Source organism: Pseudomonas sp. S32, from assembly GCF_016648095.1.
GTDB lineage: Bacteria > Pseudomonadota > Gammaproteobacteria > Pseudomonadales > Pseudomonadaceae > Aquipseudomonas > Aquipseudomonas parafulva.
This window is the reverse complement of the sequence record NZ_JACVVF010000024.1, coordinates 1-57,671: the sequence shown is the minus strand read 5'-3', so window position 1 is coordinate 57,671 and position 57,671 is coordinate 1. Positions and strand designations below refer to the sequence as shown.

Sequence of the window (57,671 nt, the reverse complement as noted above, 5' to 3'; positions counted from 1 at the left end):
GGGAGAATGCTTCTTGATAAGCAGGTCTGAATTAGAGCTTTAACTAAGTAATTTGCCTCGACTAGTAGCAATCTGGAGCTCATTAAAAGGTAGGGCAAGGAAACATTGAGACGTTTACGTTGCACCAATGCGTTACGTTTAGTACGAAGCGTGCACATTTTTCGGGCATTCATAGCCTCTTATTAAAAAGCATTGTGGAATATAAAGTACCAAAGCCATCCTTTTTAATGACTTTTCTGTAGGTGTAATTGATCAAATAGCGCCGTAAGTAACGACGCTAAGTATCAAAATTCAAATTTTATTCGCTAATGCAGGGAATTGTGTTCCCCTGAGTAACAGACTTAAGATGTATACAATTTTAGATGTATAGCTAACGAATCTTGACTAAAGCGTTTGGCGTAATTTTTGCTCTCAGCTGAACCTGACTCGTAGGTCAGGTGATGAGGAGCTCGTCGAGTGAAATCAACAAAAAAATGTTTGGGAATTTTGGCTGCGACCGTGTTGACACCCTCAGCTTACGCTGGAGATATGCTGCTTTGGCATCAAGAGAGCGTCAGCTATCAGTATGGGAAGGATTTCAAGGTAGATCCGAGGCGAATGCAAATCATAACATTCGAGCATACCAGTGGCTGGGCGTGGGGGGACTTCTTCTTCTTCATTGATAATTACTGGTATCCCGGCTCACAAACTGACTATGACGGTCATCACGGAATTTATTCTGAATACTCTCCCCGGTTCTCTCTATCCAAAATGACGGGCAACTCATTTAGTTGGGGTATTGTGAAGGATGTCTTAATTGCGACGACGATTGAATGGGATAATAATCGAAGCAAAGGTCGCGATGATCAAGTTAACTATCTTATAGGGCCAGGCTTCGACTTATCTATCCCTGGGTTTGATTATTTCATGCTGAACTTCTACTACCGGAAGCCGGAAGGCGGGGAGGGGATGGGTGGTTGGCAGGTCACACCCGTTTGGTCGTATACGATACCTGTAGGAAGAAGCGATATTTTAGTCGATGGTTATATCGACTGGGTGATAGGTGATAAGTACGGGCTAAAGCACAACTTTCACTTCAATCCTCAAGTCAAATACGATATCGGGAAGTTGCTGTGGGGGGCGCCGAAGAAGCTCTATGTCGGAGTGGAGTATGACTACTGGTCTAACAAGTATGGGATAGAGAACACGGCGCAGTATAAAACTGACCAGAGCGTCACCAGCGCAATGATCAAGTATCACTTTTAATGTGCTTATGCGGGGGCGTAGCCCCCGCATTAGATCTGAAGTGCAAACTTAAGATTTACGTCAGGCGAGCGCGCGGCGTCGAACTTATACCCTTTGATCACTAGGTTATAATGGGATGCCAGTAGTTCTTTAGCCGCAACAGCATCTTTACGCTCTAAACAGCCAACAAGCTCGGCATGCTCATTACGCAGTTTGCAGTAGTCAAAACCTACACGGTATAGAGCATTGATCAATGCTTCCCGCCGGCGCAGCTGCGCATGAATCTGATCGATTGTGTTATTACCCAGAAAGGAAATCAGCAACGAGTGAAATCCTCGGCCTAGCTTGTCTCCTTCATCAGCAAGCCCGCATTGGTGCGCGGTGTGCTCTTTATGCGTATGGACACGCAGCTCGTCGAGCTGCTGACTTGTAATGCATTGGATGAGCTGATCGATGACACCACTCTCTAGCACAAGCAGCATTTGATAAAGCTCAAAGGCATCATCGAAGGTTGGGCACCAAACGCTGGTCGAGCGCTTAGGCGAAATTTCGACAAGCTTGTCCTGGGATAGGCGGATCAACGCTTGGCGCACAACGGTGCGGCTTACGTTAAAAAGCTCAGCGATCTCACGCTCGTTCAGCTTTGTCCCTGGGGGCAGTCGGCGGTGATAAATGGCGTCTGAAATAGCGGCGACAATTGTCTGGGTCAGCATGATCTACCTTAGCCCTCTCGTTCGTTGGGCGTGCACGGGTTGCGAACATAGCACCAAAATGTAACACGACACCAACTGTGTCACCGTTTGAAACACGCGCCGTACACAAAAATTGAACGCATTGTATACAGATTCGTGAGTTATTCTGACCCTTAGGTCAGAAAAATGCATTATTAAACAATAGGATAACAGAGTAAGCACACCTCCGATGGATCGATCTGGCACGGGATCTGCTCTGTTTTTGGCTCAACCACGTACCTGCAAGCGGATACAAAAAAACTATCCGTCGTAAAAAACCGGCTAAACTGGTATACCAGATAGGCGATCTGGGAAGCCTGACAGGTTTTTTGGCACACAAAAATAACATTGGCAATCGCTAGCCCTGAGGACTCCACACGTGAACCAACAACTCAAGCCTCTCTTGGACGACAAAACCTACCTCCGTCACTTCTGGCATCCCGTATGCACCCTGAACGAGTTCGAGCGTGCTAACCCTAGCGGGCATGGCCCTATGGGCGTTACCTTGCTAGGAGAACGGTTGGTGATCGCCAGGCTGAACTCGAATATTGTTGCTGCGGCTGACCGATGTGCACATAGATCGGCCCAGCTATCTATAGGGCGAGTCTGTAGCCATGCTGGGACAGATTATTTGGAGTGCCCTTATCACGGCTGGCGTTATGATCAAGAGGGCGCTTGTAAGCTCATTCCTGCTTGCCCAGATAAGAGTATTTCTCCTCGTGCCAAAATATCTTCCTACGATTGTGAAGTAAGATACGGCATTGTCTGGGTTCGACTAGACAATAGCTTTGACTGTACTCAGATTCCCTATCTGAGTGACTACGAAAACCCTGATATGCAAGTGATAGTTGCAGATTCGTACATTTGGAATACTGTTGCTGAGCGACGTTGGGAGAACTTTACTGACTTTTCCCATTTTGCGTTTGTTCATCCAGGTACTCTGTACGATCCATTTTTCGCTAGTCATCCTACGGTATATGTAAACCGAGTTGGTGGGGAAATGCAGTTCAATCTCGCGCCACCGCGAGAAATGAAAGGTATACCCCCTGAAGCGCCTATGGGGGATTTCACCTACCGCTGCACCATGCCTTATTCCGTAAACCTCGAAATCAAATTGTGGAAAGATGACTCGCGTTTCATCTTGTGGACTACCGCCAGCCCGGTTGATGCCACAACCTGCCGCAATTTCATGATCATAGTTCGCGAGAAAGACAATCAGCCAGATCACATGCACCTGGCTTTCCAGAAGCGGGTGCTGGATGAGGATCAGCCGGTAATTGAGTCTCAATGGCCTCTGGAGATTCAAACGTCTGAGGTCTCTGTGGCTACTGATAAGGTTTCTATCCAGTTCCGCAAATGGCATAAGGAATTGTCTGTTGCTGCAGTTGAAGGGCGTGAAGCGTTTCGCAGCTCGGTTTTGACAACGGTTATTGAAGAAGAGCAGTAATACAAAGTATTACGTGTCGCGCCGATGGTGCGACACTTTCCTCGTGCATAGGCAGAAGCCAGAACGCGAGACATTATAATTATTAGCTTGGGTGATGCTCATGCAATCTCTTGCCCTGCGGAAAAAAACAAACGTTTATAAGGTCATGTTCATGGGGTGGCAACATGTGCTTGTGATGTATGCAGGTGCTGTCGCTGTACCGCTGATTTTGGGCGCGGCACTTAAGTTGCCTAAAGACCAAGTGGCCTTCTTGATTAATGCTGATCTATTCGCGTGCGGTATTGCAACGCTGATTCAGTGCATCGGGTTCGGGAATGTTGGCATCCGACTACCTGTAATGATGGGTGTTACCTTTACAGCTATCGGGCCCTTGGTTGCAATTGGTACCGATCCCCAGGCAGGTCTGCTGCAAATCTTTGGGGCGACCATAGCTGCCGGTCTATTTGGGTTCCTGGTAGCACCCTTTATTGGAAAATTAATCCGATTTTTTCCACCTGTTGTGACAGGAACGGAGATCTTAGCTGTAGGTTTGTCGCTGATGGTGGTAGCGGCCAGTTGGTCTGCGGGTGGATATGGGAATCCAGATTTCGGAAATCCTTTATATTTGTCGATAGCTGCTGCAGTCTTAGTAGCAATTTTAATCATTGTTAGATTCGCTAGAGGGTTCTTATCCAACATTTCGATTCTGCTTGGTATGATGTTCGGCTTTCTTTTGGCCTTAAGTGCTGGACAGATCGATTTTAGCGACGTAAGTCGGGCTCCATGGTTCGGGATCGTTGTGCCTTTTCACTTCGGTGTCCCGCAGTTTAGCCTGTGGCCTATTGTTGCAATGTGCATCGTTATGTTGGTCACATTTATCGAATCTACCGGCATGTTCCTGGCGCTAGGAGAGGTCGTCGATAAGCCGGTAGGGGAAAAGGAACTCGTTAGGGGCTTCAGAGCAGATGGTGTTGGTACAATGCTGGGGGGTGTATTTAATACATTTCCCTATACCTCATATGCTCAGAACATTGGCTTAATCAGTATAACTGGCGTGAAAAGCAGGTGGGTGTGTGCCCTGGCTGGATTCTTTTTAGTGCTTCTGGCGCTGTTTCCTAAGGTTGCGATGATAATTGCGTCCATTCCGCCGTACGTGCTCGGGGGTGCAGGTTTAGTAATGTTTGGCATGGTAGCTGCGAGCGGTATAAAGGTTCTTTCGCGGGTTAGCTTCGCTGATAATAAAAACCTATATGTTGTAGCAATCAGTGTGGCGATAGGAATGATTCCTGTGGTTTCGCCCCAGTTCTTTGCCAAGCTGCCTAAAGATATGGCTCCAATTCTTGAAAGCCCAGTGCTCCTGACAGCCATCTGCGCTGTTGTTTTGAATGTCTTCTTCAATGGTTTCGGTAGTGCGGAGGAGACAAAGAACTCACTGTTAACTGCTGCGAAAGAAGCTGAAGTCTGATTTCACACCAACCCTAAGAGAGAAGAATAATGAAAAAGATGTTCTTGCTTGGCTGTGCAGGTCGTGGGGTTCAACCTTCGTCCATTCATAAGCCTGTATCTGACAAAGAGCTTCCCATCATGGAGCAGTTCCGGCTCCAGAAGGAGTCGGGGCTCTGGGACTTCGTAGATCGGATTCCAGTGGGTACTTCTGAATTAGACGAGTATATTAAAGCAAGCCAGACTTACTCGCTGCCAGTCTATAGCGGGAGCTGGACGTATACCTTGGGTGCAGATGAACAACGAATCCGCGAGAATATTGATCAGACGATCGCAGTTGGAGCGAAATATCATAATTTGATGGTCTGGGCGAAACACGCCGATGGGCATTATATTACTGATGAAGAGGTTGCGATCTCTTATCTGAATGCGTATGAATACGCTGAAAAAAGAGGAGTAATTATTACTTTTGAGAATCATGTCGATATGTGGTCGGAAGACCCGCGGCGAGTTGCAAAAGTTGCGGATATGGTCGAACGTCATGGAATACCATTCAATATCTGTATGGATTATAGCCATTGCATTTTTAAGGTTGAGAATGAGGTGGAGATCGCCGTTGCCCAGTTACGCGGTGATCAGGAAGGCACCCGTAGACTTGATCCATTTAATGACGACAGCTACGCGGACGAATGGCTTGCTCGTAATACTGTGCATTGGGCCCAAGTGCGGCCAGCAGCGCCCAATGGGCCACGTAACTGGTGGGCAGGTGAAACTGGCCCATGGGATGGCCTAGGCTATGATCGACCAGGTCGCTCAATCCAATACCCGTTCAGCAATCCAAAATCAGGCGAATGGCACACAGATTTTTGGCACGCTCATAAACTTGCTCCAACCAAAGAGTTGATTCGGAAAGTCATAGATAGCTATATTGCCGAGGAAAACTCTAGTCTCCGTTTGATGACTATCGACAATATTAACCTTGCGGCTTACGGCACTGGCTGGAAGTACGATATGTATGCTGACAGCTGCTTGGTCGCTCAGTTTGTTCGAGAGCTCTATGCGGAGCGCATGGCTATCCACCTTGCCAAAAACGAACAGGGTAACGATTTCGTAAACCAATATCGGAATCAGGTTTGATCACCCCCTTGTATTTTGCCAAGGGCCAAGTCATCACTGTTTAGTCTACTTGCTCGGGAATTGTAGAGATCCTGGATCTCGTTTCCAGTCAATTCTCGAGCTATAACCTGGTATACCAGATGAGCAATGTGAAAAACCAAAGGTGCCAAAATGTCTTCCGATGAAGTAATCTTTAATGATTGGCATCCAGTCGCTGCTTTGGATGATGTGGCTCTGGAAAAGCGCTACCGTTGCCGATTGCTCGGGCGAACTGTCAGCTACGTAAAAAGCGTTGAGGGTGTGAACGCCTTATGGGAGCAAAGTGCAGAATCCGTGTCCCGCATCCACGCCAGGGAAATTTATGGAGTTCTCTGGTTGTCATTTGCCGAGCAGCCCACGGAAATGTTTGACATTCCGGAATTCAACGAGGCGGATCGCCGTATTGTCAGTGCGGGTTCTGTACGTGTCAATGTGTCCGGTCTGCGTGCCATCGAGAATTTTCTGGATATGGCGCACTTCCCATTTGTGCATACCGATATTCTGGGAGCTGAGCCGTTGACCGAGGTTGAACCTTACAAGGTTCACCACGATGAAGAGAGAGATGAGATATTCGCGACAGAATGTCGATTTCCTCAGCCCAAGGGTTCTGCTACAGCGGTAGAGCCTATTGATATGCAGTACATTTACAGAGTTACTCGGCCATATTCAGCAATTCTTTATAAAACTTGTCCCCCACAGCCGGATCGTTGGGATGCTTTGGGGCTCTTTATCCAGCCTGTCGATGAAGATTGGTGCATAGCTCACACCATCATGTGTTACGTCGATGAGGTTAACTCGGATCAGCAGCTTCGACATTTCCAACAAACGATCTTTGGCCAAGACCTGATGATCCTGATTAACCAGGTACCCAAGCGTCTCCCTTTGGCTGCTAGTCGGGAAAGTCCAGTTCGCGCTGACGTTTTAGCGACCGCTTATCGTCGATGGATGCGTGAGAAAGGCGTGCAGTACGGAACCCTGCGGGACTGAATAACAAGAATCAATAAAGAGGTAAGCGCCGTGAATAAAATTGACTTGAACCAGTGGTTCCCCATCGCTACTCCTGAAGATCTACCCATGCGTCACGTGTATCATGCGACGCTCATGGGACAAGAGATGGCGGTTTGGCGAGACGACAACGGAAATATCAACGTTTGGGAAAACCGTTGTCCTCACCGGGGCCTTCGACTGACTTTGGGAGCAAATACTGGCACCGAAGTCCGCTGCCAGTATCACGGTTGGACTTATGAAACTGGCACAGGTGGGTGTACATTTGTTCCAGCTCATCGAGATGCCACTGAGCCAAGCAAAGCTCGTGTGAATACATTTCCTGCGCGCGAGAAGCATGGGCTGGTTTGGACGTCATTAGGCCAGCCTGAGGGAGAGCCAATCTCCATCCTCGATGATGCGCAATTGGTCAATGCTGTAAAAACTAATCTTCACACTACCGTTATTGGCACCGACAGTGATTATCTGATCAGTGTCTTGCGAGCTAACTTGTCAGCATTCGTTGATGTTTTTGGTGTGACTGATGTCGATGATTTGCATCTCAAAACCATGCATCACGACCGAGCGATAATCGTCACGAAGGTTGGCGCGCTTGCAATCCACCTCTATCTGCAACGGGCAACCGTCACCAAGACTCTCGTTCATGCTCAAGCATTAACACCAGGTCGTTCAGGTTATGAGCTCCAGAAGAGTTTCGCATTCGCTATGAGCGCGATCCGTCGACTATCAGAGGCGGCGACTTCGGATTTGATTCACATCAATGATATTAGTGATCAGACTGTCGACAACGTTGAGTTAGTGACAGAAAATCTTACTAAAGCACCACCTGCCGAATATATTTGCGAAGTTGTAACCCGATCGCAGGAAACGAGTGACATCTGCTCGTATTGGCTCAAGCCTATTGGGCATCCGTTACCCACGTTCACTGCTGGTATGCACATCAGCATCACCACGCCTGAAGGATGTATCCGGCAGTACTCATTGGTGAATGCACCTTGGGAGCAAGAATCTTTCATCATTGGCATTAAAAAAGAACTACAGTCGCGTGGTGGTTCGAAGTCGATGCATGAACAGGTAAAGGTCGGTACCCAGTTGAAAGTAACGCTGCCTCGTAATGGCTTCCCTTTCGTAGAGACGGGTAAGCGTCCTATCCTTGTGGCGGGCGGCATTGGTATTACTCCAATCCTCTGTATGGCTCAAGCGCTCGATGAGCAAGGTACGCCATTTGAGATCCATTATTTCGCCCGAGGTGAAGAGTACGTACCTTTCCTGGAACGACTGAACGCATTGGGCGAGAATTTGAACCTGCACTTTGGTCTTGGGCCTGAGGAGACCAAAGAAAAACTTGCTGATATCATGTGGGAGCATGAGCCTCAAAGCATTGATATCTACACTTGTGGCCCGCAACCTATGATAGAAACTGTGTCGTCGGTGGCAATTGCCCATGGCGTAAGTGAAGAATCAATTAGATTCGAGTTCTTCAGTAAGAAGAATGACGCTCCTGTTTCAGACGAAGAGTACGAAGTTGAATTGAGTAAGTCTGGTCAAAGTTTCATTGTGCCTGCTGGCTCGACGCTGCTACAGGCGTGCTTGGAAAATAACGTGCAGATTGAGGCTTCTTGCGAGCAGGGTGTCTGCGGCACCTGCATAACTGCGGTTCTTTCTGGCGATCTCGAACACCACGATACCTATCTTTCCAAAAAAGAAAGGGAAAGTGGCAAGTGGATAATGCCGTGTGTTTCGCGCTGCAAATCCAAGAAAATTGTTCTCGACCTGTGAGGCCTCAATCGTGATCACACTCTATGACTATGAGCTTTCCGGAAACTGCTACAAGGTGAGACTTTTTTTGTCGATCCTCAAGCTGGAGTACAAGATTGAACCGGTGGAATTTTATCCTTCCCGTGAGCATAAGTCGGAGAAATTTCTCAAAATTAATCCACTTGGCCAACTTCCCGCGCTTACTGACGGTGATTTAGTCCTGCGTGATGCCCAAGCTATCTTGGTTTATTTAGCTACTCAATATGACAAGACTGGATACTGGTACCCGATCGCGCGCCCTGATCTCATGGCCGAAGTGCAAATGTGGATCGCCTTTGCTGACAGTCTAACCAGCACTATTTCAGCAGCTCGACTTCATGATCTTTTTTTCTTCGAGTTCGATGTTCAGTCCTGTCGCGATCGCGCTCATCAACTGCTCAAAATTTTAGATGAACATCTCTGGTTCCGCGATCTGAAGGGGCTACAGTACATCTGCAGTTCGTTGCATCCGACGATTGCCGATATCGCATGCTTCCCTTATATCGTATTGGCTGATGAGGGGGGGGTATCACTTGAGGACTACCCGGCGATCCGTCGCTGGGTAGATCGTGTCAAGCGTCTTCCAGGGTTCACTGTTATGTCAGGTGTCTTCCCCACCTCGTCAGCATCCGAAAGCTCAGAGAAGCCAGTCAGCGCTTAGCCTAAAGGGTGTTTGAGAATTCTACTCAGACACCCGACTTTACTCTGTAACTACTAATAGGACTACGATGATGAGCATTACCAAGATTTCGTCACAAAGAAGTTTTGATGGTTCGTATAACCGGTTCAAGCATCAATCCCAAGTGCTTGGTTGCGAAATGACCTTCGGTATTTACCTGCCCCCCAATATGGAATCGAGGCCAAGCGTTCCGGTGCTTTATTGGCTTTCCGGCCTGACGTGCACTGACGAGAATTTCATGCAAAAAGCTGGCGCACATCGACTGGCGGCTGAGTTGGGCATGGCTATTGTTGCACCGGATACCAGTCCTCGGGGAGAGCATGTACCCGATGATGTAGATAAGTCTTGGGATTTTGGGCATGGTGCCGGTTTTTACATCAATGCTACTGAAGAGCCTTGGGCAAAAAACTATCAGATGCATGACTATATTGTAGAGGAGCTACCTGCGCTTATCGAAGCCAATTTCCTTGTGTCAGATAAGCGGGGCATCAGCGGACATTCCATGGGCGGTCACGGCGCTCTGATTTGCGCGCTGCGAAATCCTGGTCGTTATCTTTCGGTTTCCGCATTTTCGCCCATAACCAATCCTGTTAAAACGCCCTGGGGGCATAAGGCTTTCAGTCAGATGTTGGGTGACAATATCCAGAAGTGGCGGGAGTGGGATACCTGCGAATTGATGTCAAATGCTCAAGAACGGTTGCCTTTGTTGATAGATCAGGGAGCTGAGGACGAGTTTTTGCATAGCCAGCTCAAACCCGGGTCGTTATCTTCTATAGCGTCGCGTTCTGGCCATGTGGCTAATATTCGTATCCATCATGGCTATGATCATAGTTATTATTTCGTCGCGTCGTTTATTGAGGATCATCTGCGCCATCACGCCAGCGCGTTGGTCGAAGGCTAAACATTAAAGTTCATAATTAATCTCTATATGGAACCTTGCAGCACGGAGGGGTCATGAATAGTGTTGAGTATCAAATATTTTCGGGGGAAGCCTTTAGGAATCTCAGGAGTTCCTCTTTATTGCAGGGTAAGAAATTGCTGGGTAGTGGAAGCTTCAGTCTCGTTTTTGAGGGTAGTGAAGCAGACACCGTATTCCATCTTTCCATAGACAATGCAGGACATGATTTTTCGGTTAAAGCGAAGCAGCACTCAGTAGATGGAGTGGCCAGAATACATAGGGATTTCGGTGCTGTTGCGCTGTATCAAGATGACGCTTTGTATCCTGACTACCTTTGGCTGGCTGAGTTGGAACTATTGCATCCGCTTTCGAGTTCCCCTGCAGCCTTTCGTGAAGTTCAAGATCTACTGCGTATTCTCACTGGCGTTACAGAAGGGGTGATTTACTCTACCTTTAGCGAGAAATGTAAGTTGCTAGCGAGACTCAACCATGTTCCGATTTATCCTCGGACGATGCGATGCACCCAGGCGTTGAGAAAGCTTTTATTTAAGTATGTAACGACAACTTCTTGTGATATTGATATTCGGATATCTAATTTTATGATCCGACCATACACTGGAGAGGTGGTTTTAAATGGCCCCGTAAATTGGCTGTGTGATATCTCACCGGAGCGCCAAGCTCGGTTAGCCCATTCGGAAATTATCCTTGACGGCACTCTTGCTCCGCAGGAATCAGCTCAGATCCTTCCATTTCAGCGTGTCGGGCAAGCCTAAGCCTGAACTTCAAATATAAGAGTGCGCTATGATGTGAGATTGATACGTAGCGCCATCGAGTGTGAGGATATTGCCTTGCGAATTGGTATCCCGAAAGAAACCCTGGCGGGCGAAACGCGCGTTTCTGCAACTGTTGATACGATAAAAAAATATTTGCTCCAGGGGCATCAGGTAATTGTTGAGTCAGGAGCTGGGCTATGTGCTGCAATTCCAGATTCAGCGTACAAGGAATGCGGGGCATCGATAGGCACTATGAGCGATGCATACGGCTGTGAAGTCATACTAAAAGTACATCCGCCAACGGATGAGGAGCAGAGTTTTATAAGTGAGGGAAGCTTACTTGTGGGTATGCTCAATCCTTTCGATGACCTCATGATAGGAAAAATGGCAGTACGCGGCATCACCGCCTTCGCCCTGGAAGCCGCGCCGCGCACCTCGCGGGCGCAGAGCCTTGACGTATTGTCGTCGCAGGCCAACATCGCCGGCTACAAGGCTGTGTTGCTGGCCGCCCATCACTACCCACGCTTCATTCCCATGCTGATGACCGCCGCCGGTACCGTTAAGGCCGCGCGCGTGTTGATCCTGGGTGCAGGCGTTGCCGGCCTGCAGGCGATTGCCACGGCCAAGCGCCTGGGCGCGGTGATCGAGGCGTCCGATGTACGCCCGGCGGTGAAGGAGCAGATCGAGTCGCTCGGCGCCAAGTTCATCGATGTGCCGTACGAGACCGATGAAGAGCGTGAATGCGCCCAAGGCGTAGGCGGCTATGCTCGGCCAATGCCGGCCAGCTGGATGCAGCGCCAGGCCCAAGCCATACATGAGCGGGCCAAACAGGCCGATATCGTCATTACCACCGCTCTGATCCCCGGGCGCAAGGCGCCGACCCTGCTCAGCGCAGAAACCGTGGCACAGATGAAGCCCGGCTCGGTGGTTATCGACCTCGCCGCAGCCCAGGGCGGCAACTGCCCGCTGACGGTCGCCGACCAGGTGGTGCAGGCAAACGGCGTGACCATCGTCGGCCCGACCAACCTGCCGGCCCAGCTGGGCGCCGATGCCTCGGCGCTGTATGCACGCAACCTGTTGGACTTCATGAAGCTGCTGTTCGACAAGGACGGCGCACTGGTCATCAACCTCGAAGACGACATCGTCGCGGCCTGCCTGATGTGCCGCGACGGACAGGTCGTCCGCAAGAACGGCTAAGGAGCACGACAATGGAAGACATGCTGATTTCGCACGGCATCTACAACCTGATCATCTTCGTGCTGGCCATCTATGTGGGTTACCACGTGGTGTGGAATGTCACCCCGGCACTGCACACGCCGCTGATGGCGGTCACCAACGCCATTTCGGCGATCGTCATCGTCGGCGCCATGCTGGCTGCGGCCCTGACCGTGACCACTGCGGGCAAGCTGATGGGCACCCTGGCGGTGGCCCTGGCAGCGGTCAACGTGTTCGGCGGCTTCCTAGTCACACGCCGCATGCTTGAGATGTTCAAAAAGAAAACCAAGAGCGAGGCGCAATAATTAGCATGAGCATGAATCTGGTAACGCTCCTCTACCTCGTCGCCTCGATGTGTTTCATCCAGGCACTCAAAGGCCTGTCGCACCCGACCACTTCGCGGCGCGGCAACCTGTTCGGCATGATCGGCATGGGGCTGGCGATCCTCACAACGATCGGCCTCATCTATAAGCTTGGTACCGAGCTAGCTACCGACGGCATCGGCTACGTGATCGTCGGCCTGCTGGTCGGCGGTACCGCCGGTTCGATGATGGCCAAGCACGTCGAGATGACCAAGATGCCGGAACTGGTCGCCTTCATGCACAGCATGATCGGCCTGGCCGCGGTGTTCATTGCCATCGCCGCCGTACTGGAGCCGCAGTCGATGGGCATCGTCACCGCTATCAGCGATCCGATCCCCACTGGTAATCGCCTTGAGCTGTTCCTTGGCGCGGCGATCGGTGCCATCACCTTCTCCGGTTCCGTGATCGCCTTCGGCAAACTGTCGGGCAAGTACAAGTTCCGCCTGTTCCAAGGCGCACCGGTACAGTTCGCCGGCCAGCACAAGCTGAACCTGATCTTGGGCCTGACCACCATTGCCCTGGGCCTGCTGTTCACCTTCACCGGCCACTACAGCGCTTTCGCCCTAATGCTGGCCTTGGCCTTCGTCATGGGCGTGCTGATCATCATCCCAATTGGCGGCGCTGACATGCCGGTGGTGGTGTCGATGCTTAACAGCTACTCGGGCTGGGCCGCAGCCGGTATCGGCTTCTCGCTGAACAACTCGATGCTGATCATCGCCGGCTCGCTGGTGGGTTCGTCGGGTGCGATCCTCTCGTACATCATGTGCAAGGCCATGAACCGGTCGTTCTTCAACGTCATCCTCGGCGGTTTCGGCGGCGATACCGGTGCCGGCGCGGCGCAAGGCTCGCAAGAGAAGCGCCCGGTGAAGTCCGGATCGGCAGATGACGCGACCTTCCTGCTGAGCAACGCAGACAGCGTGATCATAGTCCCGGGCTACGGCCTGGCAGTAGCTCGCGCCCAGCATGCGCTGAAGGAGTTGACCGAGAAGCTGACTCACAACGGTGTGACCGTTAAGTACGCGATCCACCCGGTGGCGGGGCGTATGCCCGGGCACATGAACGTGCTGCTGGCCGAGGCCGAAGTACCGTACGACCAGGTGTTCGAGATGGAAGACATCAACGCCGAATTCGGCCAGGCCGACGTGGTGCTGGTGCTGGGCGCCAACGACGTGGTCAACCCGGCGGCGAAGAACGATCCGAAATCGCCGATCGCCGGCATGCCGATCCTCGAGGCGTTCAAGGCCAAGACCATCATCGTCAACAAACGCTCGATGGCCAGCGGTTATGCCGGTCTGGACAACGAGTTGTTCCACCTGGACAAGACCATGATGGTGTTCGGTGATGCGAAGAAAGTTATCGAAGACATGGTGAAAGCGGTAGCTTGACTGAAATTGACTATCAAGGGCGCTGGCTAGCGCCCATGATTAGTTTTGTTGCGCAGTCATATTTTGCCAGTGATGCGGATTGGTTTTAGAGCGCTTAGTGCTCTAGCAGAGATAATAAATAGAACAGTGTCTAAGCTGGTAACACTTGACGTAGTGAGGTACTAGTATGTCATCCACTGGCTATCGAGAATTTACGCATTCCGAACCTATGCAGTCCGTCGGTTTTCTCTTGCTTGATAATTTTACTCTGATATCTCTTGCGTCTGCTGTTGAGCCTCTGCGTATGGCGAATCAACTATCTGGTAGGGAATTGTATCGTTGGAGTACCCTTAGTGCCGATGGTGGACAAGTATGGGCCAGTGATGGACTTCAAATTACTCCAGACACTGGCGTTAGCAATGCACCGATGATGGATACGGTGATAGTATGCGGGGGAGTTGGGATACAGCGTACTGTTACGAGAGATCATATCATGTGGCTCCGTTCGCAAACTCGCAGATCCCAGCGTATCGGTGCGGTATGCACGGGTAGCTGGGCTCTAGCGTGTGCAGGGTTGCTGGATGGTTTTGATTGCAGCGTGCATTGGGAATGCTTAGCTGGTATGCAAGAAGCTTTTCCTCATGTTAATTTGAGTACCAAACTTTTTACCCTGGATCGAAATAGAATAACCTGCTCTGGTGGTACTGCACCTCTAGATATGATGTTGCACTTAATAACCCGAGATCATGGTCGTGAGCTTTCCGCTGCGATTTCCGAGATGTTCGTCTATGAGCGGATTCGGAATGAACATGATCATCAACGTGTTCCATTGAAGCATATACTTGGTGCTAATCAGCCTAAGCTGCAAGAAATAGTTGCGTTGATGGAGTCTAATACAGAGGAGCTAATTGATTTAGATGAGTTAGCTGAATATGTATCAGTGTCTCGCCGTCAGCTGGAGCGGATTTTTCAGAAATACTTGGGTTGCTCTCCATCTCGTTACTATCTAAGACTACGATTGATTCGTGCTCGTCAATTGTTGAGGCAAACAAATATATCAATAGTTGAGGTTGCTTCGGTTGTCGGTTTTGTCTCTACACCACACTTTACAAAGTGTTATCGTGAGTGCTTCGGTTATCCTCCACGAAACGAGCGCGTCATCTCTGATAATAAGCGTGTGGGGAAGGTGATAGTGGGTGTGTCTTCCCGGAGAGACGTATATTTGAAGTTAGGTGAAGGTGGCGGTGAGTCAACGCTTGGTAGTGTAAAGTAATAAGCTGAGATATTCGTTGCGTTGATAGGTGTGCTTGCTTCAATATATGCAGGAAATTCAAGGAGCAAAATGAATAACGACTGCTAGAATTGATTTTGCAACTCAGCTTCTCATTGACGCAGGCATTGCTAACGGGATGCGTGTATTAGATACCGGCTGCGATTCGGGTGACGTCGCCTTTCTCCTGAGTGGCATAGTTGGGATGACTGGTGAAGTCGTAGGGATCGACCATGATAAGGATGCGCTTGGTAGGGCGCGCAATCGCTCAAATATTGACCACCTGCGGATTCCCACAATCTTCGAATATGAGCTTCTCGACATGCCCGAATCGCTTGGGTCGTTCGAAGCCGGGTGACATGGCATACTCGGCAAAATGTCGATAGAAACGCTGCTAAACACCAATGGCATCGGCAACTATCAGATTGCCCTTGGCAACGGTGCTCGCGTAGTAACGGTACGCCGTGAGAGGATAGCCGTCGAGAACGCACTCGTTCAATATTCGCAACCATTTGCTGTCCCAGCGCCAAAGCCTCTTGCTCATCACTTTGAAGCTATGTTCCAGTGGACACGAAGATCTATTTGTACGGAGATTACTCGGCGGTTCGAAGCGTACAGGCAAAGAGGGGAGGCGGGTTGCCACCTCCCTCGGTCATTAATGGTTTGCAGCGACTCCAGATGCGAGCGGTGCGTCCCATTCACCGCCTAAGGCCTTAAACAAGGTCACCTGATTTTCGAATTTTTGCAGGCGCAGTGCGATCAGGCTTTGTTGAGCGGTGTACAGCGTTCGCTGTGTGTCGAGCACATCTAGATAGCGCGATATTCCGGTGTCGTAGCGCTGCTGAACCAGGGTAAAGGCGTTTTCTGCTGCTTGAAGTCGAACGGTCTGGGTTTCCAGGCGATCATCAATATTGGCGCGGATAGCTAACGCGTCTTTAACCTCTCTGAACGCTACCTGAATCGTTTTTTGATACTGCGCAACAGCCAACTCTCTATTAGTTTCTGCGACCTTCAGGGAGGCGTCGAGTGCACCTCCGGTGAATATCGGCACGTTGATTTGGGGCATGAACGACCACGATCGGTTGGAGCCCGAGAATAAAGTGCCTAAGGAATCGCTAGCTCTCCCCACGCCAGCTGTAAGGCTGATGCTTGGGAAGTAGGCAGCTCTAGCTGCTCCGATATTCGCATTCGCACCTTTGAGGGAGTGCTCCGCTGCGATTATGTCAGGACGATGCTGCAATAGATCCGATGGTAAGCCCTCATTTATGACGCTGCCCGCCATTATTGATTCTATGTTAGTTGTTGGTAATAGGGATGCCGGCAGAGGATGGCCTAGCAACTGTTCCAGCATGTTCTCATCGGCAGAAATAGCAGTGTGCCAAGCGAGCTCGTCGTCGCGTGCGGTTTCGAGCTCTGCCAGGGCTTGGTGTGTTTCCAGCTGTGAGGAGGAGCCAGTCTGTTCGAGATCCGTTTGAAGTTGGTATCCATCCTGACGACTGCGTACGGTTTCTTGGGCTACCTGCAATTGCTCTAGATCTGCCGCAAGGCGGAGGTACGTATGAATGACCTCTGAGGTTAACGCGAGCTCCGCGCTTCGACGAGCGGCGACAGTTGACAAGTAATCCTGGATAGCCCGGTTTTCAAGACTGCGAATTTTTCCGAAGAAGTCCAGCTCCCATGACGTAATCCCGACCCCGAGTTGGTATACGCGGCTAGTTTCTGCCTCGCCGGTGCTCGAAACAGATGCTGGGGTTCGGCCTGTCGTGCCATTGAAGCCAGCTCCCATCGTAGGTACTAATTCAGAGCGTTGAATGCGGTATTGAGCTCTTGCTCGTTCTACATTTAAAGCGGCAATCACCAGATCTTGGTTGTTGTCGAGCGCAATTTTAACGACGCGGCGAAGCTTCTGATCAGTTATCAAGTCTCTCCACTGAGTTACGGTTGCCATGGATTTTTGGTTTGGCTTATTAAGAGCTCGTTCAATATTCCAGCTGTCACTGATCTTCGCGGATGGCTTTTCGTAATTCGGTGCAAGGGTTCCGTTACAACCGCCCACTATCAAGCTTGAGACCACCAAGCCCAATCGGCAAATCGTATTAACGTTGCTCATTTAGCGTGCTCCTCATCCCGACTAGCCACTCGTTTTTTGTTTTTACTGAAGGCCGTGGAGACGACGACATAAAACAATGGAATGAAGAAAATCGCGAGGAACGTAGCAGTTAACATGCCGCCGATCACACCGGTACCAATAGCATGCTTACTACCTGCGCTTGCTCCGTGCGAGATTGCAAGCGGGATGACGCCCATTGTGAACGCCAACGATGTCATGACTATCGGGCGCAAACGTAGGCGTGATGCTTCGATCGCTGCCTCGCGGATGCTACGACCGCCTTTCTCGTAGAGCTCCTTGGCAAATTCAACGATAAGAATTGCGTTCTTCGCGCAAAGGCCAACTGTAGTGAGGAGCCCGATTTGGAAAAAGGCATCATTTTCGAGTCCTCGAGCTAGCGTGGCAAGCACTGTCCCAATTACGCCTAGTGGTATGACAAGCATCACAGCAAACGGTACTGACCAGCTTTCATACAGTGCTGCCAGACACAAGAATACAGCGATAACCGAGAGTACATAGAGAGCGACAGACTGAGAGCCTGATAGGCGCTCTTCGTATGACAAACCTGTCCATTCGATACTGAAGCTCTTAGGGAGCGTCGCTGCTACTTCTTCGATAGCTTTCATCGCCTCACCTGAGCTGTAACCAGGGGCAGGTTGGCCCATCATTTCGATAGCGGGTGCCCCATTGTACCTTTCAAGCTTAGGTGATCCATAAGTCCAGTAGCCTTTCGCAAAAGAGGCAAACGAGACCATCTCCCCGGCCTTGTTTCGAACGTACCATTTGGCAAAGTCGTCAGGAGTGATTCGTGACGTCGGTACCCCCTGAACATATACGCGTTTAACGCGTTCACGGTCGATGAAATCGTTGACGTAGGACGAACCCCACGCGGCACTCATGGTGGTGTTTACATCCGCGAGCGTAACTCCGAAAGCCCTGGCTTTTTGGTCGTCAATGGTTATCTGATACTGAGGCTCATCTCCTTTACCATTTGGCCTTACTAGTGCGAGTTCAGGCCGCTTTGAGGCCGCCTCCAATAGCGTTGCCCTGGCCTTCATCAAATGTTCATGGCCTTGCCCGCTGAAGTCTTGCAGAAAGAAGTTGAAACCGGTTGCATTGCCCAGCTCCATGATCGCGGGAGGCATGAATGCTAATGCAACGGCTGATTTCATTTGACTAAAGCGAGCCATTGAGCGCGCCTGGAGTTCGGCTGCGGTGGTTTTTCGTTGATCCCAAGGCTTGAGCATGACAAACGCCATACCTGAGTTTTGCCCACGCCCAGCGAAATTCCAGCCATTTACGGCAAACACTGAATCAACAGTTTCGCCTTCTTCATTCAGAAGATAAGATGTTACCTCCTTCAGCGCGGCGTCTGTCTGATCTGCCGTACTGTTTGCTGGTAGCTCTACCTGAGCCAAGATGAAACCTTGGTCTTCATCCGGCAAAAACGAGGTAGGCAGTAGCGGGAACAGCAAGCCTAGGCCGGCAACGATTAGGATGAATGCGCTTAGTGACCGTTTTGGGCTTTTAAGGACACCAGAAATACCGCGCTCGTACTTGTTGGCACTCTCTTCGAACATCCGGTTGAACCAATCGAAGAACCCTTTTTTCTCGTGATGTCCATGAGCAGGTTTCAATAGAGTTGCGCAAAGTGTCGGCGTGAATATCAACGCAACGAATACGGATAGGGCCATTGCAGTGACGATAGTGAGGGAGAACTGTCGGTAAATCACCCCAGTTGATCCGCCAAAGAACGCCATCGGAATAAATACTGCTGACAATACTAATCCGATGCCCACCAATGCCCCTGAAATCTGCTCCATCGATTTGCGGGTAGCTTCTAATGGTGAAAGGCCTTCTTCCTCCATAATGCGCTCTACGTTCTCAACAACCACAATTGCGTCGTCGACTAGTAGGCCAATCGCTAATACCAGACCAAACATGGTCAAGATGTTAATCGTGAACCCAAATGCTGCCATGACACCAAATGTGCCAAGAAGTACGACAGGCACTGCCAGTGTAGGAATTATCGTGGCGCGAATATTTTGAAGGAAGAGATACATGATCAAAAATACGAGCACGATCGCTTCAATCAAGGTATGCACGACACCCTTGATAGATTCGCTGACAACGGGAGCTGTATCATAGGGGTAGACGACTTTAACGCCGGCAGGGAGCGTAGGTGCGATCCGATCTAGGGTTTTTTTGACAGCAGCTACGGCGTCGAGCGTGTTACCCCCAGCTGCTAGTCTAAGGGCAATGCCTGCAGTAGGTTTGCCATTCGACATGGCGCTAATGGAGAAGTCATCAGCACCCAGGGCCACTTCGCCGACGTCTGCTAATGTTACCTGCGAGCCATCTGCATTCACCTTCAAAAGAATTTGTTTGAATTCTTCGGGAGTGCGCAGCAAGGATTTTCCAATGACCGTGGCGTTCAGCTGTACTTTACCCGCTAGTGGGCGGCTACCCAGTTGGCCTGAGGAAATTTGAACGTTTTGCTCTTGAATAGCCGCAATCACGTCGCCAGGCATCAAGTTATAGTTGTTGAGCTTAATAGGGTCGAGCCAAACGCGCATTGCGTTCTGAGCGCCCAGCACCATGAAGTCCCCAACCCCGGGCGTACGAGTCAGAGGATCTTGGAGTTGAGATACTACCAGATCACCAAGCGCGTAATTATCAAGGCGACCATCCTCGGACACCAAGGCTGCTACCATCATGAAGTTAAGCTTATACTTAACTACGCGCAAACCGATTTGCTGTACTGATGTTGGTAGCATCGGTGTAGCTAGCGCGAGCTTATTCTGTACTTGTACTTGAGCGGTATCCGGATTCACATTTTGCTCAAATGTGATTACGATAGTCGCGCTGCCGTCCGTGTTGCTCTCCGAACGGATGTAGCGCAGCCCATCTAAGCCATTTAATTGCTGTTCAATGACTTGGGTAACAGTATCCTGAACGGTTTGTGCAGATGCTCCAGGGTAACTGGCAATAATCCCGATGGCAGGAGGGGCTACATCAGGATATTGATTGACGGGAAGCTTAAGAAGCGATAGCCCGCCGGCTAACATTACTACGATTGCAATGACCCAGGCGAAAACTGGGCGATCAATAAAAAACTTTGACATGTAGTCCGCCGTTATTCACCGTGTTGGGTGGTTGCCAGTTTACTATCAAGGGCAGTATTCGAAACTTTCACTTTGATGCCGGGCTGAACGTGCTGGATCCCGTCGACCACCACTCTGGCGCCAGGGACTAGCCCACTAGATACAAGCCATTGTCCGTCAATCGACCTTTCAGTCTTGATGCCGCTTAATTTCACAGTGTCGTCAGAGTTGAGTTCATATATTGAAGCCATGCCTTGGCTATCACGGGATACTGCTCGCTGCGGCACGAGTACTGCGTTTTCACGAGTACCCTCTTCAAGCTCGGCACGTACAAACATCCCAGGCAGCAGCGTTCCCTTTGGGTTTGGAAAAATAGCGCGTAATGTGACCGAGCCCGTACTTTCGTTGACGCTGACCTCTGAAAATTGGAGTTTTCCTGTATATTCGTACTTGCGACCATTTTCCAATACGAGATGGATATTGGCTCGGTCTTCATCATCTGTTTTGAGAAGGCCGTCAGCAATGTCTTGCTTCAGTTGTAGAAGCGAAATCGATGGTTGAACGATGTCCACATAGATGGGGTCGAGCTGCTGAACGGTCGCAAGCGCAGCTGACTGATTGGCAGTAACAAGCGCTCCTTTAGTGACGGTTGATCGACCGATACGCCCAGAGATCGGGGCAGTAATGTCTGTGTACCCCAAATCGATTCGCGCGCTCTCCAAAGCTGCTTGCGCTTGAAGGAACTGCGATCGCGCATCGTCATATTCCTGTTGGCTGATAGCTCGAGACTTCACCAATGTCTCATAGCGTCTCAACAGCGCTTTGGCAGATTCAAAGCTTGCCTGAGCTCGCAGCATCGCTGCGCGGTATGGAGCGGGATCAATTTTGTACAGCAGTTGACCTTGCTTTACTTCAGCGCCTTCTTGGAACGCTCGATTCATCAGAACGCCACCAACCTGAGGACGGATTTCCGCAACAACGTTGGCGCGTGTCCGACCAGGTAGAGTCGTCGAGAGCTGGACTGGTCTTGCTTGGATGGTTATCGCATTGACCTCCGGCTCTGGTTGTCTAGCCGCTACGCTTTCGCCCTCACGACAAGCGGAGAGCATTACGCACGCTGCGATGCCGGTAATGCCGATGACCAGCGGTTTGTCGAATCTCATTTTATGTATCACCAGTCTAGGTGGCTTGACCCACCTATAATTTGTCCCTACACCCCGCTGCCTTTGATGGCAGCTTCGAGCGCACTCATAGGAGGAGAGCGGTTTTCAAAAAATCTAGGTCGCCCGACCCACCTATTTTTAGTGTACACTGATCTGGTTGGTAGGAGGCAAGCTCAGAATCCGCTTGCAGGTCAATGACTGTTGGAGAGCTCAATGGTTGGTAAGAAATCCGGCGATTCCGCAGTGGCGTTGCGCCGTAAAGAGCAGGTGCTGGCCGCGGCGGCAGAGTGCGTGCGCCGAGAGGGTTTTCATCGGACGAGCATGTCCCAAATTTCAGCTGCGGCGGGCATGAGCTCTGGTCACATCCATCATTTTTTTGGAGGGAAGGAGGGCATTATCGAGGGGGTCGTTGCCCGAGAGCATAGTGAGCTCGGTGATTTCGTCGATGAGGTGCGTGTAGCAAGTGATGGGAATGACCCGATCACGGCCCTGGTCAACCTTGTGCCGAAGTGCGCTGAGCGCTACTTGGATAGTAGCAATGCAGCACTGGCGATTGAGATCCTCGCAGAATCTACTCGCAACCCCAAGGTTGCGTCGCTCCTCAAAGAGAACGATGTGAGCGTGAGTGCGTCTTTCAATGAACTATTTGGTGGTAGTTCCGCCGAGGTAAAATCTAGCTGCGAAATCGTTGCCGCACTTTTCGAGGGGCTATCAGCCCGAGCGCTTCGAAATCCTGAGTCGAAGAAGCGGATCGACATGTCCATGCTGCAGCGAGCGGTTGAGCAAATCATGAGGGTTAGCTGAATTTGCGGCATGCCGTGACTTGATTGCGGTTTAGGGAGGGGTGCGGCTCGGCTCACTCCGCCGTTCCTTGGTACCACACCCCTTCGGTTCAATCAGTGCTGGTGCGCTTCTCCAACGAACGTGAGGGTAGCAGACAGGCTCGTTTGTGAGACCTGATTTTCGCCCTCATTCGGTAGTTTGGCTTGTGCTGCTATCACATTAAGGCCGGCATTGCGAACAGTGACAGTCGCTCGGCCTCTTGCATCCGTTTTTACTGGTGTAGCATCTGGCATGCCTCGATAGTCATCAAACAGTGCTAAGTCTGCAATTGGCTTTCCATCAATGGTTACTTCCACGGGAAGGCTATGTCCTACGCCCACCTCGGTTGGGTCTCGCAAGGGGCGAATGACCATCCTCAGACGCAGGTTGGCAGGGATATCGGCATCCGGCTGCAAAATTGCCAAGCTGTATTTGAAGCTGTGCGAGGTGCTGATCGCACCTGGAACCTCTGCCCTAGAGGCGTCAACGGACTTACCGTCTTTTGTTTGACTCCAGACGCCGTTGTCCAACGTGACTGTTAAAACCGCGGGCTTACTGAGGGGGGACAAGCGCGCGTGATCGCTTTCGCGCTGTACAGTAACGGGGATAGTTTTGCCCTTCAGATCATACGCCCAGACTTCTTTGATTTTTTCCGCCGCGTACGGGTCATCTTCAGCACCATGGCCGTAAATCACTTCTAGCTGGCCGTAGCGTTTTTCAGTCCAGATGCCGTGGGCTTCGACTGCCTGGATGCTGAGCAAACTGATGGCGGTTGCGAGGGATAGGGGGAGTCTCATGGAGCTACCTTGTCGTGGTTGGGGAAGGCGTTCTACCTATGAGCGACATCACGCCCCTAAGAAATCAGCCGCTTAGCTTGAAGCATGGATTCGATGGTGCTGCACACTGCAATGCTGTATGGTTAAAGATACACTATAACATAACATTTGGATGTCATTATGTATCGTTCCAGACGCCCCGCTTGGGCTTGGGCTTTTACCGGTGCCGCGTTGAGCACAGGTTTAGGCGTTTCCGAACCGATTTCGGCTGAAGAATTGGAAGCTGCAAGCGGGATCACAGAGCTCGAGGCGATCCAGGTTACTGGTGAGGGAGGAAACAGAAAGCCCATCGAGCCACTATCGCGCGGGAAGGTGAGCAATGCTGTTGAGAGTCTGCCTGCGGGTGTGACTTCAATCACGCAGGAGGACATACAAACGCTTAACGTTGACCGAGATATTTCCAATATTTACCGGCGTGTACCCGGAGTAGTGGCCAACAACATCGATCAGGGCGATACCGGTAATGGATTTCGCATGCGAGGCTTTGCTACCAATGGTACGCACGGTGCCGACGTCGCCGTTTACGTTGATGGTATACCTCAGAACATTCCGTCCAGCCAAGGCGGAGCAGGTCATGGCCCCGTATTTCTGGAATGGTTGACTCCCCAAATGATCAGGAGCGCTAATGTCATTAAAGGGCCGGTGTCTGCTCTGTATGGTGATCAGAATCGGGCTGGAGCGGTGGAAATCGAGACACTGGATGGTGGCAGCGTGGCTTCCAGTATCGGTTTGGACGTTGCCAGTTTCGATGGGCGTCGTACTAACCTGGTGTTGGGCGGTGAATATGAGGGCTTAGAATCGCTGTTCATCGTCGACATTTACAAAACTAACGGATACCGCAAGGCCGCTGAAACCAATCGAGACAATTACTTCTGGAAGTTGAGTAAGGTTATCGACGACGTTAAATATTCTGCGCGCTTCAGTCATTACGAATCGGACTTCAAAAATGACGGTTATCTCAACTTGCCCGCGCTTCGAGCAGGTACGATTGGTCGCCGAGATACCGATAATCTGTACGGCTTCGGCAACGCTAATAGGAATACCTACGTATTCAATCGTGCTCCGGCTTATGACGAAGCGGGCCTGTACTACACAGCGTATTACGAGGATTTTAGACGGGTTCGAGCAATTTCTAATGGCACCAATACTCATAATTACGGAAAAGATGATCGCGATATATATGGGGGTCGACTAGCCTATAACTTCGTTGCGAATGAATCGGCATCATTGATGGTAGGAGCCGATGTCCGGCGCGACAAAGGAATTGCGTTTCGCCAGCAGTATAGAAACTTTGAGCCTACACCAAATTTCTATTACGACTTCGATATGGATCTCATCACATATGGGGTGTTTGCACAAGGTCAATACAAGCCGACCGATTCAGTTAAGTTGATGGCAGGGGTTCGGTATGATCGGTTCGACTATGATATCGAAAATCTGAAATTCCGTGATGCTGACACGGGTTATAATAGTTCTGTTACGACACCTAAGTTTGGCTTGGCTTGGACACCCATTCGAGAACTGGAAATCTTTACGAATGTAGCTCAAGGGTTCCGCTCACCTGCGGCTGAGTATATTAGCTCTGGCAGCAGCAGTGCCTTAGCGCCTAGTGAAACTGGAGGCCAAGTCAATAGCAGTGTTCGGCCAAGCAAGGTAAAGTCCTACGATATTGGATTCACAGTACGTCCTTCTGACCGTTTATCGAGCACCACAGAGTTCTACTACATCGAGAACGACAATGAAACTGTTCAGACCTCAGCAGGTGTTTACGAGCAGGTCGGCAGTACTACCCGCAGGGGGGCAGAAACTAGCTTCAATTACCAAGCAACATCGACAGTCAGTGCGTATGCCAGTTACGGGCGCATAATTGACGCGAAGATTAATAATCCTTCGCCGGGTACCGGTGCACTCCTTTCAGTCCCAGAGCACACCTACAAGGCAGGGGTTCAGTACCGCAATAGATTCATGGCGGGTCAAGTCACTCTTAACGCTGACGTTTATCACCTGGATGGCATTCCCTACTACATAGGGACTGAAAAAAATGAGATGCCGCCTTATACCCGTTACGATCTAAGGGCCAGCTACGACTATAGCGATTACCAGTTTAGCGTATATGGTACCTTCCAACCGCATCGCTACGGGACTGAAGTTGCCTATGGTACGAGCGGTGGACTTGTGATTGTACCGCAGCCCTCTACAACGCTTGGTGCTTCGATCAGGTACTTTTTCTGATTTCTCCAGGATCAAAGGTGGTGTCGGGAGCGCAGGGTTGAGTATCGCCTCTGCCCATAGCGACGGTGGAATTCATCATTTGGGGGCTGCAAATTCGTGATGGGAGTAGAATAGGCGGCGTCTCAGTCGGGAGAGCTCTGGGCTGTACATCCCTAACGTAACAACATGTTTTGTCTAATGGCTTAGAACGCTTCGTTAGCTATTTAGCTGTCTAAACTTGAAAAGGGGGCTTCCAGTTGGATGTCCCTGCAAGGCAGGACTAAAAGGTGCGCGCGTCAGTTATGCCGAACCGGGCGTTGCCTGCAGAGCGAGAGAAAAAGTATTCAGCACGGTTATCACGATGCTTACGCTTTAGGAGGTTATGGATGACAATTTTTACTCTGAATTACCGCCTGAATGATGAGCCTAAGGGCTATCAGGTGGTTCTCGAAGAAAAATTTCTTAGTGATCACGAGGCAGCAATTCATCTAATTGAGTTGCATTATGGTGATAGCGAAAGCTGGATAGTGATGCCTGATGCATCGCCAGAAGATATTCTCGCCCAGGCGGAGCTGCTTGGGCTGTGGGAGATCAATATTACTCTTGAGGCATGAAACTCTCCCTCTCTCGATGAGAGTGCGGGAAATTTCCCTGAGGAATTAGAGTTCAGTCGTGTGATCAGTACTCTCCATCAAGATTTAAAGTGGCTTAGGACGAATTGACTAACGCTGATTTATTAGGAGGTCAGTAGGCGTGTGTGAAGGCGCAGCTCAGTGGCTGAACTGCGCTTTTTTGTAAAGCGGAAAACTACAATCAAACGTCGCAGGTATTTAATGGAAGTCGGGACGCGATGCGGTTATGTACCTCTTCAACAATGTGATCAGACGAAAGCTCATCCGGCGAACTAGCTTCTTTTCGTAACCATTCAATTGCGGACTTTAAGTCCATCACGCCAAGGTCGTTGCCGTCTCTGGTGCGCACTGCGATGGTTCCTTGCTCCTGCTCCTTGGTGCCTGCGACAAGGAGGAATGGAATCCGTTGAAGTGTCTTCTCTCGGATTTTGTAGCCGATTTTCTCATTGCGGGTGTCAGTTTCAACCCGCAGGCCCTTGCAGCGCAGCAGTGTGGCGACATCTCGAACATAGTCGGCATGCTGTTGCGAAATAGAGCAAACGACCACTTGGATGGGTGAAAGCCAAGTTGGAAGCTTGCCAGAGTGATGCTCTAGCATGATGCCCGTGAAACGCTCCAGAGAGCCGAAGAGGGCGCGGTGCAGCATGACTGGTCGCTTGCGAAGGCCATCTTCGTCGACGTACTCGATACCGAATCGTTCAGGAAGGTTCATGTCGACCTGAAGTGTGCCGCACTGCCAGTCGCGGCCAATAGCGTCGCGCAGCACGAACTCAAGCTTGGGCCCGTAGAACGCCCCCTCACCTGGATTGACTTGGTACTCGAGGTTCATTTCTTCGAGGGAGTGGATAAGCGCTCCTTCGAGTTGATCCCAGGTTGCGTCACTGCCGATTCGGTTGGCGGGTCGAGTGGACAGCTTGATGCGCACGTCCTCGAAGCCAAACTGGCGATAGATGTCCAGTACTAGACCCACGACGGATCGGCATTCTTCGTTCATTTGTTCGGGGGTGCAGAAAATGTGCGCGTCGTCTTGGGTGAAGTGACGCACCCGAAGCAACCCATGGAGAGAGCCTGAGGGCTCATACCGATGGACTTTACCGAATTCGCCCATGCGAATCGGCAAGTCGCGATAGCTCTTGAGGCCGTGTCGATAGAGGAGGGTGCCGCCGGGGCAATTCATCGGCTTGAGAGCTAGGGCGCGACCATCCTCGGTTTCGGTCGTGAACATGTGATCACGATAGTTATGCCAGTGTCCGGACGTTTCCCACAGGCCGCGATCCATGACGTCTGGCGTGTTCACTTCGACATAGCCCGCGTCATTCTGTCTGCGTCGCATGTAGGCGATGAGAGACTGAAACACCGTCCATCCCCGCGGGTGCCAGAAAACTGATCCTGGTGCGTCATCCTCGAAATGAAAAAGGTCGAGTTCTCTTCCGATCTTGCGATGGTCACGCTTCTCGGCTTCCTCAAGTCGAATGAGGTGGGCTGACAGCTGCTTTGCATCGGCCCAAGCCGTTCCGTAGATGCGCTGTAGCTGTTCGTTTTTTGCATCACCGCGCCAGTACGCGCCCGCTAGCTTGGTCAGCTTAAATGCCTTCAAGAAGCGAGTATTGGGTACGTGAGGGCCGCGGCACATGTCCACGTATTCTTCGTGGAAGTAGAGCCCCATCTCCTGGGTATCTGGCATGTCCTCGATCAGACGAAGTTTGTAATCTTCGTCTCGTGCCTTGAAGATCTGGATGGCCTCATCGCGCGGCGTCATGCGCTTGACGACATCGTACTCTTTGGCGATCAGCTCGCGCATGCGAGCTTCGATGGCTTCGAGGTCTGCCGGGGTGAATGGCCTTTCAAACGCTACATCGTAGTAAAAGCCCTGATTGATCACCGGGCCAATGACCATTTTGGCAGTCGGGTAGAGCTGTTTGAGTGCATGGCCAACCAGGTGGGCGCATGAGTGACGGATGATGTCTAAGCCTTCATCATCTTTAGGGGTGATTACCTGCAATTTAGCATCGCGGTCAATCATCTCGCATGCGTCCACCAAGCGACCATTAACCCTTCCTGCCACCGTGCTACGTGCCAAACCGGCGCCGATGGATGCTGCTACGTCGTGGACAGTGACGGGGTTATCGTAGGTACGAATTGATCCATCTGGCAGCGTGATGGAAACAGGGGAGGGGTGTGCGTTATCTGGCATCGTTACAGGCTTCTCGGTCTTAAAATACTGTGGGCCGTCCGCTAGCGGACGCCCTGGTCATAAATTGGGTGGACTGCAAGTTCTAGCTGCGAGCACAGCTACTCGCGCAGGGCATCAGCTACACAAACCTTCCAGCTCGGTCTGGATCATGGTGGGCTTCGGCTTCAGCCGTTCGTACAGCTTGGGATCAGCCCACTGGGCAGTAATCGCGGGAGAGAACTCAATGAGGTCGAGGTCAATCAAGCCCATACGGGGGTTCACAACATCCTCGCGGAAGCACTGCGCATACCCCGTTTCGGTTTCGTGCACGATTACAGAGTGGAGCTGAACACCGGATTCACCGTTCTTCATTTGGGTGTTTTCCAAGGCGGCTTCCACCAGGCGGAAGATTAATCTGGAGAACTGCTCAGCACTCGGTGACACGGGGATGAGTACCCAGCGCTCTGAATGCCTCCGAATTGAGGCAATGTAATCAGGATCATCCTGCGACCAGATCGCGACGGCGTGATCGAAAGCGTCGATCAAGTCCCGAACGTCACCTTTGAGTAGCCCGAAGTCATACACCATCTGGCCGTGATCAAGGGCGTCGGCGCGCAAGAGCAGCTCGACTTTGTACGAGTGCCCATGAATCGAGTGAGAGCAACGACGGGTGCTACAGCCTCGAACTATGTGGGCGTTTTCGAATTTGAACAGTTTCCGAATCAGCATGGGCCACCTTTATCCTTGTTGCCTTTCGACGGTACGGGGTCAAATCCACCGGGATGCAGTGGGTGGCAACGCAAGAGCCGGCGCAGCGTCAACCAGCTGCCCATCAGGGCGCCATGAGTCCGCAGTGCTTCGATTGAGTACTGCGAGCAAGAAGGGTGAAATCTGCATCGATTGCCTATGACGGGGCTGATGAACAGTTGGTAGCCGCGTACCAACGCAATCAGAATAGAGTTCGGCCACCGCCTCATATTACGCTCCTTGCTGTCGGGCGCAGCGTGGAGCCTTCTGGACTGTCTTCGATGCTAAAGCCAGCTTCTAGCAACTCGTCACGCAGAGCGTCGGCTCTGGAGAAGTCGCGCGCAATACGTGCTTGGTTTCTTGCTTCCAGCAATGACTCAAGATGCTGTCGATGACTGAGCGGTTGCTCAACAGGCTGTACTGGAGGCCTAAGCGCAGCCAGCGCGACATGTGGCTCTTGCTGCAGGAGGCCGAGCAGTCCGGCGGACTTGATCAGCCTTGCTTTAGCAAGCATTCGCATTTCATCTGTCACCGCCTGATCGAGCTCCGATCTGAGCACATGCAGCCGAGCAAGTGCTTCGGTCACCCCTAGGTCATTCTTAAGTGATTCCAGCACCAGTTCATCCGGTGCCACGTCGACAGGGACATCCAAAGAGCTGACTTTCGACAGCGATGAGTAAAATCGGAATAGCGTCTGTACGGCAGCGTGCAAGCGCTGTGTGTTCCAGTCCATTGGGCGTCGGTAGTGGGTAGAGAGCAGCGCGAATCGAATAGCTTCACCAGGTGCCTGAGCGAGAAGGTCTCGGACTAGCAAAACGTTGCCGAGTGATTTGGACATCTTCTGCGCATCCACGGTAACGAAGCTATTGTGTACCCACGTGCGGCAGTAGAGAGTGCCATTGGCGCAAGTACCCTGAGCGATCTCATTTTCGTGGTGAGGGAAAATAAGGTCTTGGCCTCCGCCATGAATGTCGATGGTGTGCCCCAGGTGTCGCCCAATCATCGCAGAGCACTCAACATGCCATCCTGGCCGACCTCGTCCCCAAGGGCTGCTCCAGCCGGGCATTTCAGGAGTCGAAGGTTTCCAGAGAACGAAGTCCAGCGGGCTGCGCTTATAGGGGGCAACTTCAACTCGCGCTCCAGCCATCATGTCTTGGGGCAGGCGTCCTGACAGTTGACCGTAGGCAGGGTAGGAAGGGACGTGGAACAGCACATGTTCTTGTTCGACGTAGGCGTGGCCCCGGTCGACCAATCGTTTGATCAGCGCGATGATCTCTGGGATGTGATCCGTAACGCGTGGTTCCAGATCGGGCGAGGCGATCCCAAGGGCTGCCATGTCTTCATGGTAGGCATCGATGAAGCGGCGGGTGATGTCCGCGATAGGAGAGCCTGACGCAATTGCTGCCGCGTTGATCTTGTCGTCCACGTCCGTGAAGTTTCGCGCGTAAACGACTTCCTTAAATTCATGGCGCAGAACTCTGGCAAGGATGTCGAAGACAACGGCTGGTCTAGCATTCCCGATGTGGGCGTAGTTGTAGACGGTAGGGCCGCAGACATACATGGTCACCCGATCAGGCCGCTCAGTGCGCAGTGCCTCTTTCTCTCGAGTGAGCGTGTTGTGAAGTTTGATGGTCGACGTCATACGCTGATGCCTTCGATATGTCCCGCCTTGTCTTTGAAGGCCCTGAAGGTCGCCTCGATCATTTCTCGTGTGACGTCCTGAGTGATGAAAACCAAACGGGAACGCCGGTCGTCAGTCGGCCAGGCGGGTAGTGGAGCGGACGGATGGAAGATGTGCTGAACACCGTGCAGGGCGATCGGCGTGTCGCGCCCTTCAATGTTGAGGATGCCCTTAACCCGGAGAATGTTGCTTCCCAGTAACGTCATCAACACCTCTAGCCAGCACTCCAGAGCAAGCTCACTGATTGGGCTGTCGATGGTGAAGCAGAACGCACGAATCCGGTCGCCATGACGGTTTACGTCCTGTTGCGGTGCTCGCAAGCCTGCAGAGAACAACCCTTGACTCGTACTCTTTTCAGGTTGAGGCGTGATCTGGAATTTAGGGGTAGAGGTGGCCTTGTATGCATGCTCGTTTAACCAGCCTTCAACATCGGGTGACTTACCCTCGTGAGTGAAGAGGCCAAGGCCCAGAATCTTGCTTGCCTCTAGATGGCCGTTCTTGATTTCCCAGCGAGGTGCTGCAGGGTTGATGTCTGACAGGCGCTGGAGAAGCTCTGCCCTATGCTCGGGGCTCACCAGGTCACCTTTGGTCAACAGCAGTACATCTCCCATAGCAGCTTGTTTGATCGCCTCCTGATGGTGATCAAGCGTAGCCATGCCGCTGGCTAGGTCTACTGTCGCTACCACACCATCCAGTCGATATTTGGGGGCGATCTGTGCATGCGTCATCAGGGTGTGAATGATCGGGGCAGGATCTGCCAGGCCGGTGGTTTCAATCAATACGCGGTCAAACTGGCGGTTCCCCTCCCGAGAGAAACGCCACGTGATGTCCCGCAATGTCTGGACGAGGTCTCCACGAATTGTGCAGCAGACGCAGCCGCTGCCCAATTCCATGACGATGTTCTCGTTACTGTGGGTGACGAGAAGATGGTCGAGTGCCATCTCCCCAAATTCATTGATGATGATCAGCGTGTTGGCAAATTCCGGCTGTCTCACCAACTGGTTTAACAATGTCGTTTTGCCGCTGCCGAGGAAGCCAGTCAGCAGTGTGACGGGGATCAGCGAGCTGCGTGCTTCACTGCTCATGGTGCGAACCCTGGTCAAAAGGTGAAGACCAGGCAGCTGCATCATGAGGATGCAGGCTCTCCAGGTGCCGCACATGAACTTTAGGATTCTGGTGTTCGGTGAGTGCTGCGCGAATCCGACGAGCGGCATCCTCGACGAACATCAGGTTCTGGCCATTAAGTGCTGCGAATGCTTGCTCATCAGCCCGTTTGACTGCGGTTTGGACTGGAGTACCTAGAGAATTCTCAACAGCTTCAATCAAAGATAGCAACCCTAGGCTGGTGGAAGTGCGTTCAACCGAAACGCATACGCGTGCCTCGCTGCGCTGGCTGTGCGGCGTTGCAACTGACGCGTTCGCTCGCAACCATTTCGCGACGGTTGTCGGATCAACGAGTGGCTGGTTTGAGAATGAGTTGAGGAAACTCGCCTCAATCAGCTGGCGAGACAGCGCCGCGGAGCAAGGGCATGTAGACGAGTAGCCAACAGTGCACTCAACGCTCAGCGCAAATTTATCTCCCACCAGCGATGCGTTCATTTGAACACGGTATGACTTCCACCCCGATAAACCTTCCGTGACGAGCGCTGGGCGGCGGATGAGAAGATCAAAATCGAGCCGAAGCCGTGCACTTCGGCTATCACAGTCGCGGTGGCTGTCGATCATGCTGCTCAGCAATGTATGCACATGCTCCGGCGAGATGTGCGCCTCTTGTCCCCAGCTGTCCAGCAATCGATAGAGGCGAGACATATGGATGCCTTTCACCTGGGGCGCAGGCAAGTCGACTTGCACGTCTGCTCTGGCGTGAAGCTCGCGATGATAGCCTGGCTCGTCAATCGTGACTGGGAGGTCGATTCCTTGCATACCAACCCACTCCAGGGGGCCAAGTGTCGGAGCAATGTCGGTGACGGAAACGTCGGGAAGTGCTGCACTCATGTTCTTTATCCGCAGGTTACTGGCCCTCCCAATCACGGGAGGGCTCTTACAATTTAATTCCAGCCAGGAAGCGGGTTTTTAAGCTTCATCCAGCCCTTCGGGCCTAGAGCCATCTCATCATCTGTGAGGAGGCATGCATCAAAGCTGGCTCGCAGCGCTGGCTCATTCATGTCCATGCCGATGAGTACGAGCTCTTGTCGTGCGTCGCCCACGTCCTTTTCCCATTTAGCGCGAATGTCTTCGACGGACTCGGGATCCGTCGGCCAACGGTCTTGCGGGATGGCTGCCCACCAATAGCCCGCTGGGCCATGTCTGGCCACTGCGCCTGCTTGCGACCAGTTACCGGCCATAGCTGGCTCGCTGGCGAGCCAGAAGTAGCCTTTGGAGCGCACGACGCCTGGCCATTCACTTTCAACCAGCTCATGGAAACGCTCGGGATGGAAGGGGCGTCGGGCGCGGTATACGAAACTGCGGATCCCATACTCTTCCGTCTCAGGCGTATGAGTACCACGCATTTCCTGCAGCCAGCCGGGGGCTCGCGAGGCCTCGTCGAAATCGAACAAGCCTGTATTCAGCACACGATCCAGTGGGACTTTGCCGAACTCGGAGATCTCGATCTTCGCTCGGGGATTCAGGCTGTTGAGGATGGCGATCAATTGTCGCCGCTCATCCTCACTGACCAGATCAATTTTATTGAGGACGATCACGTCGCAGAACTCGATCTGCTCAATCAGCAGATCGACTACCGTGCGAACATCTTCCTCTCCCAGCGATTCGCCTCGCGCCTGCAAGCTATCGCGTGAGCTGTAGTCTCTGAGGAAGTTGAAGGAATCCACGACGGTGACCATGGTATCGAGGCGAGCTACCTCGCCGAGGCTGCGCCCATCTTCGCCCTCAAAGGTGAAGGTCTCCGCCACTGGCAGTGGCTCAGAAATGCCGGTGGACTCAATGACCAACTGATCGAATCGCCCCTCCTTGGCAAGGCGATCCACCTCAAGCAGTAGGTCTTCCCGTAGGGTGCAACAGATGCAGCCGTTACTCATTTCAACCAGTTTTTCATCCGTGCGTGAGAGCTCTGCGCCTCCGTCACGCACGAGGGCAGCATCTATATTCACGTCACTCATGTCATTGACGATTACGGCGACACGTCGGCCTTCGCGATTGTTCAGGATGTGATTGAGTAGCGTGGTTTTTCCTGCTCCTAAGAATCCGGACAATACGGTTACGGGAAGCTTATGGGCTTCACTCGAGTTAGGGGTTGGGACTATCATCAGGAGCCCTCACGGTAAGATATGGTGTAGGCGTACTACTCGTAGTCGCTAGCCTTTAGAGGTGTGTTCAAGCTTGCAGCAGTCGGCACATTTCCCGTGCAGCTCTATGGTTGAGCTGCCCAGTGCAAACACGTTTTTCTTCACCCAGGTACCCAAATACCTGTCAAGCGAAGGCACGAGAAACTCATCGACCCGACCACATGAGTCGCAGATCGCGAACGCCCTTACGCCGTTGTCGCAGGTAGAGGACGGGTCACATTTCACGTACGCGTTCAGAGACTCCAGGCGATGAACAAGGCCTCTTTTGGCAAGATTTCCAAGCGCCCGGTAGATCTGTATGGGCGCTTTGAAGCCTTCATCCTTCAAGCTCTCAAGGATCTTGTACGCACTAAGTGGCGTACTTGATTGCTGAAGGGTGGCCAGAACCAATTGCTGATTAGTGGTGAGTCGCATGCAGGCCCCGCGTCGAACGTGAAACTTGAGTCATGTCATCCATAATGTTTACGTTATAACGTAACATAATGCTCCACGCCACAAAAAATGTCGCGAGCATGCGCGCGTTCTGGGCGGACAGAGGCTGAGAAATGCCGAGTTCCCGCGTGGTTGGATGAGAAAAATGAAGAAATGGAAGGGTGTATGGACAGACGCAGCTTGCTCAAATTTCTCTTGGCTGGGTTGGCGCTGCCGGCTTCGCTGACTGTGCATGCAGCTCAGGCGGTGAGGCGGGTGAGTGTCAGTCAGTCAGGAGGTGCTACTCGGTTTTTGCTCGATCTGAGCGGCCCGGTGATCGCCAACAGCTTCAGCTTAGAATCTCCGCCGCGCCTAGTGCTTGATCTTCAACAGGCCGTGCTAAACGCGCCATTGAGTAACCTAGCGCTTGACGGTACTCCTGTTCGAGCAATTCGGAGCGGGAAGACGCCCGCAGGCGATCTGAGGATTGTTCTGGATCTGGCTAATTCAGGAGTTCGTGGAGAGCTACGACCTGTCTCGGCTGGAAGCCACAGATTGGAGCTGGAGTTGGTTGATCCCTCGTTCAGGGTTGCCGCGGCAGCTGGTGCGACCCAGGCTGCACTGGAGCCGCCGAAGGGTAAGTCCAATCGCGATTTGCTGGTAGTGATCGATGCTGGGCATGGAGGGAAGGATCCGGGCGCGGTGGGCGCCAAGGGTGAACAAGAGAAGATTGTTGCCTTGCAAATCGCGACATTGCTGGCTAAGCGAGTCAATGCACAAAAGGGTTATAAAGCTCGGCTGGTGCGCACCGACGATATCTTCATCCCGTTGCGTAAACGAGCTGAGCTGGCGCAGCGATTGAATGCCGATCTTTTCGTGTCTGTGCATGCGGATGCCGCGCCTAGATTGACCGCATCAGGTGCATCAGTCTTTGCGCTTTCGCAGGGTGGTGCTACCTCCTCCATGGCTCGATGGATGGCTGAGCGAGAAAATGGCGCCGACTCCGTTGGGGGTGGTCTGGCAGTGAAGCTTCGAAAAAACGACCCGATGGTCGCTGGCGTTCTGCTCGATATGTCAATGAATGCGACTATCTCAACCAGCTTGGATCTTGGTCATCAGGTGTTGTCGCGGCTGGGAGATGTGTCGGGCTTACATCAGTCGAAGGTTGAGCAGGCAGGTTTTGCAGTGCTTAAGTCTGCAGCTATTCCATCGATTCTGGTCGAGACCGGCTTCATTTCCAATGCGGGTGATTGTCGAAGACTGCATGACGTGCGGCATCAGCGCAAAGTGGCTGACGCGATATTTGCTGGAGTGGATGGATACTTCCGTCAGCAGCCGCCGCCAGGCAGCCTCATCGCAGCGATGGCTCGTATGGGAATGGCCTAAAGTGGAGAGAGAGCCGTTGTTGAGCGCTGCCAACTCTGACGGCGCTCGTTTGGGCTGCTCTCCGTGGGCCTCAGCCGCGCTTCAAGCGCTCGGCGGCCTCAATGGCGAAATAGGTCAGCACACCGCTGCAGCCAGCTCGTTTGAATGCCATGAGTGACTCCAGCACGACCTTGTCCGGATCAAGCCAGCCGTTATCGATGGCTCCTTTGATCATCGAGTACTCGCCGCTTACCTGGTACGCAAAAGTCGGCACAGCGAATGTGGCTTTCACTCGCTGGATAACATCTAGGTAAGGCATGCCAGGCTTGACCATGACCATGTCTGCGCCTTCCTGGAGATCCAGTGCAACTTCGCGTAGCGCCTCGTCGCTGTTGGCGGGATCCATCTGGTATGTACGCTTGTCGCCCTTCAGTGCGCCGGATGAGCCAAGTGCATCTCTAAATGGGCCGTAGAAGCCGGATGCGTACTTGGCTGCATAGGACATCAGTCGCACCTCTGTGAGGCCGGCAGAATCCAAGGCGGCTCTCAATACGCCAATGCGCCCGTCCATCATATCTGACGGAGCAAGCGTATCGATTCCTGCCTGTGCTTGAACCACCGCCTGGCGTGCCAACACCTTAAGGCTTTCATCGTTAGCCACTAAGCCATTACGCAGTACCCCGTCATGACCATGATCGGTATAGGGGTCTAGAGCCACGTCGCCGATAAGGCCCAGCGTAGGGTAGGTCAACTTCAGCAATCGGGCGGCTCGGCACACCAGATTCTCTGGGTTTGTAGCTTCACTGCCTTCGCTATCTTTGCGATCGGGCGAGGTTGCGGGAAAAAGCGCGATGGCTGGAATGCCGAGATCTACTGCCTTCCCCGCATGCTCTATGAGTTCGTCGAGCGTGACGCGTACTTGGCCTGGCATGGAGGCAACGGGATCGTTTTTTCCGGAGCCCTCTTTGATAAAAATTGGCCAGATCAGGTCGTTCGCAGACAGTGTATTTTCGGCTACCAGCCTGCGAGTCCAGTCGTCAGCGCGGTTGCGGCGAAGACGAACTGCAGGGAAGTTTCCTAGGCTTGAAATTTGATTCATAGACTTCGCAATTTTTGGGTAACCGGGGGGGGGTGCAGGTTCGACCGTTTTGAGTGGCGAACCTGGGCTCTATCAGGCTTCGATTGACGAGTGGTGACCGGTAATCAGCCACTCTTCATTGATGCGTTCGAAGGTGAAGAGGAATCGTGCGGGTACAATCCTTTGCTCGCCACCGTCACGGTAGACGAAGGTGTAGAGTCCCCCGACTACGACGGTGCCAAGCTTTCTGCTTACGCGTTTTTTGAAGACCTGGATGTCACAGACCAAGCCGTCGTTCGCCAAGAAATTCTCGAAGTAATTGCGGCGGCTATGGTTGCAATCGCGCACTTGGTTGGACAAGGTTGGTACCAAGATGGCATCAGGGGCGTAGAGCTCAAGAACCTTGTCGACATCTCGAGTGGCAACGGTTGCAGCCCACCGATAGAGAGCGGCTTTCGCTCCGGCGAGGCACGCCAATTCAGTATCGGCGTAAGGTTCGGTGGTGAGGAGCGCGGGAGGGGCTTCGGTCATGAATGCTTACCTTTAGGGTTTAAAATTGTGAGGGAGGTACTCAGAATATCGAAAAACGTGATATGTTATAACATAACTAATGAATTATGGGTCACAGATCATGTTCCTCAAGCTCGAGCGGGCGGAGGCGGGAAGCCGTTTTGCCCTCAGCGACGTACTCAGTCAGGTGCCATGGAGCCCACAAGGGCTCATAGCGGCGATCGCCCTGCAGCACGACAGCGGAGAGGTGCTGATGCTCGCCTGGATGAACGAGGAGGCTCTCCAGGAAACTTTGAATACCCACCGGGCCTGTTATTGGTCACGCTCCCGTAATGGTCTCTGGCGCAAAGGCGAGACCTCAGGAAATGTGCAGCACGTTAAGGAGATTCGTTTGGACTGTGATGGCGATGCGCTGCTGCTCCTCGTCGATCAGGTAGGTGCTGCATGCCACACCGGGCGGCGTAGCTGTTTCTACAACGTCATCGAGGGCGACCAGGTCGTGGTGGAGAGTAGCCCTGGAGTGGTCAAATCATGACTCGTATCCTCATCAGAAACGCTCGCCTGGTGAATGAGGGAGAGGTGTTTGATGCTGACGTTCTCATTGCATATGGCCGAATTGAGAAAATTGCAGGCAGCATCGATGGTATTAATGCCTCCGTCGAAATTGATGCTCACGGGCGCTGGCTTGTGCCAGGAATGATCGACGACCAGGTGCACTTTCGTGAGCCCGGCGCTGCGCACAAGGCAACCATGGCGAGTGAGTCCCGAGCCGCTGTTGCTGGTGGTATTACCAGCTTCATGGACATGCCCAATACAAACCCGGCTACTTTGTCCCTCGCCGCGCTTCAAGATAAGAAAGCCCGAGCCGCCGCTTCGTCAGTCGCAAACTTCGGCTTTCACTTTGGCGTCAGCAAGGACAATCTGGACGTGGTCGCCAGTCTTGACCCGCGGCAGGTCGCAGGTGTGAAGGTATTCATGGGCGCGTCGACGGGAGACATGCTCGTTGACGATCCACGTGTGCTCGAGCGGCTGTTTGCCAATGTGCCGACGATCTTGCTCGCGCACTGTGAGCATACACCTTCAATTTTGGCCAACGAGGCTCGTTACCGAGAGCAATTTGGTGATTTCATCACGCCGGCGATGCACCGCGTAATACGGGATGCGGAAGCCTGTTTCCGATCTTCCAGCTTGGCAGTAGAGCTTGCCAATAAGTTTGGCACGCGCCTACATGTCCTGCACTTGACCACGGCTAAGGAGCTGAAATTATTCGAGCCAGGCCCGCTGGCAGGCAAGAAGATTACCGCCGAGGTTTGCGCGCACCATTTGTTGTTCGATGACCACGATTACGCAAGCCTTGGCAATCTGATCAAGTGCAATCCTGCCATTAAGAGCCGAGAGGATCGTGATGCTCTGCGGCAGGCGCTGCTATGTGATCGAATCGATGTAATCGGTACTGACCATGCCCCTCATACGCTGGAGGAGAAGCAGAGGGCTTATGCATCGGCTCCATCTGGGTTGCCCCTGGTTCAGCATGCGTTTCCTGCCCTGTTTGAGCTGGTGGAAGAAGGTGTACTGCCGATTACCCAGCTCGTGCAGAAGACTAGTCATGCGGTTGCAGACTTGTTCGCGATCCAGGAGCGCGGATATTTGCGTGAGGGGTACTGGGCGGATCTCGCTCTCGTTGAGCGTCTAGATGAGCCACGACCGGTTGCCCTTGACCCGATCCTTGCCCATTGTCAGTGGACACCGTTCAAAAATCACCAGCTGCGGCACCGAGTAACGACGACCGTAGTTTCTGGCCAACTGGCCTGGCATGACGGATGCGTGAATGAGAGTTGCCAAGGGCTGCCTTTGGCATTCAGCGCGCAACGCTCCTGACTACCCAAATTATCGTGCGAGAGTGACCGACATGACGGAACAAGAGCTGCTTTCTCTGCCAGTTGACGATTACATGGATGCCGCGCAACAGGGGTTCTTCCGAGACCTGCTGCTGTCACAGCGTACGGAGCTGCAGGAGCGAATATCTGGCGAGTTCCAGCTCATGCGAGAGTTCGAGCCTAGCAGCGACCCTTCTGATTTGGGCACCGTCGAGGAGCAGCGCCAGTGGCAATTACGCCTTCTTGAGCGGGAGAAGAAGCTTCTGGACAAGATAGACGAAGCCTTGGAGCGGATCTCGCGAGGGGAGTACGGATGGTGCGAAGAGACAGGAGAGCCCATTGGGTTACGGCGTTTGCTACTGCGGCCAACTGCGACATTGAGCATTGAAGCGAAGGAGCGGCAGGAAAGGAAGGAGCGGCACATGCGGGAAGACTGACCCCTGCATTCAGCCGGTTAATCACTAAAATGTGGAAGCTAATCAAAGGGTTAGTGGTATCACTAAGTCTGATCCCTGCGGCCAGTCGATTACGGATCAGATACTTCAGCTAGCTAGAGCTCAGGCGCCCTACCGAGTAGGGCGCTGAATGAGCTCACTCCCGTTAAATTGTGCGTCGTACGCCAGCCACAGCTACTTTAAGCCTCGGCTGCTGAACGAACTGATTGCGCAGGCGTCTTAGCCATTTCATGTACAGACACTGGATACTCTGAGCTGCCAAGCCGAATACGTTGATCAGAAACTGCATCAATCAGGGCTTCGTCATGGCTAACCAAGAGCACAGCGGTATCACTTTCTTTTGCGGATTCGACTAGCAGTTCCAGCATTTCCTTCTGGGTAATGAGGTCAAGCCGGGAGCTTGGTTCATCCGCGAAAATGAGCACTGGGTCAATCAAGAGTACTCGCAGCAATGAAAAACGCTGCAGCTCACCGCCAGATACATTTTCAGGCAGCCGCCTTAGCAGTGACTGCTCCAATCGAAGTCGTTTTAGCAGAGGGCCGATGCGATTGGCATCAAGGCCATGCAGGTGTACCAGATCTGCCAGATTTTGGGCTAATGTCACTGTCGGCGGGAAGGCGGCGACTGGATCCTGGAAGAGCTTTTGGAACGCAACTCGGGAGGTGCCGGCGCGCTTAACGATGTTGCCTTCGCTTGCATCCATCAGCCCCAGAATCACATCTCCGAGGGTCGACTTGCCGCACCCTGAGGGGCCGGTTACTCCAACGATTTCACCTGGGTGAACATCGAAGGAAAGGCCCTGGAAAAGTGTGCGCCCCCCGCGATCAACAGCCAAGTTTTTAACTTGCACCACTGGCTCGACTGCAGGCAGCGCGGGTTTATGAATCTTCCAATTCAGCGGGTCAGCATCCAATAACTGTCGGGTGTAGGCGTGCGTAGGATTGTTGAGCACCTGTTCGGCGCTACCAGCTTCGATGATCTTCCCCTTGAGCATGATCATGATGTCGCCGCCCAGGCGGCGGGCAACCTCCATGTCATGAGTAATGATCAGCAGCGCACCACCCTCGGCCAAGCCAGCTTTCAGGAGGCTGATCATCTCGTCAATCCGGTCGCGATCCAAGCCTTTGGTGGGTTCATCTGCCACCATCAATTTTGCGCCGCCAGCGTGTGTCGCCGCGAACGCTAAGCGTTGCGCCATACCGCCTGAAAGCTGAAATGGGTACTTCGTGGAAGCATGCTCTAGCCCCAGTCGAACCAAGTCTCTCTGCGCGAGCTCGCGAGACTCAGACGCGTTTTTCCCGACTACATGCTGATAGGTCTCGGAAACCTGAGGAAGTGCGCGCATGGTTGGGTCAAGGCTCAGCCAGGGCTCTTGAGGGAGAACGGCAATTTCACGCCCCCAGAGTGTTTGGCGCCTATTGCTTCGCCCATCCTCACTGACGCCGTCCGCGAACTCAATCCGGCCTTGAGCGTGCAGTCCCGGCGGTAAATTTCCAACAACACCTTGAGCGAATAGGCTTTTCCCTGAGCCGGTTTCGCCAATGATGCTTAGCACCTGACCCGGGAACAGTTCTATGGAAAGTGGATCAACCAGGCGAGTGTCAACTGTTCGGATCTCCAAATCTTCAGTTTTCAGCAGCGGCTTCATGGTTTGCGCCCTCCAGCGATCAGCATGAGTGAAAGAACAATCAGGAAGACAACCATGATCGGCATTGCGATTACTGAAGGTGCTTCTGCAAAGTAGGGGAGCAATTCTGTGATCATCAGTCCCAACTCAGCTGTCGGGGGTTGAACGCCTACGCTGACAAAACCCAGGGCTGCGATTGCCATGATCGCCGAGGCGGCTCCCAACGACGCAATGGTTAGGATCGCGGGCCCTAGCTCTGGCCAAAGGTGGCGGCGGATGACGTACATGGGCCCAAAGCCGAGCAGGCGTGTGGCAGCGACGGCTGGCGATGCCAGTACGGTGCGGGACAGGGCGCGTGTCATGCGGAAGTATTCTATCCAAAGCACCAGTGCGATCGCCCCGTACAAGGCGACAAAGGAACCTGGGAAGATTGCCACGATTAGCAGAACCAACAGCAGGCCGGGCAGCGCCAGAACCAACTCCGTAACAAGGCCAAGTGTCTTGTCGGTAAATCCACCTTTCCAGGCTGCAAGGATGCCCAGAAGTACGCCAGGCACGGCTGCTGTAATTACGCTCACCAGCGCTAGCCCCAATGACAAGCGTACTGCAGAAGCCAAGCGTGCGAGCATATCTCGACCTAAATGATCTGTGCCCAGGGGGTGCGCGCTTATTGAGCCCGACAGAATGGCGTTGTAATCCTGCTTGGCAATGTCCACGTCCCACAGAATAGGAACGAGGACGGCAAAGGCAATCAGAGCAAGGAGGATTGCGAACCCGACCAGCCGAGGTAGGTGGCGAGGCTTTGGTGCCGCGTTTGCGATTTCGAGTTCAATATTCATGCGTCACTCCGGCGCGGGTCAATCAGATGGTTGGCCAGGTCGACACACGTGTTCAGCACCACAAACATGAGACCCATTGCTAGCGCTGCGCCTTGCACCATCGGCAGATCGCGTTGGACGATGGCATGCACCAAGCCATGGCCAATTCCAGGCCAGGCGAAGAGCGTTTCTACGACGACCACGCCTTCAATCAGATACACCAGTTGAACGCCCAGGTAGGTAACTACTGGTACGCCAATGTTGCGTAAGCCGTGGCGTGTGAAGACCTTCAGCGCGCCGAGCCCTTTCAGTCGGCCAAACGCATAGAATGGGGAGGAGGCAATCTTTACCGTAGCGTCTCGCGCCACACGAGATGAGACAGCTGCGAGTCCCAGCGCGAGGGTAAGCGAAGGTAGTATGGTGTGCGCCCAGGTTCCGTGCCCCGCGGATGGCAGGATTGCGAGTGAGACGGAGAATACAAATACTAGAATCACGCCCATCACAAAATGCGGTATAGCGCGAGTTGCTGTGCTCAGGATGAGTAGCCCTCGGTCAAGCACTCCGCCCGGGCGCAGCCCTGCGAAGATTCCGAGTGGTGGGCCGATGAGGAAGGAGAGAATCACCGCTCCAATAGCCAGGCGCACTGAGCTCCCTAGCTCATGAAGTACAACGTCAGTGACAGGGGTACCAGACACCAGGGATGTGCCGAGGTCAAAGTTAAGCAGGTCTTTAATCCAGGCGAGAAAGCGCCAGATTACTGGTTGGTCGAGGCTGAGCTCTGCGCGTACCGCTTCAGCAGCAGCGCCGTTCACCATGTCATAACCATAACGGCCTGCGGCAATTCGGTACGCTGCGTCACCAGGGAGGAGCGTCATCAACATAAACGTTAGAGCGCCGACGACGACAGCCACCATGACCGCCTGAAGCAGTCGAAAGCCTAGAAGCCGGATCATTGTGCCCACCGCATTTTTGTTAGCCCGAACGTGCGCTCGAATGGATCGATTGCTGCCCCTTCCACCTGATTCGACACTGCGATTGTCTGGCGGTACCAGGCCACAGGAATCAGGGGGAGCTCGTTCTGGAATTGAGCAAGCATCTGATTACGCAGAGCTTGTTGGTCTTCTGGCTTTTTTCCGGACAACAGCGCGTTCATCGCGGAGTCAAAAGCAGGGTTTTTCCACCCCAGTGGCCCCCACTCAGCACCGCCGTTTCCAAAGTCGCCGAAAATAGTTACGAGGGGATCGGGCACGAGTGCGTAAGCGCGGGAGAATAGCGCCATTTGAAGGGAACCATCATTGTATGCCACGGGTATAGCGCTGACATTTTCCACTGCCACTTGAACCTCGACGCCAATCTCTCGCAATTGCGCTTGTAAGGCTGTGGCGATCAGTGCCAACTCAGGGCGGTCACCGAAGGTGAGCAGCTTCATACGGAAACGCACCCCGTCTTTCATCAAGATCCCGTCTGAGCCAGCAACCCAACCTTCATTGCCCAACAGCTTGCGTGCCGCTTCTGGGTCGTACTTCAAGGGTGGAAGGCTAGCGTCGTGCCAGGCACTTACGTTATCGGCAAACATTTGTGTTGCGCCGGTACCTGGTGCACGTAATACGGCGGCAGCGATACCTTCCCGTTGGATTGCCAGGCTCAATGCTTTACGGGTATCTACAGAGGCTGTCGGCCCTGCGCCTGAATTCACTGCCAGCATGACAACGCGCGGAACTGGCTCTTTCAGTACATGGACATCCTTGGAGCGTGAGAGTCGAGCAATGCTGGGAGGGTCGAGCTGAAACACAAGCTCAGCGCCGCCGCTCTCGGCCATCAGGGTTCGAGTTTCTCCGCGCCCTGCGCCCAAGTAGGTGGTTTTCTCGATGCTTGGTTTAGTGCCCCAGTATTCTTCGAATCTTTGCGTTGCAAGACGTTGAGGAGGCTCTACCAGGGTTGTCTTGTAGGGGCCGGTGGCAATGACCTTTTGAACAACATCCTTCGAATCATACGCAGCCGCGGCCAAGATGCTGGTGGACGAGTGAGCCAACAGCGCGGGCAGAGGGGCGAAGGGCTCCTTCAGTCGAATGACAACTTCGTTGCCTTCGGCTGTAATCGATTCAATCTTGGCTTTGCTCAGAATGCCCGCCTTGTTCCGAGCGACATTGAGTGAATGAGCCGCTACAACTGGGGTTAATTCGCTTCCATCATGAAATTTCACACCGGGTCGGATTGCCAGGTGCCACACTTTTCCGTCATCCGTGACACTCCACGTCTCAGCAAGCGCGGGTTGGGGCTGTCCTATCGGGTCGGCTTCTAGCAGGGTTTCAGTGATCTGCATTCGCTGAAAAATGAATCCGGATACGGACGGATCCAGGCCCACGATCTCGAAGGGAGCAACGACGTCAAAGACTTTGTCATCAGCGTTGACGTTTGCGTAGGCGAAGGTCGCGCAGACGGCAACTGCTGCCGCGAGTAGCTTTAGCTTGGGCTTGAGTACCACATTACATTCCTTTTGCTCGACACCCGACGGCAACGTTGAAGCGACCTGTCTAGGCCGAGCGCTTCAGAGTTGTTCGTCCTTGTCAGTTTCGGTGAAAAAAAATCATCCAGTGCGGAAGTCGCGCATGGTAGGCAATGTGATGATATAACGTCCATTATTGAAATATCTTGTTACGTTCCCGCTCAAGCCATGCGTGTCGTAATTGGGGCGGTTCGCATTTTTCATCCCAAGGCAGCAGCTGATCACCGCCTGTCGCTTGGGGTACGCATTATGATGACGCTGAAGGAAACCCAAGATCTGGGGCTCTCATCGAGAACCTCCTAGGGGTCGCTAGGCAGCTGTGCAGGCGTGTTCCATGAGCGTCTGCGCCGGGCAATACGTGTACATGCGTGAGCAGTCGGCTGTTTCGGGAACTGAGTCATCGTTGCATGACAAGTGGCTTGGCCTGCAGTAATCAGAACCGATGAGGGGGGGGTGAGGGTGAGGCTTGTAGTCGAGAATGATTCGCGTTAACATAATGTTATCACATAACAGGAGTGGCGCCATGCAAGTTCTTTCATCGCTCAAACAGGCCAAGAATCGCCATCGTGACTGCCAGATCGTGAAGCGTCGAGGCAGGATTTACGTGATCTGCAAATCCAACCCGCGGTTTAAGGCTAGGCAAGGTGGTGTCAAGAAAAAATAAATTCTTGAAAAATGTCGAGCCTCGTTTTTGTAGGCTGACAACTGCGCTCGCTGTTAGCTTCGAGCGCGGTTGTCGGTCAACTGCAGTGTGCTGAGGCTCCATCAGCTGGGCGGCGGGTGATCAGTTTCTGATGTGATCTGTTTTAGTGGTGATGCGCTTAACCGACAAAGCTCAGAGAGCAGGTTAGCCGCGAGTATCGGAAAGCCGTTGCAGTAGAAATCTCCGGTCGTAAACCCCGCACGGCAAAGGTCGTCAGGCCCTGGCCACCAAAGTTAGCTCGACCAACCCCACCCGCTAGTCCAGAGATTCTTGCAGTGGTGTTGCACCTATGTCCTGCGCTACGTTTTAGCGTGGAGCTTCGCCCGAAATCATCCTCTTGATGACGCCCTGATCGCGCTCGACGGATTGAGTATCCCGTCCCGATAGAGCCCCTGGGCACGTAGCAATCATCTTTTTCATAGACGGTTTAGGTCGCATCTCTACGAGGACACCCTTAGAAAGTTATTTGGTGGCGGCTAGAGGGCGATGGCGCTCGGCGATAGGCTTTCGAGTCGACGAGTCTCGGCTGCGTACGCCTCATCGCCTGTCATCGTGTACAGCAGCTCCTTCTGTAATCGAAGAAATTCAAATGAAGTGCGCTCTCTTGGGTGTGCTTCACAAACCTTTATCACCTTCTGAATCCTTCCCGGGCGAGGGGCCAGTAGAATAATCCTGTCGGCGATATAGATAGCTTCCTCTATATCATGGGTCACCAGAATGGTGGTAATTCGAGACTCCGCTCTGATCCTAAGAAGTTCTTGCTGCATCTGCGTGCGAGTATTGGCGTCTAGGGCACCAAATGGTTCATCCAATAGCAAGATGCGCGGACTACTCACAAGTCCTCGTGCGATGGATACGCGCTGAGCCATCCCCCCCGAGAGCTGGTGGGGATAGCTGTCTGCGAATCCATCCAGCCCAACTAGCCTCACATGATCAGCAATTTTCGACTGTCGTTCTTGTGTACTCAGTTGGTCATTCAGCAGTCCCAACTCGATGTTCTTGGCTACAGTTAGCCATGGAAACAAGCGGTGCTCTTGAAAAACCATGCCTCGCTCTTGCTCGATGCCCTTAACCGGGCGGCCTTTAACACAGATTGACCCTTCGTAGTCTGTATCCAGTCCAACGAGCATCCTCAAAAGCGTAGACTTGCCGCAGCCACTTGATCCTAAGAGAGCAATCGACTCACCTTCAGCGATGTCCAGCGTGAAGTCATCAAGCGCTAACAGATCACCTTGGGTGGTCTTGAATTTTTTTCTGACATTTTTGAAAGAAACAATAGCCGTGTCGCACGCAGCATTGATTGATGAATTCATTTAAATCTCCAGCGCGATGCTAGCTTCTCAATTTTCATGCCTAGCTTATGAATTACGGCGCCCGTTAATCCGATTAAGATCATTGCTGCCATGACATCGTCCATTCGGAATAGCTGTTGTGCGGCAATCATGTAACTTCCTATTCCAGAAGTCGTGGTAATAAAGTACTCCGCGCCGATAGTGGCAAGCCATGCATAAATCAAAGATACCCGGAGTCCGCTGAATATGCTGGATAATGCACCGGGAAGAATGAGCTTGGTCATTCTATGCCACAAACCCAGCCGCAGAACGCGAGCAGCCTCATTCAAATCCATAGACAGGTTCGCGATTCCAGTCTGAGTGGCTACATAGAGAGGAGAGAAGCACGCGAGTGCTATGAAAGCAATTTTAGATGTATTTCCTAGGCCGAACCACGCGGTAATTAAAGGAATCCATGCGAAAATTGCGACGTGACGGATAACCGAGAGCGTTGGGCCGCAGGCATGTTCTACTACCTGCTTCATGCCCAATAAAACCCCAACGATAATTCCGAAGCTACCACCAACGGTTAGGCCAATTAGCGAGAAGCGCAAGCTCTGAGCAAGCGATGTGGCCATATTCCCCTCGGTAAGCCCATGCCACAAGGTGATAAAAACCTTGTTGGGATGGATAATGATGTTAGGGTTGACTGCACCTGCAGCCGACACGGCGTACCATGCTGTTAGCATTAAAACAGGAATAATCCAAGGCTCTATATTTTCAATACCAATCAGTGATCGCCGTTTCAACTCTAACGCACTCGGTTGAGGCCAGTGTATGCAATGCTGATCAATCCAACGGATTCCACGATCCATTACAATACCGATCACTGCGACCACGCAGATACATACCAGCACAATGTCCAGCATAAACAATTGGCGGCCCCACACCATGAGGTAGCCCAAGCCGTCGCTTGAGGCTAGTAGCTCTACTGCAAGCAGTGACGACCATGCGGTACCAAGGGCCGTCTTGCATCCTGCGAGGACGGAGGGCGCCATCGCCGGAATGATGAGGTACCTTAGTCTTGCCCACGGCGATAGGCGAAGAACTGCTGCCGCCTCCTGGAGTCGTGAAGGGATGTCCCGCACTCCCATAGCGGTATGGAATGTCATGGGCACAATCACCGCCTTCATGACGACGACTATTTTGAGCGTCTCTTCGATGCCGAACCACAGCATGAAAAGTGGAATCCACGCCAGCGTTGGCACTTGGGCCAGTGCTGAAAACGTGGGGAGAAACAAGCGTTCTGCTCGTTCACTCAGACCTATCAATGTACCCAGAAGTACACCCACCAAGAGGCCAGAGGTCAGGCCTAAAACCAGTCTACGAAGACTGATCAAAATGCTGGCCACCAGGTCTTGTTGTGCAAGATCCAGTGCTGAACTCCAAACCACGGACGGTGAAGGTAGAACCTGACTGTTCAACCAATCGTAATGTGATGCCAGATGCCAGAGTATTACTATAGCTAGCGGTAGTATCAAGGGGGACAACGAGTGCGCGCATTCCCCGAATTTGAACAACCTGCTTCGAATGGGTTGGTCTTGCGGTATTGAAATAGACATCTTTGCTGCCTGTCTGACTAGGCGGGCGACTGAGAAGTCGGGCCGAGAAGGTGATCGAACACTGTATGGCGCGATGCTCTGGTGCTCAATTGCCTTCAGCGCATATTGACATGCACGGCTTGCATAAGTATTCAGTGCGGAACTTGATCGTAATCTTGCAGTAGTTGTATGAATGTCTGCCTTAGAGGAGTTGTCATTGTTCCCTTCAGTGAAATAATTCCATTTAAGATATTCCTGTCCTGCTGCGCCCCCTGGAAATCACTGGGCTCGATAACCCGGAGCAATCTTTTTTGAATATTATCTTCTATCATAGGGAGCAGGGCTGAGCAGCCAATGGTGTGTGAGTTTAGACTGATATCCATAATGGAGTAGCCGTTCTCGCAAAGTAAGCTCGGTATGTAGTCCGGCTCCGATAGGTAGGTGGACAGTAACTTCCTAACACCAAACGTACAGCCAATTGGATATTTTAAGATGTTGTATTTGTTTGGCGTTTCTTTGAATACTGGATGTTCAGCTTGAGCGTATAAGCACCACTTTCTTGGCGCGAGAGGAACTATTTGGTGGTTCTTGTCATCTTCAAAATAAAGTGTATTGCTTATGAAGAAGTCTATTTCGCCGCGGTTAAGTTTTAAGCTCAGTTCATTCCACTTATCCACAACAAATCGAGCCTTGGCATGTGGGTGGTTCTGCAAAAGTTTTGCGATTGCTTTAGGTACTATTGAGGCAGCCGCTACTGGGCCACAACCGAAATTCAAAACGGATTGAGCATTGCTGTTAAAGGCAGCAATCCTAAATGCCAGTTCGTCTGATTTTCTTAGAATCTCATTGGCGTAATCCAGCAGAACTTTGCCTTGCTGGGTAGGTGGAAGCCCTTTCTTTTCTCGGTGAACAAGATCACATCCCACTTGATGCTCTAAAGCCTGGATGCTTCGGCTGAAAGCGGGCTGTGACAAATTAACAGAATGGGCTGCAAGCACAAAGCTTCGGTGATTAATCAACGCAACGAAATGCCGCAAGTTTCTCAGTTCGAAATGCATCGTGTGCATACCCCTATAAGCCATACGCATTTGCGCGGGAATTGCTCGAATTTTAACCTCAAATAACAAATATTCACAACGAGCATCTTTTTTATTCCCTGGGGATATATGCATATGCAGCATCGGTTTAAGTGTCATCTGCTTTACTGGTCGGTCGCACTGGCTTACACATGGCAAGGTGCTTCTGTGTACGCAGACGATTTACCGATTTCAAAGCCAGAGGCAAGAGATGACTCCACGCTGTCCAAGGTGGTGGTGAACGCACGGCGCCGTGATGAGGCAGCTCAAGACGTGCCTGCCCCGATGACGACGCTGACCGGTGAGCATCTTCAGGACAATCGTGTGTCTGCGATACAGGACATTCAGCAACTTGCTCCTAGCGTCAACATGCCATTTTGGCACGCAGCGCAGAGCAGTCTGTCCATTCGTGGTATTGGCAACAACCCGAGGAACGACGGACTGGAAGGTAGCGCAGCCGTCTACATCGATAACGTGTATCTCAGTCGAACAGGCATGGCCGCCTTCGACCTGCTGGATATCGAACAGGTGGAAGTCCTGCGGGGAGCGCAAGGTACGCTGTTTGGCAAAAACAGCACGGCGGGCGTTGTGAACATCCGCACCAAGGCCCCGACCTTTTATCCCGAGAACCATCTCAGTGTGTCCACGGGCCAGTATGGATTGAAGGAGTATCGAGGAAGTTTCTCGGGGCCACTCACAGATGCTGTTGCTGGTCGCATTTCCCTTAGCCGCAGCGAGACCGATGGTTTCATCAAGAACGTCCACGACGGAGATTACCAAGGCCGCACCCGACAGGGCATTCGAGGGCAATTGCTGTTTGAGCCTGACGATGACTTCAGCTTGAGGCTGATCGCTGAGTACAACGATGAAGACCTCGACCTCACTCGTTCATTTTTGAGTTTTGGGCCACTGGCGAGCACCCGGGCACGATACGCCAGGGTAGGTGCGCAAGACCCCATCACCGACCCTAAGAAGCTAAAGGTCAATACGGACGGTAGAAACGGGAGCAAGGTATATCAGAATGCTCTCTCGGCTGAAGCCAACTGGAAGCTTGACGGAGGCTACTCTCTGACTTCTATCAGTGCTTGGCGGTTGTGGCAGTTCGATCCCTACAACGACGACCTCACCACCGCACCGGTATGGACGAACATGGGAGCGTCCGCCAATGCATCGCAGTTCTCCCAAGAAATCAGGCTCGCCTCGCCAAAGGATGACACGTTCGAATACGTCGTAGGCGCTTACTATTTCAAGGGTAGCGTCGGAAACAATCTGTTCTACAACTACGGCCCTCAAGCAGATGCCTGGTTTGGGCTACCTGTCGGGGCGCTGAGTAATGTCAGTTCTAAAATGCCTTCGAAGGTGTCCACGGACAGCTACGCCGTATTTGGCCAGGGCACTTGGCACTTGAATCCCCAGTGGGATTTGACGCTTGGATTACGAGGTACCTATGAAGAAAAGACGGGGAGGGTCAAACGTTATGAGCCCACCGGCGATTCGGTAACCGGTGCTGCGCTGGCTGCGAGGAATGCACGATTAGGGGCTTACGACTCCGGAAATCTGAAGATCTCGGGCAGCAGTCCATCTGGGATGGCATCGATAAGCTACAAGGTTAACCCGGATCTTATGGTTTACAGCAGCCTCACGCATGGCGAGAAATCAGGGGGCATCAACCCTTCACTACCTGGCAACGGTGCCTCTTCACTGCTAATCGGCCCTGAGCGTGCCAATGATGCGGAGCTAGGCTTCAAAAGCACGCTTTGGGGTGGGCGAGTGAGCTTCAACGCCAATCTCTTCTGGTCATGGATCACTGGTTACCAAGCGACTGTTTGGGATCGTGAGGCCAACACCAGCTATTTGAGTAACGTAGGCAGCATGCGAAGCAGGGGCATCGAGTTCGAGACCACCGTCATGCCAATCAAAGGCTTGACGCTTAATGCCAATGGTTCGTTTATCGATGCCATTTACATGGACTACCAGGACGGCCAGTGCCCGCCGGAAACGCCAGGTACTACCTGCAACCTGACTGGCAAGCGTGTATCCGGATCCCCCCGTCAGATCTTCAACGCCAATGCTCGATACCAGTGGGCGCTCGACTCCGGTATCAGGCCCTATCTGAATGCCTCGTATTCATACAGGGCGAAAAGCTTCGGTACCGGCGACGATTCAGATTATGGCGTGATCCCGTCCTATAGCCTGACCAACCTATCCGGAGGTGTTCGTATTGATGACGGGGACGCTCAATGGGATGTCTCGCTGTGGGTGCGAAACGTGTTCAACAAGTTCTACTACACCAGCGTGGCGACTGGGGCAGGCAACATCTTTGCGGGTACGATAGGTGATCCTCGCACCGTCGGTGCCACCGTGTCTTACGATTTTTGAAAAGTAGTGAATCGACGATGAAAAAGTATGTGTTGAAGTCAAGAAAGCTAATGGTCGCAAGCCTACTCATCCTGTTGAGCGGCTGGCTCTCTCCCGTAGCGTTTGCTGCGCCACCACCAACGGTCATTAGGCTCGCGGCTCCGGACAACGGTCTCGGGGGTAAAGAGCACTTCAACGGTGGTGTCGCGGATGTGCTTGTCTGGCGGCAATTGTTGGAGAAGGAGTTTCAGGAGGATGGCATCAAGGTGGAATGGCAGTTTTTCAAAGCTGCCGGCCCAGCGATCAATGAGGCCTTGGCGAACAAGCAGGTAGATTTTGCTTTCTACGGTGACCTTCCTGCGATCATTGGTAAAGCAAACGGGTTGGATATCACTCTCCTAGCGGCGACTGGCCGCCAAGGGAATGCTTATCTAGGGGTACGGCAAGGACTTGATGTCAAGTCATTGCACGACTTGAAAGGCAAGACACTTGCGGTTTTTCGAGGCACTATCTTCCACTTGTCTCTGGTGAATGCGTTGGCATCCGTGGGGATGACCGAGCGTGACCTGCGAGTCGTCAACATGGATCTTGCCGCGTCCACTGCAGCACTTTCCACCGGTCGGGTTGATGCTGTATGGGGGTCAAGCAATTTGTACGAACTGCAGGACAAGGGGCTTGCCTACGTTGCACTGTCCAGTGGAGATCTCGGTGGAGTAGGGGGCGTACAAAGCGTTCTGGTTGGGAGCAAAGAATTCTTGGCCAGCTATCCCGATATCACTCGACGCTTGCTGAGAGTCTTCGCTGGTGCCTACGACTGGATCAGCGTTCCATCGAACCGTCAAGTCTACCTGAGCGAGGCTGCACGTCGATCCGGGTTTACGCAGGAACAGGTTGATCGCGCAATGGGCACGCTGAGCTTTGGGGATATTCTTCAGCCAGATCTGGATGCGCCATTCATTGAATCGTTAGATAAGCAGGTATCGCTTGCCAAAGAAATGCGCTTGATCAGGAAGTCGTTCAATGCCGCAGATTGGGCTGACACAAGACCACTACTCGAGGCCAAAGCTCTGCCTAGCGCTGACATCGTCAAGGCGATATCTCAATAGGGGGTAGAAGGGCCCCGAACGGGGCCCTATCTATCAGCTGACCACGCACCTGAAACCAATATGACTTGTGGGGCTATCGATTGACTGTGGGTGTCGCGCTGCGGGTCGATACCTCTTGCAGTAATTAGGTGCGCACAGATGCGATCCGCCTTTGAGTACTTTCCTGGGCACCGGCGCAGGGTCGAAGGGGTCAAGGCTTCTCCGTTTTAGCACTTCCTCTGTCGAGCAGCATGATCGCATGGGCTGGGCGGTGGGAATGTTCCACCAGTCACTCGTCCACTCCCATACATTCCCAATCATATCGGCCAGGCCATAGCCGTTAGAGGGGAAACTGCCAACAGGCGATGTTCGCAGCCAACCATCGGTCAATTCATTTTCATGAGGGAAGGCGCCTTGCCAAAAGTTGGCCATCATCGCGCCGCCTGGGGCTAGCTCACCCCCCCAAGCGTACTCAGCGTCCGCCAAGCCACCTCGTGCCGCAAACTCCCACTGGTCTTCCGTCGGCAGGGTCTTCCCAGCCCACGTTGCAAAGGCAAGCGCATCTTCATAAGCGATGTGTACGACTGGGTGGTCGAGCAGGTCATCAATGCTACTTCCGATACCCAATGGCGCCTTCCAGCACGCACCGGGGCTGTACTCCCACCATGTGTCCGAGTTCGCAGTAGGTTGAACAAAAACAGCTGAACCCGCGCCCGGGTTTGAGTCACATGCATCGGTCGGGTTTTTCTCGGCAAGGGTGACAAAACCGGTGGCGGCCACAAACGCTTCGAAATCCCGATTTGTGACTGGACTGCGATCGATCCAGAACGCGGCCACTGTCCTTTCCTGCCGAGGGGCCTCTTCGGGGTAGAAACTGTCGCTGCCTTTCAGGAATCGGCCTGCTGGAATAAAGCACATTCCCTCCGTCGACCCACGAGAATTGGATAACTCATCGCTTAGCGTCATATCGAATAACCTCAATCTAAACAGTTATTTGCACTTGCATATGCATCTGCATATATTTGTAACATAGCGGAATGGCCGTCGCGGGTGAAGCCCTAACAGCGCCGTATTCATAGTCACCTACCTGAGGTAAGCATGAGCGAAGAAAAGGACGCCCCTACATCCAAACGACCCAACGTGGTCATCATCATTGCGGACGATATGGGTTACGGGGATCTGTCTTGCTACGGCAGCAAGCTTGTAGAAACCAAGCACATCGATAGCATCGCTAAAAAAGGCGTAAGGTTGACCGCCGGATACGCCTCCGCTCCGCTGTGCAGCCCCTCGCGCGCGGGCTTGATTACCGGGCGTTACCAGCAGCGCTTTGGGTTCGAGCAGCAGGTTTCATCTGGAGCGTTCCCTGAGCGGCACCCTGTTCGAAACGCTGATGGTTCACTTGCGGAACTACAGGGTGAGGCGGAGTTTTTGCGACGAGGAATCCCTAAGTCGGAAAAAAACATCGCCGAGCTCTTCAAGGCAGCTGGCTATAAAACCGGTGCGATCGGGAAGTGGCACTTGGGACACGGAGCAGAATTCCTCCCGCAGAATCGCGGTTTTGATCACTCGGTAGTGTTTTACGGCAATACCAGCCTGCAATCTACAAATCCTGACGATCCAGACATGTTCAGTCTCAAGGTCGACTTTCACGACGAAATACCGGACACCGCCTGGACACGGGAGGGGCTGAATGAAATTCGCGAAAACGGCGAAATTATCGATATCGACCAGTACCTGTTGTTCTACTTCCGAGACCGGGCAGAGCAGTACATCAACGAGAACAAGGATGAACCCTTCCTCCTGTATTTCGCAATGAATTCGCCGGTACCTCCGCTTCAGGTACCTCGCCACTACTTCGATTCATTGAAGGAAACGATCCCTAACATCGCCGTGCGTGGCTACAACGCCCTCTTGCTGGCGCAGGATGACGCCGTAGGGGCGATTTTGGAAACGCTTCGAAGAAATGGGCTTGAGGACGACACCATCGTGGTGTTTGTGAGTGACAATGGCACGGCCACGAGCCGCCCGGGCAGCAATGCTCCTTTCTCTGGGGGCAAGTTCTCTACGTGGGAAGGGGGCATTCGCATGCCATACGTCATGCAGTGGCCAGGCCAGATTCCAGCTGGCCTCATTTTCTCTAAGCCAGCTTCTACATTGGACATTCTGCCGACGGTAGCAGCTGGGTGCGGAGTCTCGACTGAACGCTCGCAGCCCCTCGATGGGGTAGATTTGTTGCCGTATTTCAAAGGTAATGTCGAGGATGCGCCCCATGAGGCCCTTTTCTGGAAACTTGATGGCTATTCTGCAGTAAGGGTTGGTAAGTGGAAGCTCTATCTTGAGACGCTCGAAGAGGTCGCGATGTTGTTCGACCTCGAAGCAGATCCACAGGAGCTGAACGACCAATCAGCAGAGCAGCCTGAGGTTTTCGAGGCCCTCAAAGCGCGCTATGAGGCATGGGAAGCCAGTTTGCCGCCCAGAGCTTGGACAAACTATTACGGGGGTTTCCGTCGCAAGGTAGGTTTACAGGGGCGTTGAGTTATGAAGGCTAACACACTATAAAGGCTAGTTTGACCGATATGAGTCTGACAATGACTGCTAACCATGAAATCCTCAATGAGCTGCAAGGCCTTAATCTTGCTGAGTTCTTGCCACACCGGTTGGCTGTCTTGTCCAGGCTCGCGCAATCGCTCCTTGCCTCCGAGCTTGCCCAATTCGACATGTCTATCTCTCACTGGCGAATTTTCCTTTGCTTAGCGAAGAACGGGCCGTCAACTGTCAATGGAATCGCGGATTTCACCAAGATTTCTCAGTCAGCGTTGAGTCGCGCTATTTCGAAACTTGATGAGCGTGGATTCGTTTGCAAAACTAAGAATCCGGAGGATCGCAGGCTGGCCGCGATATCTATCACAGAAGAAGGGTTGCGTCAGCTGAACTTAGCAATCGCGACTATCACCGCGACTTGGGATTCTTTGCTCGTCGAGCGGGGCGTTAATAAAGGTGCTTTTCTCGATACGGTCAACGACATAATTGTTCGCCTCGGTGGCGACTAGATCGGGAACTATAGTAAGCACTTAATTTTTTAATATTGCCGCTGGCCGATAGGTCGGTGGCTTTCGTTCGCCCGGAATTTGTTTGGCGAGCGGCATCGTTGGAACTCACATGTACCGTACCTTCCAATCTTTAACACGTTGCCTGCTTGTGTTTCCTTTGCTTGCGCAAGCTGCATCTGCCGATACGTTCGATGACAGTAAGCTAGTATTGGACTTTAGAAATTTCTACATGAATCGAAATTTCGTAAATGATAAGGCGCCAGTATCAAAACAGTATAGCTGGTCGCAAGGTGTGCTAGGAAAATTCTCATCGGGATACACTGACACTCCCGTTTCGCTTGGGTTTGATCTCAATGCTCAGTATGCACTTCGCCTTGACTCTTCGGGGAATGATGGCTCATTACCGTTTGGCAATGATTCAAAGAAGACCACGCCGAGTTATGGTAGGGCCGGTGCGACGCTCAAACTTAGGTACAATCAGACTGATGCTTGGATAGGTGATCAGCAGCCCAATTATCCAATCATGGGTAGTGAGACATCTCGACAATTGCCGTCAGTGGCGCAAGGTGCTGTGGTGCAGAACCGCGACCTGGAAGGTCTGACACTCACTGGAGGGCGCTTCTGGTCTCAAGTAACCCGAGAGTCCTCAGAGCACGCAGAACTATATTTGATGAATCAAAGCAAAGGAAGTGCGAGTGATGATGGGCTGGATTTCTTCGGCGTTGACTACGATGTAAGCCAAAATTTCAGACTCAGCCACTGGCAATCTGTTTTGCATGATATTTATAAGCAGCGTTATGTGGGGGGGCAGACCCGGACACACTTTGGTGAGGGGAAGGTGCTGGGCTTTGACGTCCGACTCAACGATTTTCGCGCGGATGGAGATCGTCGAGGTGGGGATATCGATAATAGGAACTATGGTGTCGGGCTAAGCCTTACCCAGGGAAACCATCTGATTGGAGCAACGTATCAGAGGATGTTGGGACAAACGGGATACCCTTTACTCAGCGGTAACACAGATGTCACTGCTTTGGTAGGGTGGTCTTCACTCGGCTTCATCCGACCCAATGAGCACTCTTGGTCAATTCGTCATGTCTACAATATGGCTGGAATTGGCCTGCCTGGAGGTCGGTTTTTTACCCGCTTTAGCAAGGGCACGCAGATTGATCGCGGAGCTGGCTTAGCGAGGGACAAAGAGACGGAAACTGATTTTATTGCTGATTATGTATTTCAGACGGGGGCCTTGAAGAACCTCGCGATACAGCTGCGCTACATACCGATTAGACAAAAGTATGGATCGGATGCTGATACTATTCGCTTTAATGTCAATTATTCCTGGCATGTTTTTTGATGGAGCACGGCTTGATACGCTCTCTGAGGCAGCAGGAGTCGAATACACTTTTGACCAATGGCCATTGAAATCTTTGTCTACCGCAGGATGGCGAGCGACATCTATCGGCTGTTGACGTGCCTAAGATCCTGGTTTAGATGCTCCAGCCTTAATGACCGCACGACCGATGCTAACTCGTTGGGTATTTCCATTGTGACTGCCAGGGCGTCAAGCGTCGGGGCAGGATCATCGTAAACGACACCTTCCAGCCTCACCGTTGCGGCACTGAATCGAGTATCGAACTAAAGACGGTCTGCTAATTGTCTCGCAACATTTTGATCACTTTGGAAGAGCCGGTCAGGGGGACGGCCCGCTAGTGCCCTGAGCGCTTAATTCATTAGCTTATTTTTTATCACGCTCAGC

49 protein-coding genes and 1 pseudogene are annotated in these 57,671 nt (G+C 52.5%); 27 read left to right on the top strand and 23 right to left on the bottom strand.

Annotation, left to right across the window (positions count from 1 at the left end; genetic code table 11):
* Positions 1-456: 456 nt before the first annotated feature.
* Positions 457-1,245, top strand: a complete 789-nt coding sequence (locus IAE38_RS14850; RefSeq protein ID WP_328822848.1) for an outer membrane protein OmpK — start codon at positions 457-459, stop codon at positions 1,243-1,245.
* 29 nt (positions 1,246-1,274) lie between these two features.
* Here IAE38_RS14850 and IAE38_RS14845 read toward each other — a convergent pair whose 3' ends face one another.
* Complete coding sequence (locus IAE38_RS14845; protein ID WP_201162893.1) at positions 1,275-1,937, bottom strand: GntR family transcriptional regulator; 663 nt, start codon at positions 1,935-1,937, stop codon at positions 1,275-1,277.
* A gap of 397 nt (positions 1,938-2,334) precedes the next feature.
* Between IAE38_RS14845 and IAE38_RS14840 the strand changes: the two genes are divergently transcribed.
* From IAE38_RS14840 to IAE38_RS24330, 13 genes and pseudogenes are all read left to right on the top strand, one after another.
* Positions 2,335-3,402, top strand: a complete 1,068-nt coding sequence (locus tag IAE38_RS14840) for a Rieske 2Fe-2S domain-containing protein (RefSeq protein ID WP_201162894.1) — start codon at positions 2,335-2,337, stop codon at positions 3,400-3,402.
* Positions 3,403-3,502: 100 nt separating this feature from the next.
* Positions 3,503-4,846 carry a nucleobase:cation symporter-2 family protein gene (locus tag IAE38_RS14835; protein WP_201162895.1) on the top strand — a complete coding sequence of 448 codons (1,344 nt, stop codon included), beginning with the start codon at positions 3,503-3,505 and terminating at the stop codon, positions 4,844-4,846.
* Between the two features lie 29 nt (positions 4,847-4,875).
* Positions 4,876-5,961 carry a sugar phosphate isomerase/epimerase family protein gene (locus tag IAE38_RS14830; protein ID WP_117182408.1) on the top strand — a complete coding sequence of 362 codons (1,086 nt, stop codon included), beginning with the start codon at positions 4,876-4,878 and terminating at the stop codon, positions 5,959-5,961.
* Between the two features lie 150 nt (positions 5,962-6,111).
* Positions 6,112-6,966 carry an aromatic ring-hydroxylating oxygenase subunit alpha gene (locus IAE38_RS14825; RefSeq protein ID WP_201162896.1) on the top strand — a complete coding sequence of 285 codons (855 nt, stop codon included), beginning with the start codon at positions 6,112-6,114 and terminating at the stop codon, positions 6,964-6,966.
* 30 nt (positions 6,967-6,996) lie between these two features.
* Complete coding sequence (locus tag IAE38_RS14820; RefSeq protein WP_201162897.1) at positions 6,997-8,763, top strand: Rieske 2Fe-2S domain-containing protein; 1,767 nt, start codon at positions 6,997-6,999, stop codon at positions 8,761-8,763.
* Positions 8,764-8,773: 10 nt separating this feature from the next.
* Positions 8,774-9,442: a glutathione S-transferase family protein gene (locus IAE38_RS14815; RefSeq protein ID WP_201162898.1), complete on the top strand. Its 669-nt coding sequence runs from the start codon at positions 8,774-8,776 to the stop codon at positions 9,440-9,442.
* A gap of 70 nt (positions 9,443-9,512) precedes the next feature.
* A complete protein-coding gene (gene fghA, locus IAE38_RS14810; protein WP_201162899.1) occupies positions 9,513-10,361 on the top strand; it encodes an S-formylglutathione hydrolase in 849 nt (282 codons plus the stop codon).
* Positions 10,362-10,414: 53 nt separating this feature from the next.
* Positions 10,415-11,131: a hypothetical protein gene (locus tag IAE38_RS14805; protein ID WP_201162900.1), complete on the top strand. Its 717-nt coding sequence runs from the start codon at positions 10,415-10,417 to the stop codon at positions 11,129-11,131.
* 75 nt (positions 11,132-11,206) lie between these two features.
* The gene (locus IAE38_RS14800; protein ID WP_201162901.1) at positions 11,207-12,328 is read left to right on the top strand and encodes a Re/Si-specific NAD(P)(+) transhydrogenase subunit alpha; all 1,122 of its coding nucleotides are present in this window, start codon (positions 11,207-11,209) and stop codon (positions 12,326-12,328) included.
* Between the two features lie 11 nt (positions 12,329-12,339).
* On the top strand, positions 12,340-12,651 hold the full coding sequence (locus IAE38_RS14795) for an NAD(P) transhydrogenase subunit alpha (protein WP_117139633.1): 312 nt from the start codon (positions 12,340-12,342) through the stop codon (positions 12,649-12,651).
* Between the two features lie 5 nt (positions 12,652-12,656).
* On the top strand, positions 12,657-14,093 hold the full coding sequence (locus IAE38_RS14790; protein ID WP_117139632.1) for an NAD(P)(+) transhydrogenase (Re/Si-specific) subunit beta: 1,437 nt from the start codon (positions 12,657-12,659) through the stop codon (positions 14,091-14,093).
* Between the two features lie 166 nt (positions 14,094-14,259).
* Positions 14,260-15,228: pseudogene (locus IAE38_RS14785) on the top strand (GlxA family transcriptional regulator); the annotation flags it as partial.
* Between the two features lie 190 nt (positions 15,229-15,418).
* Positions 15,419-15,700 carry a methyltransferase domain-containing protein gene (locus IAE38_RS24330; protein WP_442968297.1) on the top strand — a complete coding sequence of 94 codons (282 nt, stop codon included), beginning with the start codon at positions 15,419-15,421 and terminating at the stop codon, positions 15,698-15,700.
* A 297-nt stretch (positions 15,701-15,997) separates the two neighbouring features.
* Here the strand turns inward: IAE38_RS24330 and IAE38_RS14775 are convergent, their stop codons facing one another.
* Genes IAE38_RS14775 through IAE38_RS14765 form a run of 3 tightly spaced genes read right to left on the bottom strand, consistent with a single transcriptional unit; the run spans position 15,998 to position 21,719 of the window.
* A complete protein-coding gene (locus tag IAE38_RS14775; protein WP_201162904.1) occupies positions 15,998-17,452 on the bottom strand; it encodes an efflux transporter outer membrane subunit in 1,455 nt (484 codons plus the stop codon).
* Positions 17,449-20,577 (bottom strand): efflux RND transporter permease subunit, encoded by a 3,129-nt coding sequence (locus IAE38_RS14770; RefSeq protein WP_201162905.1) that lies wholly within the window; start codon positions 20,575-20,577, stop codon positions 17,449-17,451. Before IAE38_RS14770 ends, IAE38_RS14775 begins: the two co-directional genes overlap by 4 nt.
* 11 nt (positions 20,578-20,588) lie before the next feature.
* Positions 20,589-21,719, bottom strand: coding sequence for an efflux RND transporter periplasmic adaptor subunit (locus IAE38_RS14765; protein ID WP_201162906.1), 1,131 nt, complete (start codon positions 21,717-21,719; stop codon positions 20,589-20,591).
* 213 nt (positions 21,720-21,932) lie between these two features.
* Here IAE38_RS14765 and IAE38_RS14760 point away from each other — a divergent pair, with 213 nt between their 5' ends.
* The gene (locus tag IAE38_RS14760) at positions 21,933-22,523 is read left to right on the top strand and encodes a TetR/AcrR family transcriptional regulator (RefSeq protein ID WP_201162907.1); all 591 of its coding nucleotides are present in this window, start codon (positions 21,933-21,935) and stop codon (positions 22,521-22,523) included.
* A 92-nt stretch (positions 22,524-22,615) separates the two neighbouring features.
* Here IAE38_RS14760 and IAE38_RS14755 read toward each other — a convergent pair whose 3' ends face one another.
* The gene (locus IAE38_RS14755; RefSeq protein WP_201162908.1) at positions 22,616-23,338 is read right to left on the bottom strand and encodes a DUF4198 domain-containing protein; all 723 of its coding nucleotides are present in this window, start codon (positions 23,336-23,338) and stop codon (positions 22,616-22,618) included.
* Between the two features lie 159 nt (positions 23,339-23,497).
* On the opposite strand from IAE38_RS14755, the gene IAE38_RS14750 reads away from it, so the two are divergent.
* Positions 23,498-25,609, top strand: a complete 2,112-nt coding sequence (locus IAE38_RS14750) for a TonB-dependent receptor (RefSeq protein WP_201198354.1) — start codon at positions 23,498-23,500, stop codon at positions 25,607-25,609.
* Positions 25,610-25,974: 365 nt separating this feature from the next.
* Positions 25,975-26,202: a hypothetical protein gene (locus tag IAE38_RS14745; RefSeq protein WP_201162910.1), complete on the top strand. Its 228-nt coding sequence runs from the start codon at positions 25,975-25,977 to the stop codon at positions 26,200-26,202.
* A 199-nt stretch (positions 26,203-26,401) separates the two neighbouring features.
* Here the strand turns inward: IAE38_RS14745 and thrS are convergent, their stop codons facing one another.
* From thrS to IAE38_RS14705, 8 genes are all read right to left on the bottom strand, one after another.
* On the bottom strand, positions 26,402-28,414 hold the full coding sequence (gene thrS, locus IAE38_RS14740) for a threonine--tRNA ligase (RefSeq protein WP_201218144.1): 2,013 nt from the start codon (positions 28,412-28,414) through the stop codon (positions 26,402-26,404).
* 114 nt (positions 28,415-28,528) lie between these two features.
* Positions 28,529-29,122, bottom strand: a complete 594-nt coding sequence (locus tag IAE38_RS14735) for a 6-pyruvoyl trahydropterin synthase family protein (RefSeq protein WP_201198367.1) — start codon at positions 29,120-29,122, stop codon at positions 28,529-28,531.
* Positions 29,116-29,370 carry a membrane protein insertion efficiency factor YidD gene (gene yidD, locus IAE38_RS14730; protein WP_201162913.1) on the bottom strand — a complete coding sequence of 85 codons (255 nt, stop codon included), beginning with the start codon at positions 29,368-29,370 and terminating at the stop codon, positions 29,116-29,118. Before yidD ends, IAE38_RS14735 begins: the two co-directional genes overlap by 7 nt.
* Positions 29,367-30,782: a cysteine--tRNA ligase gene (cysS, locus tag IAE38_RS14725; RefSeq protein ID WP_201218142.1), complete on the bottom strand. Its 1,416-nt coding sequence runs from the start codon at positions 30,780-30,782 to the stop codon at positions 29,367-29,369. The genes yidD and cysS overlap by 4 nt, the downstream gene beginning before the upstream one ends.
* Positions 30,779-31,906, bottom strand: coding sequence for a CobW family GTP-binding protein (locus IAE38_RS14720; protein WP_201218141.1), 1,128 nt, complete (start codon positions 31,904-31,906; stop codon positions 30,779-30,781). The genes cysS and IAE38_RS14720 overlap by 4 nt, the downstream gene beginning before the upstream one ends.
* Positions 31,896-32,816, bottom strand: a complete 921-nt coding sequence (gene folE2, locus IAE38_RS14715; protein WP_201218140.1) for a GTP cyclohydrolase FolE2 — start codon at positions 32,814-32,816, stop codon at positions 31,896-31,898. The genes IAE38_RS14720 and folE2 overlap by 11 nt, the downstream gene beginning before the upstream one ends.
* 53 nt (positions 32,817-32,869) lie before the next feature.
* Entirely contained in the window at positions 32,870-34,087 is a 1,218-nt protein-coding gene (zigA, locus tag IAE38_RS14710; RefSeq protein ID WP_201218139.1) for a zinc metallochaperone GTPase ZigA, read from the bottom strand.
* 48 nt (positions 34,088-34,135) lie between these two features.
* The gene (locus IAE38_RS14705; protein WP_117139616.1) at positions 34,136-34,540 is read right to left on the bottom strand and encodes a Fur family transcriptional regulator; all 405 of its coding nucleotides are present in this window, start codon (positions 34,538-34,540) and stop codon (positions 34,136-34,138) included.
* Positions 34,541-34,723: 183 nt separating this feature from the next.
* Between IAE38_RS14705 and IAE38_RS14700 the strand changes: the two genes are divergently transcribed.
* On the top strand, positions 34,724-35,923 hold the full coding sequence (locus IAE38_RS14700) for an N-acetylmuramoyl-L-alanine amidase (protein ID WP_201162916.1): 1,200 nt from the start codon (positions 34,724-34,726) through the stop codon (positions 35,921-35,923).
* Between the two features lie 70 nt (positions 35,924-35,993).
* On the opposite strand, the gene hemB is transcribed toward IAE38_RS14700, so the two are convergent.
* Positions 35,994-37,001, bottom strand: a complete 1,008-nt coding sequence (gene hemB / locus IAE38_RS14695) for a porphobilinogen synthase (RefSeq protein WP_117139614.1) — start codon at positions 36,999-37,001, stop codon at positions 35,994-35,996.
* Positions 37,002-37,073: 72 nt separating this feature from the next.
* Positions 37,074-37,511, bottom strand: coding sequence for a DUF4440 domain-containing protein (locus IAE38_RS14690; RefSeq protein ID WP_201218137.1), 438 nt, complete (start codon positions 37,509-37,511; stop codon positions 37,074-37,076).
* A gap of 100 nt (positions 37,512-37,611) precedes the next feature.
* Here IAE38_RS14690 and hisI point away from each other — a divergent pair, with 100 nt between their 5' ends.
* Genes hisI through dksA form a run of 3 tightly spaced genes read left to right on the top strand, consistent with a single transcriptional unit; the run spans position 37,612 to position 39,804 of the window.
* Entirely contained in the window at positions 37,612-38,025 is a 414-nt protein-coding gene (gene hisI, locus IAE38_RS14685; protein ID WP_117139612.1) for a phosphoribosyl-AMP cyclohydrolase, read from the top strand.
* Positions 38,022-39,368: a dihydroorotase gene (locus tag IAE38_RS14680; protein WP_201162920.1), complete on the top strand. Its 1,347-nt coding sequence runs from the start codon at positions 38,022-38,024 to the stop codon at positions 39,366-39,368. The genes hisI and IAE38_RS14680 overlap by 4 nt, the downstream gene beginning before the upstream one ends.
* A 31-nt stretch (positions 39,369-39,399) precedes the next feature.
* Positions 39,400-39,804, top strand: coding sequence for an RNA polymerase-binding protein DksA (dksA, locus tag IAE38_RS14675; protein WP_201162921.1), 405 nt, complete (start codon positions 39,400-39,402; stop codon positions 39,802-39,804).
* Positions 39,805-40,001: 197 nt separating this feature from the next.
* On the opposite strand, the gene IAE38_RS14670 is transcribed toward dksA, so the two are convergent.
* The 4 genes from IAE38_RS14670 to IAE38_RS14655 are packed head-to-tail and all read right to left on the bottom strand — an operon-like array spanning position 40,002 to position 44,753.
* Entirely contained in the window at positions 40,002-41,471 is a 1,470-nt protein-coding gene (locus tag IAE38_RS14670; RefSeq protein WP_201162922.1) for an ABC transporter ATP-binding protein, read from the bottom strand.
* Complete coding sequence (locus tag IAE38_RS14665) at positions 41,468-42,289, bottom strand: ABC transporter permease (protein WP_201162923.1); 822 nt, start codon at positions 42,287-42,289, stop codon at positions 41,468-41,470. The genes IAE38_RS14670 and IAE38_RS14665 overlap by 4 nt, the downstream gene beginning before the upstream one ends.
* Positions 42,286-43,221 (bottom strand): ABC transporter permease, encoded by a 936-nt coding sequence (locus tag IAE38_RS14660; protein ID WP_201218136.1) that lies wholly within the window; start codon positions 43,219-43,221, stop codon positions 42,286-42,288. Before IAE38_RS14660 ends, IAE38_RS14665 begins: the two co-directional genes overlap by 4 nt.
* Complete coding sequence (locus tag IAE38_RS14655) at positions 43,218-44,753, bottom strand: ABC transporter substrate-binding protein (RefSeq protein ID WP_201162925.1); 1,536 nt, start codon at positions 44,751-44,753, stop codon at positions 43,218-43,220. Before IAE38_RS14655 ends, IAE38_RS14660 begins: the two co-directional genes overlap by 4 nt.
* Before the next feature lie 544 nt (positions 44,754-45,297).
* On the opposite strand from IAE38_RS14655, the gene ykgO reads away from it, so the two are divergent.
* Positions 45,298-45,438, top strand: a complete 141-nt coding sequence (gene ykgO, locus IAE38_RS14650) for a type B 50S ribosomal protein L36 (protein ID WP_117139605.1) — start codon at positions 45,298-45,300, stop codon at positions 45,436-45,438.
* A gap of 515 nt (positions 45,439-45,953) precedes the next feature.
* Here the strand turns inward: ykgO and IAE38_RS14645 are convergent.
* From IAE38_RS14645 to IAE38_RS14635, 3 genes are all read right to left on the bottom strand, one after another.
* Complete coding sequence (locus IAE38_RS14645) at positions 45,954-46,790, bottom strand: ABC transporter ATP-binding protein (protein ID WP_201162926.1); 837 nt, start codon at positions 46,788-46,790, stop codon at positions 45,954-45,956.
* On the bottom strand, positions 46,787-48,370 hold the full coding sequence (locus IAE38_RS14640) for an ABC transporter permease (protein ID WP_201162927.1): 1,584 nt from the start codon (positions 48,368-48,370) through the stop codon (positions 46,787-46,789). Before IAE38_RS14640 ends, IAE38_RS14645 begins: the two co-directional genes overlap by 4 nt.
* A gap of 131 nt (positions 48,371-48,501) precedes the next feature.
* Entirely contained in the window at positions 48,502-49,545 is a 1,044-nt protein-coding gene (locus IAE38_RS14635; RefSeq protein ID WP_201162928.1) for a LysR family transcriptional regulator, read from the bottom strand.
* Between IAE38_RS14635 and IAE38_RS14630 the strand changes: the two genes are divergently transcribed.
* Together IAE38_RS14630 and IAE38_RS14625 are read left to right on the top strand one after the other, a co-directional pair.
* Positions 49,522-51,804, top strand: coding sequence for a TonB-dependent receptor (locus IAE38_RS14630; protein ID WP_236404039.1), 2,283 nt, complete (start codon positions 49,522-49,524; stop codon positions 51,802-51,804). The two genes, IAE38_RS14635 and IAE38_RS14630, sit on opposite strands and share 24 nt — an antisense overlap.
* Before the next feature lie 17 nt (positions 51,805-51,821).
* Positions 51,822-52,889, top strand: coding sequence for an ABC transporter substrate-binding protein (locus IAE38_RS14625; protein WP_201162930.1), 1,068 nt, complete (start codon positions 51,822-51,824; stop codon positions 52,887-52,889).
* 33 nt (positions 52,890-52,922) lie between these two features.
* Here IAE38_RS14625 and IAE38_RS14620 read toward each other — a convergent pair whose 3' ends face one another.
* Positions 52,923-53,834: a formylglycine-generating enzyme family protein gene (locus IAE38_RS14620; protein ID WP_236404037.1), complete on the bottom strand. Its 912-nt coding sequence runs from the start codon at positions 53,832-53,834 to the stop codon at positions 52,923-52,925.
* A gap of 132 nt (positions 53,835-53,966) precedes the next feature.
* Here IAE38_RS14620 and IAE38_RS14615 point away from each other — a divergent pair, with 132 nt between their 5' ends.
* The 3 genes from IAE38_RS14615 (at position 53,967) to IAE38_RS14605 (ending at position 57,269) form a co-directional block, all read left to right on the top strand.
* Positions 53,967-55,403 (top strand): sulfatase-like hydrolase/transferase, encoded by a 1,437-nt coding sequence (locus IAE38_RS14615; protein ID WP_201162931.1) that lies wholly within the window; start codon positions 53,967-53,969, stop codon positions 55,401-55,403.
* 53 nt (positions 55,404-55,456) lie between these two features.
* Complete coding sequence (locus IAE38_RS14610; RefSeq protein ID WP_157973387.1) at positions 55,457-55,918, top strand: MarR family winged helix-turn-helix transcriptional regulator; 462 nt, start codon at positions 55,457-55,459, stop codon at positions 55,916-55,918.
* Positions 55,919-56,027: 109 nt separating this feature from the next.
* Positions 56,028-57,269: an OprD family outer membrane porin gene (locus tag IAE38_RS14605; RefSeq protein ID WP_201162932.1), complete on the top strand. Its 1,242-nt coding sequence runs from the start codon at positions 56,028-56,030 to the stop codon at positions 57,267-57,269.
* Positions 57,270-57,671: the final 402 nt, after the last annotated feature.

What these genes read in the sequence shown, in the direction of transcription:
- folE2 (WP_201218140.1), bottom strand. Translation starts at nt 32,816, where the DNA reads ATGAGTGCAGCACTTCCCGACGTTTCCGTCACCGACATTGCTCCGACA.
- IAE38_RS14640 (WP_201162927.1), bottom strand. Translation starts at nt 48,370, where the DNA reads ATGTCTATTTCAATACCGCAAGACCAACCCATTCGAAGCAGGTTGTTC.
- IAE38_RS14660 (WP_201218136.1), bottom strand. Translation starts at nt 43,221, where the DNA reads ATGATCCGGCTTCTAGGCTTTCGACTGCTTCAGGCGGTCATGGTGGCT.
- IAE38_RS14705 (WP_117139616.1), bottom strand. Translation starts at nt 34,540, where the DNA reads ATGCGACTCACCACTAATCAGCAATTGGTTCTGGCCACCCTTCAGCAA.
- IAE38_RS14690 (WP_201218137.1), bottom strand. Translation starts at nt 37,511, where the DNA reads ATGACCGAAGCCCCTCCCGCGCTCCTCACCACCGAACCTTACGCCGAT.
- yidD (WP_201162913.1), bottom strand. Translation starts at nt 29,370, where the DNA reads ATGAGGCGGTGGCCGAACTCTATTCTGATTGCGTTGGTACGCGGCTAC.
- IAE38_RS14665 (WP_201162923.1), bottom strand. Translation starts at nt 42,289, where the DNA reads ATGAATATTGAACTCGAAATCGCAAACGCGGCACCAAAGCCTCGCCAC.
- zigA (WP_201218139.1), bottom strand. Translation starts at nt 34,087, where the DNA reads ATGATAGTCCCAACCCCTAACTCGAGTGAAGCCCATAAGCTTCCCGTA.
- ykgO (WP_117139605.1), top strand. Translation starts at nt 45,298, where the DNA reads ATGCAAGTTCTTTCATCGCTCAAACAGGCCAAGAATCGCCATCGTGAC.
- IAE38_RS14645 (WP_201162926.1), bottom strand. Translation starts at nt 46,790, where the DNA reads ATGAATTCATCAATCAATGCTGCGTGCGACACGGCTATTGTTTCTTTC.
- IAE38_RS14720 (WP_201218141.1), bottom strand. Translation starts at nt 31,906, where the DNA reads ATGAGCAGTGAAGCACGCAGCTCGCTGATCCCCGTCACACTGCTGACT.
- IAE38_RS14805 (WP_201162900.1), top strand. Translation starts at nt 10,415, where the DNA reads ATGAATAGTGTTGAGTATCAAATATTTTCGGGGGAAGCCTTTAGGAAT.
- IAE38_RS14770 (WP_201162905.1), bottom strand. Translation starts at nt 20,577, where the DNA reads ATGTCAAAGTTTTTTATTGATCGCCCAGTTTTCGCCTGGGTCATTGCA.
- IAE38_RS14630 (WP_236404039.1), top strand. Translation starts at nt 49,522, where the DNA reads ATGCAGCATCGGTTTAAGTGTCATCTGCTTTACTGGTCGGTCGCACTG.
- thrS (WP_201218144.1), bottom strand. Translation starts at nt 28,414, where the DNA reads ATGCCAGATAACGCACACCCCTCCCCTGTTTCCATCACGCTGCCAGAT.
- IAE38_RS14615 (WP_201162931.1), top strand. Translation starts at nt 53,967, where the DNA reads ATGAGCGAAGAAAAGGACGCCCCTACATCCAAACGACCCAACGTGGTC.
- IAE38_RS14845 (WP_201162893.1), bottom strand. Translation starts at nt 1,937, where the DNA reads ATGCTGACCCAGACAATTGTCGCCGCTATTTCAGACGCCATTTATCAC.
- fghA (WP_201162899.1), top strand. Translation starts at nt 9,513, where the DNA reads ATGAGCATTACCAAGATTTCGTCACAAAGAAGTTTTGATGGTTCGTAT.
- IAE38_RS14700 (WP_201162916.1), top strand. Translation starts at nt 34,724, where the DNA reads ATGGACAGACGCAGCTTGCTCAAATTTCTCTTGGCTGGGTTGGCGCTG.
- hemB (WP_117139614.1), bottom strand. Translation starts at nt 37,001, where the DNA reads ATGAATCAAATTTCAAGCCTAGGAAACTTCCCTGCAGTTCGTCTTCGC.
- IAE38_RS14760 (WP_201162907.1), top strand. Translation starts at nt 21,933, where the DNA reads ATGGTTGGTAAGAAATCCGGCGATTCCGCAGTGGCGTTGCGCCGTAAA.
- IAE38_RS14755 (WP_201162908.1), bottom strand. Translation starts at nt 23,338, where the DNA reads ATGAGACTCCCCCTATCCCTCGCAACCGCCATCAGTTTGCTCAGCATC.
- IAE38_RS14635 (WP_201162928.1), bottom strand. Translation starts at nt 49,545, where the DNA reads ATGACACTTAAACCGATGCTGCATATGCATATATCCCCAGGGAATAAA.
- IAE38_RS14830 (WP_117182408.1), top strand. Translation starts at nt 4,876, where the DNA reads ATGAAAAAGATGTTCTTGCTTGGCTGTGCAGGTCGTGGGGTTCAACCT.
- IAE38_RS14620 (WP_236404037.1), bottom strand. Translation starts at nt 53,834, where the DNA reads ATGACGCTAAGCGATGAGTTATCCAATTCTCGTGGGTCGACGGAGGGA.
- IAE38_RS14610 (WP_157973387.1), top strand. Translation starts at nt 55,457, where the DNA reads ATGACTGCTAACCATGAAATCCTCAATGAGCTGCAAGGCCTTAATCTT.
- IAE38_RS14625 (WP_201162930.1), top strand. Translation starts at nt 51,822, where the DNA reads ATGAAAAAGTATGTGTTGAAGTCAAGAAAGCTAATGGTCGCAAGCCTA.
- IAE38_RS14605 (WP_201162932.1), top strand. Translation starts at nt 56,028, where the DNA reads ATGTACCGTACCTTCCAATCTTTAACACGTTGCCTGCTTGTGTTTCCT.
- IAE38_RS14835 (WP_201162895.1), top strand. Translation starts at nt 3,503, where the DNA reads ATGCAATCTCTTGCCCTGCGGAAAAAAACAAACGTTTATAAGGTCATG.
- IAE38_RS14680 (WP_201162920.1), top strand. Translation starts at nt 38,022, where the DNA reads ATGACTCGTATCCTCATCAGAAACGCTCGCCTGGTGAATGAGGGAGAG.
- IAE38_RS14765 (WP_201162906.1), bottom strand. Translation starts at nt 21,719, where the DNA reads ATGAGATTCGACAAACCGCTGGTCATCGGCATTACCGGCATCGCAGCG.
- IAE38_RS14745 (WP_201162910.1), top strand. Translation starts at nt 25,975, where the DNA reads ATGACAATTTTTACTCTGAATTACCGCCTGAATGATGAGCCTAAGGGC.
- IAE38_RS14670 (WP_201162922.1), bottom strand. Translation starts at nt 41,471, where the DNA reads ATGAAGCCGCTGCTGAAAACTGAAGATTTGGAGATCCGAACAGTTGAC.
- hisI (WP_117139612.1), top strand. Translation starts at nt 37,612, where the DNA reads ATGTTCCTCAAGCTCGAGCGGGCGGAGGCGGGAAGCCGTTTTGCCCTC.
- IAE38_RS14790 (WP_117139632.1), top strand. Translation starts at nt 12,657, where the DNA reads ATGAGCATGAATCTGGTAACGCTCCTCTACCTCGTCGCCTCGATGTGT.
- cysS (WP_201218142.1), bottom strand. Translation starts at nt 30,782, where the DNA reads ATGACGTCGACCATCAAACTTCACAACACGCTCACTCGAGAGAAAGAG.
- dksA (WP_201162921.1), top strand. Translation starts at nt 39,400, where the DNA reads ATGACGGAACAAGAGCTGCTTTCTCTGCCAGTTGACGATTACATGGAT.
- IAE38_RS14735 (WP_201198367.1), bottom strand. Translation starts at nt 29,122, where the DNA reads ATGCTGATTCGGAAACTGTTCAAATTCGAAAACGCCCACATAGTTCGA.
- IAE38_RS14775 (WP_201162904.1), bottom strand. Translation starts at nt 17,452, where the DNA reads ATGAGCAACGTTAATACGATTTGCCGATTGGGCTTGGTGGTCTCAAGC.
- IAE38_RS14795 (WP_117139633.1), top strand. Translation starts at nt 12,340, where the DNA reads ATGGAAGACATGCTGATTTCGCACGGCATCTACAACCTGATCATCTTC.
- IAE38_RS14750 (WP_201198354.1), top strand. Translation starts at nt 23,498, where the DNA reads ATGTATCGTTCCAGACGCCCCGCTTGGGCTTGGGCTTTTACCGGTGCC.
- IAE38_RS14825 (WP_201162896.1), top strand. Translation starts at nt 6,112, where the DNA reads ATGTCTTCCGATGAAGTAATCTTTAATGATTGGCATCCAGTCGCTGCT.